Source organism: Nanohaloarchaea archaeon SW_7_43_1, assembly GCA_003009795.1.
GTDB lineage: Archaea > Nanohalarchaeota > Nanosalinia > Nanosalinales > Nanosalinaceae > SW-4-43-9.
Genome location: PXPE01000001.1, coordinates 1 through 57,005 on the forward strand (window position 1 = coordinate 1; position 57,005 = coordinate 57,005).

63 protein-coding genes, 1 tRNA gene and 3 other annotated features (1 of these 67 running past the window's edge) are annotated in these 57,005 nt (G+C 42.6%); of the genes, 37 read left to right on the top strand and 27 right to left on the bottom strand.

Annotated features, from left to right (window positions below; genetic code table 11):
* The first annotated feature begins 30 nt into the window (after positions 1–30).
* Positions 31–1,411, top strand: a sequence feature (possible 23S ribosomal RNA but 16S or 23S rRNA prediction is too short).
* 162 nt (positions 1,412–1,573) lie between these two features.
* Positions 1,574–2,317, top strand: a sequence feature (possible 23S ribosomal RNA but 16S or 23S rRNA prediction is too short).
* Positions 2,318–2,427: 110 nt separating this feature from the next.
* Positions 2,428–3,063: a sequence feature (possible 23S ribosomal RNA but 16S or 23S rRNA prediction is too short), on the top strand.
* A gap of 792 nt (positions 3,064–3,855) precedes the next feature.
* The 12 genes from BRC29_00005 (at position 3,856) to BRC29_00060 (ending at position 17,603) form a co-directional block, all read left to right on the top strand.
* Positions 3,856–4,017, top strand: coding sequence for a preprotein translocase subunit Sec61beta (locus tag BRC29_00005; protein ID PSG98493.1), 162 nt, complete (start codon positions 3,856–3,858; stop codon positions 4,015–4,017).
* Positions 4,018–4,323: 306 nt separating this feature from the next.
* Complete coding sequence (locus BRC29_00010) at positions 4,324–5,097, top strand: hypothetical protein (protein ID PSG98494.1); 774 nt, start codon at positions 4,324–4,326, stop codon at positions 5,095–5,097.
* Positions 5,057–6,568: a trehalase gene (locus BRC29_00015; GenBank protein ID PSG98495.1), complete on the top strand. Its 1,512-nt coding sequence runs from the start codon at positions 5,057–5,059 to the stop codon at positions 6,566–6,568. Before BRC29_00010 ends, BRC29_00015 begins: the two co-directional genes overlap by 41 nt.
* Before the next feature lie 38 nt (positions 6,569–6,606).
* Complete coding sequence (gene argS / locus BRC29_00020; protein PSG98496.1) at positions 6,607–8,262, top strand: arginine--tRNA ligase; 1,656 nt, start codon at positions 6,607–6,609, stop codon at positions 8,260–8,262.
* Between the two features lie 58 nt (positions 8,263–8,320).
* Positions 8,321–13,072: a hypothetical protein gene (locus BRC29_00025; protein ID PSG98497.1), complete on the top strand. Its 4,752-nt coding sequence runs from the start codon at positions 8,321–8,323 to the stop codon at positions 13,070–13,072.
* Between the two features lie 3 nt (positions 13,073–13,075).
* Positions 13,076–13,714, top strand: coding sequence for a hypothetical protein (locus BRC29_00030; protein ID PSG98498.1), 639 nt, complete (start codon positions 13,076–13,078; stop codon positions 13,712–13,714).
* Positions 13,711–14,634 (top strand): hypothetical protein, encoded by a 924-nt coding sequence (locus tag BRC29_00035; protein PSG98499.1) that lies wholly within the window; start codon positions 13,711–13,713, stop codon positions 14,632–14,634. The genes BRC29_00030 and BRC29_00035 overlap by 4 nt, the downstream gene beginning before the upstream one ends.
* Before the next feature lies 1 nt (position 14,635).
* Positions 14,636–15,844 (top strand): hypothetical protein, encoded by a 1,209-nt coding sequence (locus BRC29_00040; GenBank protein ID PSG98500.1) that lies wholly within the window; start codon positions 14,636–14,638, stop codon positions 15,842–15,844.
* A gap of 38 nt (positions 15,845–15,882) precedes the next feature.
* A complete protein-coding gene (locus tag BRC29_00045) occupies positions 15,883–16,314 on the top strand; it encodes a hypothetical protein (protein ID PSG98501.1) in 432 nt (143 codons plus the stop codon).
* Between the two features lie 4 nt (positions 16,315–16,318).
* On the top strand, positions 16,319–16,744 hold the full coding sequence (locus BRC29_00050; GenBank protein ID PSG98502.1) for a hypothetical protein: 426 nt from the start codon (positions 16,319–16,321) through the stop codon (positions 16,742–16,744).
* 80 nt (positions 16,745–16,824) lie between these two features.
* Complete coding sequence (locus BRC29_00055; protein ID PSG98503.1) at positions 16,825–17,373, top strand: hypothetical protein; 549 nt, start codon at positions 16,825–16,827, stop codon at positions 17,371–17,373.
* Positions 17,374–17,390: 17 nt separating this feature from the next.
* Positions 17,391–17,603, top strand: coding sequence for a hypothetical protein (locus BRC29_00060; GenBank protein ID PSG98504.1), 213 nt, complete (start codon positions 17,391–17,393; stop codon positions 17,601–17,603).
* A gap of 3 nt (positions 17,604–17,606) precedes the next feature.
* Here BRC29_00060 and BRC29_00065 read toward each other — a convergent pair whose 3' ends face one another.
* Positions 17,607–17,894 (bottom strand): hypothetical protein, encoded by a 288-nt coding sequence (locus tag BRC29_00065; protein ID PSG98505.1) that lies wholly within the window; start codon positions 17,892–17,894, stop codon positions 17,607–17,609.
* On the opposite strand from BRC29_00065, the gene BRC29_00070 reads away from it, so the two are divergent.
* Positions 17,881–18,186, top strand: a complete 306-nt coding sequence (locus BRC29_00070; protein ID PSG98506.1) for a hypothetical protein — start codon at positions 17,881–17,883, stop codon at positions 18,184–18,186. The genes BRC29_00065 and BRC29_00070 overlap by 14 nt on opposite strands.
* A gap of 17 nt (positions 18,187–18,203) precedes the next feature.
* On the opposite strand, the gene BRC29_00075 is transcribed toward BRC29_00070, so the two are convergent.
* Positions 18,204–18,277 (bottom strand) — tRNA-Phe (locus BRC29_00075).
* Between the two features lie 139 nt (positions 18,278–18,416).
* On the opposite strand from BRC29_00075, the gene BRC29_00080 reads away from it, so the two are divergent.
* Positions 18,417–19,427 carry a deoxyhypusine synthase gene (locus tag BRC29_00080; GenBank protein ID PSG98507.1) on the top strand — a complete coding sequence of 337 codons (1,011 nt, stop codon included), beginning with the start codon at positions 18,417–18,419 and terminating at the stop codon, positions 19,425–19,427.
* Here BRC29_00080 and BRC29_00085 read toward each other — a convergent pair.
* The gene (locus BRC29_00085; GenBank protein ID PSG98508.1) at positions 19,424–19,789 is read right to left on the bottom strand and encodes a hypothetical protein; all 366 of its coding nucleotides are present in this window, start codon (positions 19,787–19,789) and stop codon (positions 19,424–19,426) included. The two genes, BRC29_00080 and BRC29_00085, sit on opposite strands and share 4 nt — an antisense overlap.
* Before the next feature lie 76 nt (positions 19,790–19,865).
* On the opposite strand from BRC29_00085, the gene BRC29_00090 reads away from it, so the two are divergent.
* Complete coding sequence (locus BRC29_00090; protein ID PSG98509.1) at positions 19,866–20,684, top strand: hypothetical protein; 819 nt, start codon at positions 19,866–19,868, stop codon at positions 20,682–20,684.
* A gap of 34 nt (positions 20,685–20,718) precedes the next feature.
* Positions 20,719–21,063, top strand: a complete 345-nt coding sequence (locus BRC29_00095; protein PSG98510.1) for a hypothetical protein — start codon at positions 20,719–20,721, stop codon at positions 21,061–21,063.
* A gap of 356 nt (positions 21,064–21,419) precedes the next feature.
* Here the strand turns inward: BRC29_00095 and BRC29_00100 are convergent, their stop codons facing one another.
* Positions 21,420–22,097: a hypothetical protein gene (locus BRC29_00100; GenBank protein ID PSG98511.1), complete on the bottom strand. Its 678-nt coding sequence runs from the start codon at positions 22,095–22,097 to the stop codon at positions 21,420–21,422.
* A gap of 130 nt (positions 22,098–22,227) precedes the next feature.
* Complete coding sequence (locus BRC29_00105) at positions 22,228–22,884, bottom strand: hypothetical protein (GenBank protein ID PSG98512.1); 657 nt, start codon at positions 22,882–22,884, stop codon at positions 22,228–22,230.
* Between the two features lie 175 nt (positions 22,885–23,059).
* Between BRC29_00105 and BRC29_00110 the strand changes: the two genes are divergently transcribed.
* Positions 23,060–23,623 carry a hypothetical protein gene (locus tag BRC29_00110; GenBank protein PSG98513.1) on the top strand — a complete coding sequence of 188 codons (564 nt, stop codon included), beginning with the start codon at positions 23,060–23,062 and terminating at the stop codon, positions 23,621–23,623.
* 30 nt (positions 23,624–23,653) lie between these two features.
* Here BRC29_00110 and BRC29_00115 read toward each other — a convergent pair whose 3' ends face one another.
* The 6 genes from BRC29_00115 to BRC29_00140 all read right to left on the bottom strand — a co-directional run bounded on the left by BRC29_00115 (position 23,654) and on the right by BRC29_00140 (position 31,552).
* A complete protein-coding gene (locus BRC29_00115) occupies positions 23,654–24,784 on the bottom strand; it encodes a DNA topoisomerase VI (protein PSG98514.1) in 1,131 nt (376 codons plus the stop codon).
* Positions 24,785–24,798: 14 nt separating this feature from the next.
* Positions 24,799–29,508 (bottom strand): DNA topoisomerase VI subunit B, encoded by a 4,710-nt coding sequence (locus BRC29_00120; protein ID PSG98515.1) that lies wholly within the window; start codon positions 29,506–29,508, stop codon positions 24,799–24,801.
* A gap of 45 nt (positions 29,509–29,553) precedes the next feature.
* On the bottom strand, positions 29,554–30,057 hold the full coding sequence (locus BRC29_00125) for an RNA-processing protein (protein ID PSG98516.1): 504 nt from the start codon (positions 30,055–30,057) through the stop codon (positions 29,554–29,556).
* Positions 30,058–30,124: 67 nt separating this feature from the next.
* Positions 30,125–30,886 carry a serine/threonine protein kinase gene (locus tag BRC29_00130; protein ID PSG98517.1) on the bottom strand — a complete coding sequence of 254 codons (762 nt, stop codon included), beginning with the start codon at positions 30,884–30,886 and terminating at the stop codon, positions 30,125–30,127.
* Positions 30,870–31,232 carry a hypothetical protein gene (locus BRC29_00135; protein ID PSG98518.1) on the bottom strand — a complete coding sequence of 121 codons (363 nt, stop codon included), beginning with the start codon at positions 31,230–31,232 and terminating at the stop codon, positions 30,870–30,872. Before BRC29_00135 ends, BRC29_00130 begins: the two co-directional genes overlap by 17 nt.
* A gap of 5 nt (positions 31,233–31,237) precedes the next feature.
* Positions 31,238–31,552 (bottom strand): translation initiation factor IF-1A, encoded by a 315-nt coding sequence (locus BRC29_00140; GenBank protein ID PSG98519.1) that lies wholly within the window; start codon positions 31,550–31,552, stop codon positions 31,238–31,240.
* Positions 31,553–32,018: 466 nt separating this feature from the next.
* Between BRC29_00140 and BRC29_00145 the strand changes: the two genes are divergently transcribed.
* Complete coding sequence (locus BRC29_00145) at positions 32,019–32,375, top strand: DNA polymerase subunit beta (GenBank protein PSG98520.1); 357 nt, start codon at positions 32,019–32,021, stop codon at positions 32,373–32,375.
* A 121-nt stretch (positions 32,376–32,496) separates the two neighbouring features.
* Here the strand turns inward: BRC29_00145 and BRC29_00150 are convergent, their stop codons facing one another.
* The 3 genes from BRC29_00150 to BRC29_00160 are packed head-to-tail and all read right to left on the bottom strand — an operon-like array spanning position 32,497 to position 33,828.
* The gene (locus BRC29_00150; protein ID PSG98521.1) at positions 32,497–33,174 is read right to left on the bottom strand and encodes a hypothetical protein; all 678 of its coding nucleotides are present in this window, start codon (positions 33,172–33,174) and stop codon (positions 32,497–32,499) included.
* 30 nt (positions 33,175–33,204) lie between these two features.
* On the bottom strand, positions 33,205–33,546 hold the full coding sequence (locus BRC29_00155; protein ID PSG98522.1) for a hypothetical protein: 342 nt from the start codon (positions 33,544–33,546) through the stop codon (positions 33,205–33,207).
* A gap of 33 nt (positions 33,547–33,579) precedes the next feature.
* Positions 33,580–33,828, bottom strand: a complete 249-nt coding sequence (locus BRC29_00160; protein ID PSG98523.1) for a hypothetical protein — start codon at positions 33,826–33,828, stop codon at positions 33,580–33,582.
* Between the two features lie 121 nt (positions 33,829–33,949).
* Here BRC29_00160 and BRC29_00165 point away from each other — a divergent pair, with 121 nt between their 5' ends.
* A complete protein-coding gene (locus BRC29_00165; protein PSG98524.1) occupies positions 33,950–34,447 on the top strand; it encodes a hypothetical protein in 498 nt (165 codons plus the stop codon).
* On the opposite strand, the gene BRC29_00170 is transcribed toward BRC29_00165, so the two are convergent.
* Entirely contained in the window at positions 34,434–34,778 is a 345-nt protein-coding gene (locus BRC29_00170) for a hypothetical protein (GenBank protein ID PSG98525.1), read from the bottom strand. The two genes, BRC29_00165 and BRC29_00170, sit on opposite strands and share 14 nt — an antisense overlap.
* A 694-nt stretch (positions 34,779–35,472) precedes the next feature.
* Between BRC29_00170 and BRC29_00175 the strand changes: the two genes are divergently transcribed.
* The 9 genes from BRC29_00175 (at position 35,473) to BRC29_00215 (ending at position 42,007) form a co-directional block, all read left to right on the top strand.
* A complete protein-coding gene (locus BRC29_00175; protein PSG98526.1) occupies positions 35,473–38,553 on the top strand; it encodes a hypothetical protein in 3,081 nt (1,026 codons plus the stop codon).
* A gap of 136 nt (positions 38,554–38,689) precedes the next feature.
* Positions 38,690–38,938, top strand: a complete 249-nt coding sequence (locus BRC29_00180) for a hypothetical protein (GenBank protein ID PSG98527.1) — start codon at positions 38,690–38,692, stop codon at positions 38,936–38,938.
* A complete protein-coding gene (locus BRC29_00185) occupies positions 38,925–39,398 on the top strand; it encodes a DUF3368 domain-containing protein (protein ID PSG98528.1) in 474 nt (157 codons plus the stop codon). The genes BRC29_00180 and BRC29_00185 overlap by 14 nt, the downstream gene beginning before the upstream one ends.
* Before the next feature lie 229 nt (positions 39,399–39,627).
* Entirely contained in the window at positions 39,628–39,873 is a 246-nt protein-coding gene (locus BRC29_00190) for a hypothetical protein (protein PSG98529.1), read from the top strand.
* The gene (locus tag BRC29_00195) at positions 39,857–40,204 is read left to right on the top strand and encodes a hypothetical protein (GenBank protein ID PSG98530.1); all 348 of its coding nucleotides are present in this window, start codon (positions 39,857–39,859) and stop codon (positions 40,202–40,204) included. Before BRC29_00190 ends, BRC29_00195 begins: the two co-directional genes overlap by 17 nt.
* Positions 40,205–40,370: 166 nt before the next feature.
* Positions 40,371–40,691: a hypothetical protein gene (locus BRC29_00200; protein ID PSG98531.1), complete on the top strand. Its 321-nt coding sequence runs from the start codon at positions 40,371–40,373 to the stop codon at positions 40,689–40,691.
* 14 nt (positions 40,692–40,705) lie between these two features.
* Complete coding sequence (locus BRC29_00205; protein PSG98532.1) at positions 40,706–41,062, top strand: hypothetical protein; 357 nt, start codon at positions 40,706–40,708, stop codon at positions 41,060–41,062.
* A 237-nt stretch (positions 41,063–41,299) separates the two neighbouring features.
* Positions 41,300–41,593 carry a hypothetical protein gene (locus BRC29_00210; GenBank protein PSG98533.1) on the top strand — a complete coding sequence of 98 codons (294 nt, stop codon included), beginning with the start codon at positions 41,300–41,302 and terminating at the stop codon, positions 41,591–41,593.
* A 6-nt stretch (positions 41,594–41,599) separates the two neighbouring features.
* Positions 41,600–42,007: a hypothetical protein gene (locus BRC29_00215; GenBank protein PSG98534.1), complete on the top strand. Its 408-nt coding sequence runs from the start codon at positions 41,600–41,602 to the stop codon at positions 42,005–42,007.
* A 335-nt stretch (positions 42,008–42,342) separates the two neighbouring features.
* Here BRC29_00215 and BRC29_00220 read toward each other — a convergent pair whose 3' ends face one another.
* Entirely contained in the window at positions 42,343–42,681 is a 339-nt protein-coding gene (locus tag BRC29_00220) for a hypothetical protein (GenBank protein ID PSG98535.1), read from the bottom strand.
* Positions 42,682–42,927: 246 nt separating this feature from the next.
* Between BRC29_00220 and BRC29_00225 the strand changes: the two genes are divergently transcribed.
* A complete protein-coding gene (locus BRC29_00225) occupies positions 42,928–43,323 on the top strand; it encodes a hypothetical protein (protein PSG98536.1) in 396 nt (131 codons plus the stop codon).
* A 755-nt stretch (positions 43,324–44,078) separates the two neighbouring features.
* Here BRC29_00225 and BRC29_00230 read toward each other — a convergent pair.
* A complete protein-coding gene (locus BRC29_00230; protein ID PSG98537.1) occupies positions 44,079–44,363 on the bottom strand; it encodes a hypothetical protein in 285 nt (94 codons plus the stop codon).
* A gap of 86 nt (positions 44,364–44,449) precedes the next feature.
* Between BRC29_00230 and BRC29_00235 the strand changes: the two genes are divergently transcribed.
* The gene (locus BRC29_00235; GenBank protein PSG98538.1) at positions 44,450–44,737 is read left to right on the top strand and encodes a hypothetical protein; all 288 of its coding nucleotides are present in this window, start codon (positions 44,450–44,452) and stop codon (positions 44,735–44,737) included.
* Positions 44,738–45,103: 366 nt separating this feature from the next.
* Positions 45,104–45,463, top strand: coding sequence for a hypothetical protein (locus tag BRC29_00240; GenBank protein PSG98539.1), 360 nt, complete (start codon positions 45,104–45,106; stop codon positions 45,461–45,463).
* 206 nt (positions 45,464–45,669) lie between these two features.
* Here the strand turns inward: BRC29_00240 and BRC29_00245 are convergent, their stop codons facing one another.
* The gene (locus tag BRC29_00245) at positions 45,670–46,125 is read right to left on the bottom strand and encodes a hypothetical protein (protein ID PSG98540.1); all 456 of its coding nucleotides are present in this window, start codon (positions 46,123–46,125) and stop codon (positions 45,670–45,672) included.
* Between the two features lie 171 nt (positions 46,126–46,296).
* On the opposite strand from BRC29_00245, the gene BRC29_00250 reads away from it, so the two are divergent.
* Complete coding sequence (locus BRC29_00250; protein ID PSG98541.1) at positions 46,297–46,683, top strand: hypothetical protein; 387 nt, start codon at positions 46,297–46,299, stop codon at positions 46,681–46,683.
* Positions 46,684–46,756: 73 nt separating this feature from the next.
* On the opposite strand, the gene BRC29_00255 is transcribed toward BRC29_00250, so the two are convergent.
* Both BRC29_00255 and BRC29_00260 read right to left on the bottom strand, forming a co-directional pair.
* Complete coding sequence (locus tag BRC29_00255; protein PSG98542.1) at positions 46,757–47,911, bottom strand: hypothetical protein; 1,155 nt, start codon at positions 47,909–47,911, stop codon at positions 46,757–46,759.
* Positions 47,908–48,426 carry a hypothetical protein gene (locus tag BRC29_00260; GenBank protein PSG98543.1) on the bottom strand — a complete coding sequence of 173 codons (519 nt, stop codon included), beginning with the start codon at positions 48,424–48,426 and terminating at the stop codon, positions 47,908–47,910. Before BRC29_00260 ends, BRC29_00255 begins: the two co-directional genes overlap by 4 nt.
* Positions 48,427–48,843: 417 nt before the next feature.
* Between BRC29_00260 and BRC29_00265 the strand changes: the two genes are divergently transcribed.
* Genes BRC29_00265 through BRC29_00275 form a run of 3 tightly spaced genes read left to right on the top strand, consistent with a single transcriptional unit; the run spans position 48,844 to position 50,394 of the window.
* On the top strand, positions 48,844–49,557 hold the full coding sequence (locus BRC29_00265; protein PSG98544.1) for a DNA lyase: 714 nt from the start codon (positions 48,844–48,846) through the stop codon (positions 49,555–49,557).
* A 2-nt stretch (positions 49,558–49,559) separates the two neighbouring features.
* Positions 49,560–50,168 carry a hypothetical protein gene (locus BRC29_00270; protein PSG98545.1) on the top strand — a complete coding sequence of 203 codons (609 nt, stop codon included), beginning with the start codon at positions 49,560–49,562 and terminating at the stop codon, positions 50,166–50,168.
* A 34-nt stretch (positions 50,169–50,202) separates the two neighbouring features.
* Positions 50,203–50,394: a hypothetical protein gene (locus BRC29_00275; protein ID PSG98546.1), complete on the top strand. Its 192-nt coding sequence runs from the start codon at positions 50,203–50,205 to the stop codon at positions 50,392–50,394.
* Between the two features lie 22 nt (positions 50,395–50,416).
* Here the strand turns inward: BRC29_00275 and BRC29_00280 are convergent, their stop codons facing one another.
* The 6 genes from BRC29_00280 to BRC29_00305 are packed head-to-tail and all read right to left on the bottom strand — an operon-like array spanning position 50,417 to position 56,298.
* Positions 50,417–51,826 (bottom strand): cryptochrome/photolyase family protein, encoded by a 1,410-nt coding sequence (locus BRC29_00280; GenBank protein PSG98547.1) that lies wholly within the window; start codon positions 51,824–51,826, stop codon positions 50,417–50,419.
* A gap of 35 nt (positions 51,827–51,861) precedes the next feature.
* Positions 51,862–53,022 carry a hypothetical protein gene (locus BRC29_00285; protein ID PSG98548.1) on the bottom strand — a complete coding sequence of 387 codons (1,161 nt, stop codon included), beginning with the start codon at positions 53,020–53,022 and terminating at the stop codon, positions 51,862–51,864.
* Positions 53,019–54,236 carry a hypothetical protein gene (locus BRC29_00290; protein PSG98549.1) on the bottom strand — a complete coding sequence of 406 codons (1,218 nt, stop codon included), beginning with the start codon at positions 54,234–54,236 and terminating at the stop codon, positions 53,019–53,021. Before BRC29_00290 ends, BRC29_00285 begins: the two co-directional genes overlap by 4 nt.
* 6 nt (positions 54,237–54,242) lie before the next feature.
* Positions 54,243–55,427 carry a hypothetical protein gene (locus tag BRC29_00295; GenBank protein ID PSG98550.1) on the bottom strand — a complete coding sequence of 395 codons (1,185 nt, stop codon included), beginning with the start codon at positions 55,425–55,427 and terminating at the stop codon, positions 54,243–54,245.
* Positions 55,427–56,095, bottom strand: coding sequence for a macrolide ABC transporter ATP-binding protein (locus tag BRC29_00300; GenBank protein PSG98551.1), 669 nt, complete (start codon positions 56,093–56,095; stop codon positions 55,427–55,429). Before BRC29_00300 ends, BRC29_00295 begins: the two co-directional genes overlap by 1 nt.
* Positions 56,092–56,298, bottom strand: coding sequence for a hypothetical protein (locus BRC29_00305; protein PSG98552.1), 207 nt, complete (start codon positions 56,296–56,298; stop codon positions 56,092–56,094). Before BRC29_00305 ends, BRC29_00300 begins: the two co-directional genes overlap by 4 nt.
* A gap of 13 nt (positions 56,299–56,311) precedes the next feature.
* Here BRC29_00305 and BRC29_00310 point away from each other — a divergent pair, with 13 nt between their 5' ends.
* Together BRC29_00310 and BRC29_00315 are read left to right on the top strand one after the other, a co-directional pair.
* The gene (locus BRC29_00310) at positions 56,312–56,536 is read left to right on the top strand and encodes a hypothetical protein (protein PSG98553.1); all 225 of its coding nucleotides are present in this window, start codon (positions 56,312–56,314) and stop codon (positions 56,534–56,536) included.
* Between the two features lie 38 nt (positions 56,537–56,574).
* On the top strand, positions 56,575–56,988 hold the full coding sequence (locus BRC29_00315) for a heat-shock protein (GenBank protein ID PSG98554.1): 414 nt from the start codon (positions 56,575–56,577) through the stop codon (positions 56,986–56,988).
* 2 nt (positions 56,989–56,990) lie between these two features.
* Here the strand turns inward: BRC29_00315 and BRC29_00320 are convergent, their stop codons facing one another.
* Positions 56,991–57,005: the 3' end of a hypothetical protein gene (locus tag BRC29_00320; protein ID PSG98555.1), read on the bottom strand. 783 nt of this gene lie beyond the right edge of the window; only the last 15 of its 798 coding nucleotides appear in the window; the start codon falls outside the window, past its right edge; its stop codon occupies positions 56,991–56,993.

Genomic DNA, 57,005 nt, shown 5'->3' on the forward strand with positions numbered 1-57,005 from the left:
GCGACTTCGTGATCTGTTTCGACAGATCAATGCGAGAGCATGGGCATACGCGGTGAACTGAAACATCTAAGTAGCCGCAGGACTAGAAATCAATCGAGATTCCCTTAGTAGAGGCGATCGGAAGGGGAATTATGCACAAACTGAACGAAGCTCCGAGAGGATCTTTGGATGTGGGTTTTGGCCGTCTTTGGAACCGATTCTCCTAGGTAAAGTTTGCTGGAAAGCAACACCATAGAGAGTGATAGTCTCGTAGTCAATGGAGAAAACGTTCTTGGACGTGCCGAGAGTAGCATGGGTTGGAAATCCTGTGTGAATATGGGAGGCACTATGTCTTCCAATGCTGAATACTTCTCGAGTCCGATAGCGCACTAAGTACTGTGAAGGAAAGCTGAAAAGCACCCCTAGAAAGGGGTTGAAAAGAGCCTAAAACTATCTGGTGGTAGGTTAGATACGGCATTAAAGCATCGAAACTCTTTAACGAACTTGGCGAGAGCCTCTAGTAGGACAGAATGGAGCAGTGTCGTATCATCCGTTTTGAAAAACGGGGCAGGGAGTTTGTTGCCGTGGCAAGGCTAACCACCTTTCGGTGGGGAGTCACAGGGAAACCAAGAAGTCCGCAATGCTTTGCATGAGGGACCGCGTTATAATCAGCGTGAAGTCACCGCAACATGATCCGAAACCGGTCGATCCTGGTCTGGCTAGGTTGAAGCGGCGCGAAAGCTCCGTGGAGGACCGAACCGCTGCTGCGATGCAAGCGCTCGGATAAGCTGGATCAAGGGGTGAAATGTCAATCGAGATCGGTGATGGCTGGTTCCTTTCGAAATAGATCGAAGTCTAGCCTCAGGCGAGACGGCTCACGAGGTAAAGCTACTGATTCTGGGTTCCTGAGTTCGCGCTCAGGCCCGGAGTCAAACTCTGAACTCTTGAGCGTTGCAGACCCTGGGAGCGAGGGGCGGTGCGTAAGGTACCGTTCCGAGAGGGAAACAACCCAGAGCAAGGTTAAGGCCCCCAATTCCTGACTAAGTGTCTTTTGAAGGGAGTCACGGTTCTCAGACAGCGGGGAGGTTAGCTTAGAAGCAGCTACCCTTTAAAGATAGCGTAACAGCTCACCCGTTGAGAGCTGTGGCACCTAAAATGGACGGGGCTCAAGTCAGGAGCCGAGACCTTGCCATCGTCTCTGACGATGGATAGAAAGGCGATCTGTGTGGACAGAAGCACGGCCGTGAGGTCGCGTGGACCGCATAGATACGAAAATCCTGCCGGCAGTACCAGCGACAGACAGGTGAGAATCCTGTCCACCGTAAGAGGAAGGGTTCCTCAGCAATGATTATCAGCTGAGGGTTAGTCGATCCTAATCCAGTCCGTAATTCGAGACTGGAGAACAGGTAATCAGGTTAATACTCCTGAACCAATCTGTATCATCTTCGTCTCGGGATATCGGAAGCTGCGTCTTCGCGCAGTCCAAGCAGTTAATGTGTGCAAGCGTAATGCATCGACCACATGAAACTGTGATGGGTCTGGGAATAATCCCGGATCTCCGAGATTCCTGGGACCTTTGAAAAGATACAGACGGCCGTACCAAGAACCAGCACAGGTCCTCTGGCTGAGTAGGCTAAGGTGTCTCGGGTATAAACTCGGCTTAGGGAATTCGGCAAGTTAGCTCCGTACGTTCGCAAGATGGAGTACCTATCCACTCGCTTGGATAGGTTTCAATAACTAGGCCGGCTCGACTGTTTACTAAAAACATAGCCGACTGCTAGTCCGAAAGGATTTGTATAGTCGGCGACTCTTGCCCAGTGCCAGCACCTGAAACCTCCGTTCAGGGAGAAGAAGGGCTGGTAAACGGCGGCAGTAACTATGACTGTCTTAAGGTTACTTTTAGTTGCCTTAATAAAATCTGGCTATATGCTGGAACGTCTCTACGATGTAGAAACAGACTACTGTTCTCTAAAGAGAGCAGCGACCTCTAAAAGTGTTCTACAAAGAGATAACCAGCAGGAAAGACTTCCAAGTTTGGAAGAATCCTCAGAGACTGTACGTCAGACCCGTTAGATCGGGAAGATACAGTCCGACCTTCACGGCGACGTGAAGAGGTTGCCTCGCAGCGACACGCCTTTCTCAAGATTGAGAGGTCAGTATCGGTCTTTTTCCGAGAAAGTAACAGATGTGAGCGTAGTCCCTTGCCAACTAATTGTTGGCCCGCATCAATAGAGGAACGAGGTCGGCACTGTCCCAAGCCGTGGCCCGGTGAACCCACCATACCGGCGCATAGGCCGGTGACTTCTAGTGGGAAGCGAAGACCCTGTGAACCTTTACTGCAGTCTGTCGTTGCTGCGGGGGTCCGAGTGTGAAGTGTAGTTAGGAGACGTTACAGAGATGCATGCGCTAGCATGTCGCCCAGTCGCCCATTGGACACTAACCTCTCGGAACCCCGCGGCTTACCTCTACGGAGGGACAGCCACAGCTGGGCAGTTTAACTGGGGCGGTATCCATCTGATAATAAATCAGATGGGTCCAAAGGTAGGCTCAGTCCGGTCAGAAATCGGACGTAGAGTACAAGGATAAAAGCCTGCCTGACTGGTTCCTTATCAATACGAGAACCAGGCGCGAAAGCGTGGCCTAGCGAACCCCTGTGGCCAACTAGTGAGGCCCAGGTATGACAGAAAAGGTACTCCAGGGATAACTGGATTGTCTAGGGCGCGAGCTCACATCGACCCCTAGGCTTGTTACTTCGATGTCGGCTCTCCGTATCCTGGCTGTGCAACAGCAGCCAAGGGTGGGGGTGTTCACCCATTAAAACGGATCGTGAGCTGGGTTTAGATCGTCGTGAGACAGATCTGTTGCTATCTGCTAGAAGTGTTTTTGTGGTCTGAGAGGAAAGTCCGGACAGTACGAAAGGAACCCTGGACTGAGGCCTCTGGTGTATCTGTCGTCCGGAAGGGCGGTGCAGAGTAGCCACGCCTCATAGTCGTAAGAGCTGAAAGCATCTAAGCTCGAAAGATTCCTCAAAAAGAGACCGCTTCCGTTCTTGTAGAAGACAAGTTTGATAGAGTGGCGGTGTAAGAACCAAGGCAACGAGGTTCTCAGCCGACCACTACTAAACACGGGTTCCAACTCGGCGGACGGTGTCACCAGCTTGAGCTCTAACATTGAACTTGCTCCGCAAGGAGTTGGTTCATTGAAAAGATCGTTGAGCTCGGTTGGCTTATAGGTGGTCAAACCTTCAACTTTCTGTACACAATTACTTTTCTACTATATCAAGCAATTCTTCTCCAAATGTGAGTGTTTACCTAAAGTGAACAGTGATTAATTCCTGGTAACAAGCTTAAATCGTTTAGCCAATATATAGGTATTAGAGGAGGTGGAGTGGACACCACCGCTGGCATTCAGGGTATAAGTGTATCGGACGTAACAGGAAGATCGCTGCTGAATGTTGAGTGAGGAAAGTCCTGACACCCTACCCCCGACTCTCTGAGTTGCGGGTTTGAGAAAGCTGTAAGGCTTTCGAGTCCGTGAAGCAGGTGCTAAGACCTGTGTGCCGAGAGGCATCGGGATCAACCACAACCCGTGTAATAGCAGGGTAGCGAGATCCAAGGTCCGCAGAAACGCCACGGCTCCTATAATTTAGGAGAATCGCTGAAACGTGTTCCATCTCACGGTGCAAGCTTAGTACAGTGCAAGTGCGGATTGGAGGTAGGTCTCTGATCTTCGCCAAGTGAAATGTGTTCCACGGTCTTTCCCGTCCGGAAAGACTGTTGAGGAAGGATTTTTCATCCTTCGACATAGAACAGAATCGGGCTTACTCCCACCACCTCTACATTCATCTTTTTGAAGTTTCACATCCAACTTTATAGTATGGCTAAAGACAACGAAGTTCAGATGCCCTCCAGCCAGGGAGGACTTGTACAGTACTTCGATGCGGATTCAGGAGTACAGATAGATCCTAAGATGGTCATAGCATTTACAGTAGGTGTAGTAATTTTAGAACTCGCACTTCACATGAGGATTCTGGCTTAACTGGAAACTTTATTTAATACTTTACAAAGAACCTGTTTCTATACAGAAGGGCCCGTAGCTCAGCTTGGACAGAGCAACCGGCTTCTAGAGTCCGCTTGGCTCAAAGTTTTCTGGATTTGAGAGCTGCACCACTGAACAGCAGTTAAACCAGGAGTTGGAGCGAACTGGCTTAGGTTACCGGTAGGTCGAGGGTTCAAATCCCCCCGGGTCCGTTCAAAATTTGATACCAGCAGAAATTCTGCGACTTTTGTGAGACCTATCAGATGAAAAAGAAGCAACCAATCTCAAACAGATCGGTTCAGTAAAATGCCAGAGACAAATAGCTTGGAGGAAGCAGAAATAATTATACAGAAAATTCCCTCAGACATAGGGATACACAGAAACCCGAGGAAAGGAGCTCTTAATGCACCCGAAATCCTGGTAGAAAATACTGAGTTCAGCCAGGAAATTCTGATAGATGAAATTTTTCCAGACGAATTCGATCTGGAAGAAACCCAAAAAAGAATCAAAGATGATACCAAGGATTTGTTACAGTATCAAAAACCGATTCTGTCCATAGGCGGAGATCACTCAGTCTCCTTTCCGGTGATAAAAACACTGAAAGAGAAGCATCCCGATCTTAAACTTGTCTGGCTTGACTCTCACCTTGATCTAAAAAAGAAAGTCGACGACCACGTTTCACACGATGTAGTTGTCCGTGAACTTCTGAAATGGGGATTTACTGAAAATGAGATCTGGTTTGTAGGAGTAACTGAAGTAGATCACGACGAGGAAGAGTTTACCAGAGACTCCGGATTTCACATATATCAAGCTGATGAAGTAGAAAAATTCGTCCGTGAGTTTAGGAAAGACGGTTCTCCTGTATATCTTTCCGTTGATATTGATGTTCTGAAGGAAGAGATAGCGCCTGGAACCGGATACCCTGACGGAGAACTTACGGTAGAAAATGCAGAAAAAGTTATTGAAGCCGTCAAACCTGATTCTGCAGACCTTGTAGAAGTTGCGCCGCCATTTGATGAAGACGGGAAAACAGTAAGTAATGCAGGAAGAATACTGGAGAAACTTCAGAGGTGTTTTTGACTCCTACATTATTTTGGTTTTTTCAAAATACAGTTTCAATTGGCATTCGATGGATGAAAAGGCGCTCCAGGTAGAGGGAGATTTATTTGAGGCTGTACAGAATTCGGAAATATTTGATGACTCGAAGACCTTTCCAGATGCCATTCTAACCACCAACAAAGAAACAGCTCTGGAAGATTTCAAAAATAAAGACATCAAGACTGCAGTAAACAGAAACTTTGAGATACCGGAAAGTCCAAACATCTCGATAGATAATAGAAGCTCCATGAGAGCCTATATAGAATCTTCATGGGATTCTCTCTTACAGAGTTCATCAGACAAAAGCACGCTCATACCTCTGGAAAACAAATACGTGGCTCCCGGAGGTCGTTTCCGCGAACAGTATTACTGGGATTCCTACTTCTCAATGCTGGGACTGAAAGCTTCTGGAAGAACAAAAATACTTAGAGGAATGGTTGAAAACTTCTCCTCACTGATAGAAAGATTCGGCTTCATACCTAATGGAAACAGAATTTACTTCCTTGACAGATCACAACCGCCATTCTTTGCCTACATGATCAATCTTTTGCCAGAAAACGAAAAAACAAAATATCAGGGAAATCTGGAGGAAGAATACCGTTTCTGGATGGATAGAAGAACAGTTAAGACAGAGAAAGGAGATAAGTTGAACCGTTACTGGAGCGAAAAAACAGTTCCGAGACCGGAGTCTTACGCGGAAGACTTTGAAACCGGTGGAAGTGAGAATTTTAGAGGTATAAGAGCCGCGTGTGAATCTGGCTGGGATTTCAGCAGCAGATGGGCGAACAACGGACTTGAATCAATCAGGATAACTGACATAGCTCCTGTTGATCTAAACTGTTTCCTGTATGAAAACGAAAGAACACTTTCAGAACTGTCCTCAGAGCCTGAGAAGTCAGAAAAATACAGGGAAAAAATGTCTAGAAGAAAGAAATTGATAGACAAGTATTTCTGGAACGAGGGAGAAGGTTTTTACTTCGACTACGATCTTGAGAACCAGAGGCAAACCGATACTTGGAGCTTGGCCGGAGCTGTACCTTTGTATGTGGAAGCTGCTTCGCAGAGACAGGCAGAGCAAGTCGCTGAAAACTTGGAGGAAAAGTTCTTGGAAAAAGGCGGATTTGTTACCAGCCTCACTAGATCAGGACATCAGTGGGACTATCCAAATGGGTGGGCTCCTCTACAGTGGATAGTCTATCAAGGACTGAGAAATTATGGTTTCGACCAGTTAGCAGAGATGGCTGCAAAGAAATGGATTGAAATGAATCGGGAGATATTCCGGGAGACCGGTAAGATGTATGAAAAATACAATATTGTCGATCCTATGTCCGAAGTTGAGGACGGCGAATACCCCGTACAAGAAGGATTTGGCTGGACGAATGGTGTGACACTCATGATGTTGAAAAAACTGGGAGAAACATCTGGTTCCGTTAGCAGTGACGGAATTACCTAGAATAACTGTTTTGAATCTTCTCCGAACAATTGAATTTTATGATAGCAGTGAAAGAGGAACTGGCAGAGAAACTGGAAGAAATATTGGAAGTAGAAGTAAAAGAGGATGACATTGAAATTCCCGAAGACGAACATGGAGACTTTGCCTATCCAGCTATGAAGGCAGCATCACAGAAGGAGGAGAATCCTCGGAAACTTGCTGAAGAAGCTTCAGAAAAGCTTGGGGCACTTGACATTGTTGAACGAGTAGAAGTTGCCGGACCCGGATACCTTAACTTTCATCTTGATAGAGAAAAATATGCAAAGATCATAGAGGACATATTGGAATCAGAAAATATGGGTGTCAAGCAGAAAGAAGGCAGTATCCTTCTAGAGTTCTCCTCTCCAAACATTGCAAAACCGATGAACATAGGACATCTCAGAAACAATGCTTTAGGAGATTCTCTGAGAAGAACTCTCTCTTTTGTCGGATATGATGTCACCGCAGAAAACTACATAGGCGATCTCGGAACACAGTTTGGAAAGGTTATTTACGGGCATAAAAACATTGAATCCGAGAAAGACTTCGAGGAAGAACCTATAGAGTACATGCTCGATATCTATGTCAAGTTTCACGACCTCGCAGAGGAAAACACAGAAATAGAGCACCAAGCCCAGGAATGGGCGAAAAAGATAGAGAAAAGAGATGATGAAGCAATCAGATTATGGAAAAAATTCCGCAGCGCAACACTGGAATATCACAGAGACGAATACGAAAGACTTGGAATCAAGTTCGACAGGATAACCGGTGAATCAACGGTATACGAGGACGCCAGAGAACTGGTAAAGCAAATGGTTGAGGAAGGAAAGCTTGAACACGACGAAGACGGCTCGATTTTCTATGAGTTTAAAGAGGATGAATTACCTGGAGCAGTTGTTCTCAAGGCAGATGGATCCACATTATACATTACCCGGGATCTCTACAACCTGAAGAAGAGGAATGAGGAAGGGTTTGACCACAACCTGTATGTTGTAGCCTCCGAGCAGGAGCTCCACTTCAAACAGCTTTTCCAGATTGCAGAAGAATCAGGGATTGAAGCCGAGGGATCAGAGCATTTATCTTACGGAATGTTGAATCTTCCGGAAGGAAGTATGTCGACCCGTAAAGGGCTTATAATAGAGCAGTCAGAGATATTTGACCGGGCGATTGAAATCGCTGAAGAAAAGGCTGAGGAGGAAATAAACCGCAGCCTGGAAAACGCTGAGGCAATCGGAATCGGTGCGGTGAAGTACAGTAATCTTTCAGTTTCGAGAAAAAAAGACATGGAGTTTGACTGGGATACTGCTCTATCCTTCCAGGGAGACTCCGGGCCTTACCTTCAATACTCCAATACCCGGGCTAAAAGCATCCTCGGAAAAACCGAGAGAGAACCAGAGTTATCAGGAGCTCTAACTAGAGAAGAATATAGACTTGTGAAAAAACTGGGCGAGTTCCCGGAAAAGGTCGGGGAAACAGCTGAAAACAGAGAGCCAGCGAAAATCGCCAACTATCTCTCAAATCTGTGTGAAGAATTTAACAGCTTCTATCATTCCAGCCGAGTGATAGGCGAAAACGAGGAAACAGAGAAGAGAAGACTGAAAATAGTAAAACTTTTCTCAGATGTAACTGATCAAGGCATGAAACTACTCGGAATAGAGCCTTTAGAGGAGATGTAACGCAGTAATTCTGGAATCGTTGAACTTATTAACAACCGAAGCCAATTTTTCGTTGTATATGTCCATTTTTGAATCAATCAAAGAGATGGTCTCCGACAGCCAGGAAGAAGGAGATTCCAGAGATCTATCATTTGAAATGGACGACGAAAGCCTTGACTTCACCCTAAGCGATAAACAAGACATAAAGATCACAGGAAAGATCGAGAAAATGGCGGACGTGGATGTAAAATATGCTTTAATCAAGCCCTTTGCCTACGCACACGTCAAATGGAACGAAGAACAGAAAGAGGTAATATATCGCATTATCGAACCAGAACTCGATGATGAAAGCGAGGAACTATTAGAGATAGTCAAGGATAATCTTTCCGAAAAAATCGATGTCTCCCTGAGCTCTATGGGAGGAAGAGAGAAAATTATCGGTTACCTACAGGACCAGATCAACGACCTGCTGATAGAACTCGGTATCAGTATGACCGATGAACAGCACAAGAAGATACTGTATTATATTTACAGAGATTTCGTAGGACTAGGAAAAGTAGAGCCATTTATGCACGATCCATACATTGAAGACGTTGGATGTGACGGAACCGGAACACCTATCTTCGCAGTCCACTCCGAATTTGGATCAGTAAAATCAGGCGTACATTACAACGACCAAGAGGACCTGGAAAATCTTGTAATTAAACTGGCAGAAAGAGCCGGACGATACGTTTCATACGCCAATCCATTGCTTGACGGAGCCTTACCTGATGGCTCCAGAGTTAACGCATCACTTACAGAAGATGTAACAGCCCACGGGCCGACATTTTCAATAAGAAAATTCCAGGAAACTCCGTTCTCCGCAGTAGATATGATGGATCTAGGAACAGCAAATGCCGAAATCATGGCGTACATATGGATACTTCAGCAGTACCAGCAATCAATACTTATCTGTGGAGGAACTTCAACCGGTAAAACGTCTTATCTAAACGCTACAGTTTCATTCATACCTCCAGAAGACAAAATCGTCTCTATCGAGGACAGTATTACCGGCGACACAGAAATTGAGCTGGTAGAAAACGGAACCAAAGTCCGTAAACCTATCTCGGAAATAGTGGATCCTCTAATAGAGAAAAGAGGAGAAAAATTAGTTGATGGCGCAGAAAAGGCTGAGTTAAGTTCAGAGATCAGGACCGCGACAATAGATGAAAATTTGAAGACAAGTTATCAACAGCCTTCAGCTTTCTACAGGCACAAAGTCGATAAAGATATTTACCGGGTGAAAACGGCTTCCGGCAGAGAGCTTAAAATAACAGAGGATCACTCAATCTTTGGCTTAGATAATTCAGATCTAAAGGAGATCAAACCTCAAGAATCAGAAGGAGAAAGAATCGCTGTACCAAGAGAACTTCCGACAGGACACGGCGTGAATTCATTAAATATAATTCAAAATGCCGAAAATAAAGAAAGATTATTTGCCGAAGGGAAAGCCATAGAGGAACTATATAATCAGGCAAGCTGGACCAAAATAAATGAGGTAAGCGATATCTCAAACAGCGGATTTAAATACTGGAAAAGAAACCAGATGATGAGAGGTAAAGAAATCCATAACTTAACCGGTCAAGATATCAAGATAGATGAAGATTACATTGTAAGATCTAAATCTAAATCAATAGAATTCCAGCCCGAATTAGATATAACATCAGAACTTCTTGAAATATTCGGACTATGGTTAGGCGACGGCAGTTACGATCGCCACAACGATAACTGTGTTCTAATTACCACAAGCGAACAGGAAATCGAAGATGTAATTAGAAAAGGCATCGGCCAGCTTGATATCAATATAACTAAAAAGAGCGATGGAACTCTGAGCATCAACTCTGTCGTTTTACTTGAACTAATGAAGGGTATAGGCTTCAAGGGAAAATCCAAAACCAAAACGGTACCGGAATTCTGTATTAACCTAAATGAACGACAGATTGGCGCAGTTCTGAAAGGATACTTCAGCGCAGACGGTTCAGTCAAAAACCATGAAGTTACATGTAGTTCACAAAGTAGGGAATTGTTGGAAGGAATTCAAGATCTCCTGCTGAGATTAGGAATAGTCGGCTCAATAAATGATTATGACAGAGAAGACGATTGCAAGGAGCTATCAATCTCATCTCAAAAGTTCCTCAGGAAATATGAGGAAAAAGCCGGATTCGTACAGAAGAGGAAAAATGATTCTCTTAAACAAATGCTTGAACGAGACAAAGCACATCACGAGAAGAACGACGTCATCCCTACAAGCGAGGAATTTGCGGAAAGAATTCACAGAGAGACAAAGATACAATGGAATTACAGAAATAATGCCAACAATCTTGGCAGAAACTATCTAAAGGAACTTACAGAGGACGAAGAAATACTGAAACTGGCAAATTCAGATATTTACTGGGATAAAGTAATTGAGGTAGAAAAAATAGATCAAGAAGAAACATATGTCTACGATATCAGTGTTCCAGAATCAGAAAGATTCATAGCTAACAACATACTCGCACATAATACCCGAGAGCTCCAACTACCTCACGAGAACTGGATACCCTCCGTTACCCGTGAAATGTTTGGAACTTCTAGCCAAGGCGATGTAGACATGGATCAACTCTTGAAAGAATCTTTCAGGCAGAATCCAGATTACGTTGTGGTTGGAGAGGTCAGAGGAGAGGAAGCATCAGTGCTTTTCCAAGGTATGAGCTCTCTTCCAGGAAGCGAAAGAGTGTTAGTAAAGGAAAATGGAAAGCTAAAGAAAAAACCTATAGAAGAAATAGGAAAACCTCAAACAGTCCCATCTATAGATCCTGAAACAGGTGAGGTAGAGCTTAAAAACGGTTCCGCAAAAATAGAGCATCCTGAGAGAGAGGAACTGCTTAAGATTAAGACTTCATCCGGAAAGACTGTGAAAGTTACCAAGGACCACTCTGTATTCGGTTGGGAAAAAGGAAAGTGTGAAGCTTTACAGGCAGGAGAACTGGAAGAAGGAGATAGAATTGTTACTCCAGCAAAACTACCATGTGGTTTCAATGATAAAGACAACCTCAATCTCTTGGAACTCCTTGATAATCCAAGAGTTAGAGCACCACAATATTTCAGGCGTTCAGTCGAAAAGCTTAGTTATCGAGAAGCAGGAGACGTAACTAATGTCCAGACAATAACTGACTACTATGGAAATCATCAGGAATCAAAGCCCTCCAGTATGGAACTGGACAAGTTCCAAAAACTTATGGACGAGGCAAAGATAGATTACAATCCAAAAGAATTAGAGTTGAAATATTTAAGGAAAAGCGGCTCACTACCCGCATTACTGCCTTTAACGGATGAATTCCTTCGCTTGATTGGTTACTATATTTCGGAGGGTTCGATAAACAAAGGTAATATCCAGCTCTATGCCTCGGATGAAAAAGTCATAGAGGACATGAAAAAATGTTTTGAGTCACTTGGAGAAAATCCTGCAATCAGAGAATCTAACACTGGATATGGGGAGTCGAAAGAAGTTCAAGTTGCGAATTTGACCTTAGCCAAGACATTGAAACAACTTTGCGGGCATGGTTCAAGTGAAAAGAAGATTCCCGGCTTTATCTACGGTCTCTCGAAGCAGAGGATAGGTGAAGTCCTTACAGGTCTTTGGAACGGAGATGGGAGCTTTACAGAAAACAAGTTCTCATACTTCACAATCTCAAAAGAGCTCGCAGAAGACGTAACACACCTTTTACAATGTCTTGAAATATTTTCCCTAAAAAGAAATAGAAATCGAGATGGAAGGGATACCACCGATTACGAAATACATCTAGGCAGAAAGAATGACCAAGAAAGGATGCTAAAATACATAGAAACTCTTAAAGCAAAAGTTGAATTAGATTATGATGGTAGAGATAATAAGTACAGACATGGAGAAATCGTAGCAGACAAAATTAAACATATAGAGAAGATAGAACTGGAAGAACCAGAACCAGTGTATGATATCTCAGTTCCCGGCAATGAAAGTTTCATAGGCGGCTCAGGCGGGATAATGCTACACAACTCCGGCCATCCTTCAATGGGTACGATGCACGCTTCTTCGCCTAACGCGGTTGTAAAAAGACTTACAACGCCTCCAATATCTTTATCGCCAGCCTTGATTGAAGCAATTGATGTCATGGTGGTTATGACACATGCGAAGGGTGTAGAGAATTCAGCTAGAAGAGTGAAAAACATCCACGAGCTTCAGAAAGTTGTCGGAGAATCAGCTTCAGCCAGAACCAATCAAGCATTCTCCTGGACCGCAGTTGACGATTCATTCAGTCGGAGAGGAGAGCCATACCTATTCGACCAGATCAGTAAGGATTACGGTGTTGCCAAGCAGAAACTAATGAAGGAAATGGATAGAAGAACAAATCTATTGAAATGGCTTCAGGAAAAGGGTGTAAGCGATTTCGACGAGGTATCGGACATAGTGGCGGAGTACTACAAGAATAAAGATCAAATCCTGAAAATGATAAACTCAGAGGATGAAAAGTACACTCTACAGGATGTAATTGATGCCGAGGAAAAAGTCGATCTTTCAAGACCTGACCAGCTGGACAACGCTGTTGAAGACGATGAAGGGGAAACACTGGAAAAAGAGATAAATGATATTGATAGTGACGCCGATGTAGAGACTAAGAAGAAAATCGAGAGCAACCCTGTTGCAGATTTAGAGAAAAAACTGAAATCTGAAAGGGAAAAAATCGAGAAAGTAAGATCACGGACTCCTGAGGAAAGACACGAAAACCCTTTCAGCGATTCCAAAAATGCAGAAGAAGATCCCTTCGAGGCCTGAATCATGAAACGTGTCAAAACCCGGATAGATAACATGGACAGACTTCTAGGAGGAGGGATACCGGAAAAAGAAACAGTGCTTGTGAAGGGTGAGCCAGGAGCAGGGAAGACCAATCTCGGGTTAGAGTTCCTCTACAGAGGTGCAAAAAACGGTGAGAAAGGATTGTTTGTATCATTCCAAGACACCGAAGACGATATACTCCGAGCCAATACCTTTGACTGGAAATTTGATCAACACGTAGAACAGGGAAACATCAATGTAAGGAAAATGGATCCGTACAGATACGAACAGGTTCCTGACATGATAAGAGGAATGATCAAAGAGAACAACGCATCTCGTGTAATAGTGGATCCAATCACGGACCTCGATCTCTATATAGACTCAAGAAAAGATATTAGAAAAAACCTGTTATCCATAAAGAGAGAGGTCAGGAACCTAGGAGCCACATCCCTGCTTCTGGCAGAGAGCGGAGAGGCTACAGAGATTGAAGATGAAGTAGCGGACGGGATAGTTAACATGGAAGTAGTAAGGGAAAACGGAAAAGTGAAGAGAGAAATTTATGTAAAAAAGCTGAGAGGTTCAGATTACAACCACAGCGTCCATAACTACGTCTTCAATAGTGACGGCCTGAAGGTCCAATGAGCTCAGACCCATTCAACTCCGGGATTCTAGAAAGAATAAAACAGGCATCGGAAACAGACAATCTTGATGCCGCGGCAAACGCAATCTTTGGCCCTACAGTTGACAAATACGGAGAGGAATTTGAAGACCTGAAAAATGATTTACAGAAAGCTGATATGGATATTCTTTATAGGACATATGTTTCCAAAATGTTTCTGTACAGCTCATTTGCATTCATCCTAGGATCAGTTGCAGGAATAGGTGTAACAGTATACGGAAGTATGTCCTTACCTGAAGCGGTTAGATATCTTTTCGGAGTACCTCTCGCCTTTTCACTTGTCACATTTGGCTTTATGTATCTGTATCCATCTCAGAAAGCCAAGAGAAGAAAGAAAAATATTGATGATAACCTACCCTTCGCTCTCAACCATCTTGGAGCTATTGCAACTTCCGGAATACCTCCTAAGTCAATGTTTGAACTTCTTAATACGTTCGATGAATACGAAGGAATCTCAGATGAAGCAGGAGAAATATCCCGCAGAGTCAACGTGTTCGGAGAAGATCTTACAACAGCATTGAAACAGGTAGCGGAGAAATCCCCGAGCGAGGACTGGGCCGAAGTCTTGTTCGGTATAGTCTCAACTGTGGAAACCGGAGGAGATCTCAAATCATACTTACAGGAAAAATCAGACGAAGCATTGTTCGAATACAACCAACAAAGGAAAAAAGAGATCCAGAAACTAAGTACATACGCTTCCTTCTACACAGCAATTTTAATCGCCGCACCGGTCTTCCTTGTAGTGGTGCTCGCAGTCATGAACCTTTTGGGCGGAACCATTGGAGGATTTGCTATAAGAGACCTGATGTGGCTAGGGGTACACGTGATAATACCTGCTATAAACGCTTTGTTCGTGGTATTTTTGGCGCTAACGGTGGACTAAAATGAACTCGAAAATACTGCAACTGAAAATCAAGAACTACTGGAGAAAGAACGAGAAGCTCATACTAGCTATTACAGGGGCCTTTATCCTAGGAATGACAATAGCGGGTCTGAACTTTCTCAACCATGAGAACTCCATCAACAAGTACAAAAGCTCTGATACACAGGTTATAGATGCTCAGAGAAACGCGAACTTTAGCTTCCAAGTAGATGACCCATCGGTTGCACAGGCACAGATAGAACTCAGATTAGAGAACATGGATGGGACCCCTCCTGTCAGGGTTCTGGTGAACGGGCAAGAACTGACAGAGGTAAGTGCTAACACCGATCTAATCAATATTCCTTCTGAACAATTACAGGCAGAAAACAATGTAGTAATAGAAACAACGGGTTTAGGGATAGACGAACAAAGATTAATCTATGCCAATGTAACATCAACCAACAATATTCAGGAATTAATGTTTGTCATATTGAACCTGACATCTCTCCTTCTCATGGCTGCTCCAGTGATGTATATCAAGTACGAGCAGTACAAAACCAGGAAAAATATGCAGAAAAAGTTCCCGGAATTCCTGAGGGATGTAGTTGAAGGAACCCGGGCAGGAATGTCATTACCTCAAGCCATCAAAAACACTGAAACCGGGAGCTACGGTCCCTTGGACGAAAAAATTGAGAAGATGAACGCCCAACTCGACTGGGGAATTCCCTTTGAAAAAGTTCTCAGAAACTTCGGGAAAGATACAGGATCTCCGGTCATCAGAAGAAGCGTCGATACAATTATACAGGCATATTCATCAGGGGGAAATATCCAGGATGTACTGGAATCAGTGGGAGACAACATCAGATCAATCAAAAAACTAAAGGAAAAGAGGGAATCCCAGCTCTACGGAGAAATGATAACCGGATACGTGGTATTCTTCATCTTCATAGGTATCCTGGTTGCATTAACCGAATTCCTGTTACCTAATCTGGCCTCAGCACAGCAATCGCTTGGAGGAGGTGGAAACTTCCAGGTAATCGGTGGTGGAGGAGCCAACCTTCAGGAAAACATCTCGCTATACAATGACTGGTTCGCAAGATTGGTATACATACAGGCATTCTTTTCAGGGCTGATCATCGGAAAACTATCCGAGGGAGAGTTGAAGGCAGGGTTCAAACATATGTCGATTCTGTTCGCAGCCGGTTACCTAGCGGTCACATTCTTCCTCTAGGAACAAACCAATTTAAACCGACAGAACATATCAGTAATATGGAGAGGAAAGGAATATCACCGATTATAGCCTCAGTACTTCTGCTTGCGGTAAGTCTATCAGTTGTCGGAATTTTCTCGGGCTGGGCGCCAGAACTTGCACAGGATGTAACAGAGTCAACAACAAACAGTACTTTTGAGACAATCGCGTGTAATGAGGCATCTGTAGAAATTAGATCAGCTTACTATGATTCAAACAACAACGTAACATCATCGGTAAGAAACAATGGAGATGAGAACCTTTCCAGTCTGTCTCTAGTTGCATTCGCCGACAACCAAACAATACTAAACAAGACCACAGACGTAAGCATAGAGAGAGGAGAGATTAAACAGACAACTATTACCGGAGTAGATATTGAACCTGCTTACATAGAAGCACTTTCAACAAACTGTGGATCGGTGACAGATAGAGAAGATAACGTAAACACTTAGAGAGATGAAAGGAGTTTCACAGGTCATAACCTCAGCACTGATTCTAGCCGTAGGGGTAGCAGTAGCAAGTGTTTACGCGGGGTGGGCGCCTGATTTCGCAGAAGATTTAACAAATGAAGTTGCTGGACAGCAGGAACAGAATCTGAAATGCGACAACGTTGGATTAAGAATAGACAAAGCGGAATACAAATTCTCTGGAAACTATACAGAAGTAGTTGTTATCAACACAGGTACAATAAATCTGAGGAAAGGGTTAACCGCTGCATCCATTAACCAGTCAAGAATAAAATCGACAGAGATCAGTAAAATAGAAGCTAATTCGACTAGAGTAGTCCGTATAGATGGCGATGAAGTACCTGAGGAAGTCATTGTTACAAGTGATGAATGCAGGGAATTAGAGGCATCCACTCAAAACATTGAAACCAGCTAAATCGTTGTAAAGAAGCAACAAATCAAAGCAGGAAATTCCTGTGTACAGACTTTTTATTGACGAAAGCGAATTACTACTTAATGAAGACGGTTAAAACAGCGGTCACCATCTTAGCTGTCCTGGCACTCTCATCGGCTGCAACGGCACAGGAAGTTGAAAATGTATCGCTACAGATGAATCTCTCTCCCAGTACAGATATCTACGTGGATGGAGATCTAGCGCAGGAGAAAACCTACAGTTCAAACGAAATAGACTTCCCGTATATAACCAATGATGAACCGGTTGGAATTATCGGACTGGGAGAACTCAAAAACATCAACTACTCAAATAACGGCAAAGAGGTTTTAGAAGTAACTCAGAAAGAAGGAAACTTTATAATACCGAATACTCAAGGCGGTTATACAGCCATTGAGGACGACAAAGACGATATCCGGTCTCAGAGATTTCTGGAAAGAGTGAATCCAAGCTTTGGATTTCCCCCGGTAGAAACACCGAATGTAAGGGTGATTTACCGGTCGGACGTAAAAATTGAGGGTTTTGAGGGAAGAGCAGAAAATTCAGTTGAAATATACTCAAGACACAAACTCAACAGCAGCACCAAACCTGAAGTAAAGTTAGGACTAAATTAAAATAATTGGAGGAAAGAATGATTGCTATGGAACCAGAAAACTATTGGATAATCGAGGTCTACAGCGACGAAACAGCCAACATCTCCATAATGTCAAAAGAAGAGGCGGAAGCAGTCAAAGGCATGAACGACGATTTCAAAGAATGGCAGATGGCTCCATGCAGCGAGACATCGGAAGAAGAGATGATAGAGGTAGCTGAAGACCACGGACTCGAACACGATCCCTGGTAAAACTCAATTGACCTCTGGGCGAGTCTCTCTATCGAAAAATCTACAATATTTATCACCAGGATTTCTATCACAATAATCTTCGATTTTATTCTGCCTCAAACTGTCATTTTTTACATCACTATAATTCTGGGGAAGCAAATCAGCACAGTCAGGATCCCCAATATACGTCTTCACCTTTACTTCACCAGTCAAATCATTTTTCCCTACATCAACACCAGGAATTGCATGTTGATTGCAGACAGCGGTTTGCAAAAATAAAGCATATACCAGGACCGGGATGATAAGAATCAAACTAGCTAAAGAAGCTCTCAAAGGCCTGAGATTTTCACTCATAAAACCTATGACGCCCAAAATATATCCCGAAAAAAGAGCTGCTGTCAAAAGGCTAGAGACTTTTCCACTTTTGAGAAATATTATGAGGCCGATTGAAAAACCTGTTAAAGTCAAAGTCAGGGCTCTCTTAAAGTCAATGGCTCTCCCCCTAATTTTGAAGGATCTCATTATGGGAATTTTTTCTATTTATTGGATAAAAAACCCTTATTTAGAAACCGGTAGGGGAGATGAGGTCTATAAGATAGTCTAATGAACTTGTTAGGTCTATGGCCGAGCCCGGATTTGAACCGGGAACCTATGCATCTTCAGTGCATCGCTCTCCCAGATTGAGCTACTCAGCCAACTCGCTACGTCAAACTGATACGAAACAACTCATCAAACCTATGTACTTCAACATTTTTCAGTTGATAGGTGAATTTTTAAGAATAGAACCTCCCGAGCTTCAGTCAGTACATAAAATTTTAGTCAAACTGTATTCTTGTGACAAAAGAGAACGAAGACACACGCAAACACGTAATTCCAGGGACGGATCAATCTCATAAAGGAGAAAGAGTTGAGGGATACGATTTTAGAGGCGAATTCGATCTAGAAGAAATGCTTGAAAGTTACGGGTCAACAGGTTTTCAGGCATCACACCTGAAAGAAGCGATTGATCTGATAAAAGAGATGAGGGATAAGAATGCCAAGATATTCTTGACCTATACTTCCAACATTATTTCAAGCGGTCTAAGAGAAGCAGTTGCATACCTTGCGAAGGAAGACTTTATTGATGTAATAATAACCAGTTCTGGCTCTCATACAGAAGACGTCATCAAGACAGCTAAGCCGTTCAAAATGGGAGAATGGGATGCCGACGAAGCAGATTTAAGGGAAAAAGGTATCAATAGGCTGGGCAATATCTATGTCGAGTCAGATAACTATGTTTGGCTTGAGAGCTGGCTGAATGAGAACTTCTTCCCTGAATTCTTCGATGAGAAAAAGCTGAGAGAGCCGACAGAAGTTGCCAGGGAACTCGGGAGAAAGATCAGTGAAGATGATGAACTTAAAGAAGAAAACTCTTTCCTATACCACTCATATAAAAACAACATCCCGGTTTTCTGTCCCGCATTGATTGATGCAGAGATCGGTGACTACATGTTCTACTACCGTCAAGAAGTGGATTCGGATATAGGTATTGAAATACTGGATGACTGGGATAAACTGATACACGAAGCTATTGAAGCAGAGAAAACTGGTATTATAGCGGTAGGGGATGGTGTTCCAAAACATCAGGCAATCATGTCCAACCTTTTCAGAGGCGGAACAGATTATGCAGTATATATCTCTACAGGAATGGAGGGTGATGGATCGCTTTCAGGCGCCCCACCTAAAGAAGCAGTTTCCTGGGGGAAGATAAAAGAGAAAACAAGAAATTATACGCAGATAGAGGCCGAGGCAACACTTGTATTGCCGCTGCTGGTTGCCTCCGCATTCAAGAACTATGAAGTTTAGAGCTTGTTTTTCAGTTTCTCGAAGATGCCCTGGAGCGGTTCCGCCACTTGATCTTCATTGATTTCTCCAAGATTAACCCATTCGGCTTTCTCCGGCTCCCCTTCAATCTCCACCATGTAGGGTTGCCATGTAATCTCTTCGCCTTCTGCCTCAAAGCTTGTCTTCAGCTTGCTCATATACCTTGTTGCATCCGATGAGCATCCTGTATGTTCCTCTGCAATCCTCTCAGCAGTATCAGCCGAGAGTTCTCCTCTCTGTCCTCTGCCGTTGGGAACATTCCACTGATCGGATTCCTCGTTATAGATCATTAGAAGGTTTTTATCTCGTACAATTAGACTTCCAGAAAGTTGGGTTGCTACCATACACAAAATTGTATCCGCTTGTTTAAAACGATAGTTTATTCAAAATCAGGTTCAAGGCTTAGACAGGTGACAGAAAATGGAATACATCAAGATTCAAGGTGAGAAAATACCGGCTCTTGGACTCGGAACATGGCAGTTAAAAGGACAAGAGTGTGTGAAAGGAGATAAGACAGCCCTGGAAAACGGTTACAGGCACATTGATACAGCCCAGATATACGGGAACGAAGCTCAGGTAGGGAAAGGAATCAAGGAATCGAATGTTGATAGAAATGATATCTGGGTTACCACAAAGGTCTGGCGGAACAACCTGAATAAACAAGGACTGAAAGATTCAGTCAATGAAAGCCTGGAAAAGCTGAGAACCGAGTATGTTGATCTTTTGCTGATACACTGGCCTTTCGAAGAAATGGATCTCGAGACAGTTCTTTCTGAAATGAATGAGATGGAGGAAGAAGGAAAAGTGAGGAACATCGGGATAAGCAATTTTACACCGGAACAGATGAAGCAAGCTGATCGATATTCGGACAGCGAACTTCTAACCAACCAAGTTGAGTACCATCCTTTCCTATCGCAGGATGAGGTACTAGAGAAATGTGAGGAGAAAGATGTGATGCTGACAGCATACTCTCCACTAGCCAGAGGAGAAGTACTTGGAAACAAGAACCTTCAGGAAATAGGTGAAAAATACGGAAAGTCACCTGCTCAGGTCTCACTTGCATGGCTGATACAGCAGAACAATGTCGCAGCGATACCCAAGGCCAGTTCAAAGAAACACATACAGCAGAACATAGAAATCTTCGACTTCAAACTTACTGAACAGGAGATGGAAACGATCTCAGAGCTTGCACGAGAGGAAAGAAAAGTAGATCCTGACTTCGGGCCGTGGACTGATTGAGTTAAAAATCTAAGAAATTAATTGTACATTGCTGATGTTAGAAGACGTAGAAAGGATAATAAATGCTATTTACAAGTTCCAGGATTCAAAACAGATAGAGAAGGAAAATCTCTATATTGACATGCAAATTGATTCTAGCCCGAATGAAGAAAGTTACTTTGTAGAATATGGTATAACAGATCTCGATTCAAGATCCTGTACAGGCTTGAATCCTAAAATATACTACAATTCAATGGAAGAAGCATGGGACAGCTATACCGAACAGTTAGAAGAAATCACGGAAGAATTCACGGAAGCACATAAACTTGTAGCAGAACCAGAAGAGTATCAAGCTACGGCGGGAGGAGGCAACCCTGCCAAACAAATCAAAAAGGTGTAGAATGAATCGCCCAGACCAGGATTCGAACCTGGGACCGCCACGTATACTGCGACTTCACGGAAGTTAACTTGGCTTCCGAGACCATGCAGAACATGGATCTTTGAAGTTTAACAGCGTGGCGCTCTACCTACTGAGCTACCTGGGCTTTATCATTATCTGTATAGATGAGATTTTTAAACCAATCCTACTGAAATCCCTGCTGAAGTATAAATTGTGAGTTGCGATATACCAAATTATAGCTCTAGCCTCACCAATATTGGTAGATTCAGAAAAGTAAAAAAAAGCTTAGGGAGATGCTTTCCAATTCTCTTCAATAAAAAAAGAAGAAAAAATGATTTCTGGCTTGAACGCTACAGCTATTCCTCTACCTGATGAATCATGTACATATCGAGGAATCCGTATACCTGCTTGCAGAAGAACGGTAGGATGACAAACGCTACTGATGTCTCGAATGCGTTAAGCACTTCCATAGGTCCTGGAACTCCAAGATACCATACCGCCGGGTAGAGCAGGAAGAACACTGTGATATAAGCTGCCAGTGTCTTATAACTCTTTCCAAGCGTATCGGAAGTCTCCTCCGCCATCTGTTTGAAAGGCCCCCAAATCAGGTAGAATACTCCAAGTAGGAGTGCGTTACCAATCCAGTAAGCCCATGTCATGCCTGATTCCTGAGAAATAATTCCTGTTACAACAAGCATGAACTGTAGACCCATTAATGCACCGAGTAGATCCCATCTGGTATCTCTTCCATGCATAGCTGTGAGCCCGAGAGCAAGCAAGATTAACGGCGTAGACACCATCCAATCCATGTACCATCCGAAATCACTCAACGGGGTTCCATTGAGAAAGTTCAGATACATGATTCCCGACCAAGTCACTATAAAGAAGTGTATAATCGGGAACTTCGAAGGTACATTATCCCATTTCCTACTGAGGAAAAGGTATCCTAGGCCGCTTAGAAATGCGGTAGCGATATAAGCCATGATAAATGACGTGCTGCCAGAGGCAGTTATGGCTTCATATACCATAAACATACTGTTTATACTTTATACATATAAAACAACCGGTTTGAGCCGGTTGCTGTATCTTTAGAAAGCTGTGAAACAGTTTTCATAGCTACCAGACAGTTTGTCGGTTCATATTTATTCCAACCAATTTTGAAGTTTACTGGATCAAAGCCAGCAACATTATGAAACACAGGAGACCTGTGAGAAACCCTATCGGCCTCTCCTTTCTAGGATCCATCGAGTCATGGACAACCAAATAGATGAAACATCCTCCTAAAACTCCGAGACCTGAGTAAATGAACTGAGGTGAAGGCTTCAAACCTGCCGCAATAAATACCCCTACCAGTGTTAATGAGGATACCAGTAACTTTACCGGGAAACTATCTACAATCTCTTCATGCATCTCCTTGATTGCAAGGGAATTCACCATTGTATGGATCAAAACAGGGAAGAAAAACAGAAGTAACTGACCGTCACCCGTAGAGGAAAGAAAGTAAAGCATCATACCTATCGTCAAATGATACAAACCAATGAAAACAGAGTGTACCTCCTTTAACTCATATTTTATCTCCCCGAAGTTTTCCTCCCGCTCGTAAAGAACCTCCTCTATAACATAGAAAAGCGCTATACCTCCCAAAACCGGAAGATTCCTGACAGTAAATACAGTATTAATCATGGTTTCAGGGAGAAGCACCGAGAAGAAATAGGTCAGAGTAAATCCTGCGGAAAATGATGCAAAAAAGAAGTTATACCTTGAAGTATAACTATCCAGTTCCTCACCGAAGAAATGGACCAGGCCTATTATTCCTCCCATCGCAACGGCCGGTAATAATGACATTACTAATTACTTAATAGAGATCTTATTTAGAATCATGGGATAGCCAGCAAAAAATTACTGAAAGCAATCAGTATCTTACAGATTTGATAGCTGTTTAGGAAAAGACATTTAAGTATTGTTACTACTTTAGGATAACAAGAGGTTATCAAAAATGAGTGCAGGAGATTATCTGGAAAGAGCCGATAATGGAGAATATGTCGAATTCGGAGAACTACTTGAAAACGAACCGGAAGAGGCACTGGAAGTATTCCAAAACTCAAGAATAGAAAGAGGAAGCGTCGTTGTGGATGAAGACTATGCCCTCGACAAAATATATGATGATTCGGAGATTGATCCTTGGGAAATTATCGAGGCTCCGATCAGAGGCGCATTATCTAGCAAGTATGAATCAGGAAGAGGAGCGGGCGAGAAAAAAGCCGAGGAAATAAACAGGCGGCACAACAACCAGGCCAATATCCTGGACATGCTGACAGAAAAAACAGGAACCAATAGCGTCAAGGCAAAGATGGCTGACGCCGGAGCTCTTGCCGGATTAGCCGGTTTCAGCGGATCTGCTGCGGCAGGATCTGTTCACGGTATGGGAGCTTCAGCCACCCTTGGCATAGTATCCTCCGCCAAGAGTTCTGAGTATCAGGGCGTGAGAGACAGTGAACAGAGAGCAGCTGTAGAAGGACTAGAAGACGCATACGGAAGCAAGTGGCTGGAAATAGAATAAAAAAGGAGGTTTTAGACCTCCATAAGCTCTTTAATCCAGGAGTTCCTCGTTCTCTATCTTGTTTGGAAGGTACTCATTTGCCACGAACTCAAGGCTCTGTGATGCAAGGGCCTGTTGCTCGACTCTGACTCCTTTGTCCAGCATCTTCTGGAACTGTGCTTGCCATTCATCTTTCTGCATCCAGTCATACTCCATCACGTCATGAATCCTTTTGTAATCCTTTGTCGGGCCTCCTGAATCCTTCGGTTTCCCTTTCAGATCCTCTGTTACATGTTCTAGGCCGTACTTATCAATATCTTCCATTGTCATACCGATAAGTCTTGCACTAGGTGTAGCCAGTCGGTCTGACTGGAAGGCAAGACTCATTGATCCTGATTTGAGAACTGAGTAGATGTAGTATCCCCATGGGTCGCCGTCACAGAATACGTAGACCGGCAGGTCAAGCCTGTTATGCATTATATTGATGAGTCTTCTTGCTCCTCTAGCCGGTTGACCTCCTGTACCTATCAGGATAGCGTTGTGATCTTCGTGGAAATCCTCTTCAACCAAACGGTTGACCATAGCGGAGGTCTCGACTACCATGATGAAGTCAGCGGAATGTTGTTCAAACTCGTAATGATCAACAATAGATGGGATCGCAAGTCCAGAGGTTCCCATAGCCATGCAGTCAATCGAGTCACCTGAATCATTGATTGTGATAGGGCCGAACAATCTTCCTTTCGGTTCTGCAAAAAGATGTAGATCCTCTCTAATTGCTCCTGTCGCTGTCTCAATATCGACTACGACATTGTTGGATTCGTCCTGATCCTCGAAAGTGTTTTCATCCAAACCGGGAACCGAGTGTTTCAACTGGTAGTAGACCTCTCTGATTGATGCAGTCCTACCTGATTCCACAAGTTCTTTGGCTTTGTTCGCGACCAATGTTGTCTGCATAAACTTCCTGGCATGACTGATGTTCAGGAACTTTCTTGTCGAGTAACTGTCTCCAAGGGAGAGTCTTCCTTCTTCCTCATCGTAGTGAACATTTGACTTGGATCTTACCTGTGTATCGATTGTAAGATTTTCCTCGTTGTTGTCATTTAACTGGTTAACCAGTTTCTTACCGAGATGTGTTAACCTATCTAATGTCTTCTCGTCGTTTGCTAAATCTTTCTTTGGCATTCAAAAATCACCCTCTAAAGCTGTTCAGGGTTATAGTCTTCCTGAACCATTTTCTGTATCTGGTTTTCGATTTCATCAGGGTCACCTTTTGCTGCAAGTTCTGCAATCGCAGGCCCCATCTCTTCTGCGTAGGATGTTAACTGTCTTCTCTTTTTCTCCTGGATTTCTTTTTTCTCTTTTCTGCCAATGTATCTTCCCAGTTTTCTTCCTGCTTCCTGAAGAGCAAGCTTCATTTCCTTCCTGATAGGATCGTAGTTAGCGATCGCCTCCTTACCCTCAGATGTGAAAGGTACCCAGACAGATGCAATATGGACCAGAATATATAGCTCTCCCTGAGGCCGGTTTCCTGTCTGTGAAATATTATAACGGTTCCAGGAGACTTCCTCTATAGCCTTCGTGGTAACACAGGCTGATTTCTTGTACAGAAGCGGAACCTTGTTAGCATATCTCAACTCATCAAAGCTTCCTTCTTCATCAATATCTCCTCCCCAGGCCAAACCACAGTTGTGCATTATCAGGTTGTCAGCCACGAAGTTTCCTGCCTCAGTTTTAAGGTCATAGACATATTCATCGTCCCTGTCAAGTTTCTCTACCGACTCCACGCGCACTGATCTGAAGTCCGATTTAACCATCTTTTCAAGTTGTTGCCTGTGACTGGATTCGGAGAGTTTCTCACATATATCAGCCAGGTTTTCTCTCCTCACTGCAGCTCTACCTTTCTCAATAGATCTGATGCTGTTGGCCGCCAGACCCAGTTCTGTCTGGCTTAGTCCGGAAGCCTCACGTGCCTTCCTTAATTTCTCACCTACGTTGAGTCTGTCCTGAGACCGAACAGGTTTTTCAACGTCCACCAGCTTTCTTCTCCTGCTTTCCTTTTCAGGATGGTTAAGTTCTATTCTCTCGAACAGTTCTTGGGCTTCGTTAAGTGAGTAAACCATCACGTCATGCTTATGTTTCTGCGTCACTATCGTCCTGCCATTTAGTTCTGCTTCTTGGCCTTTTCCTGAAATCGATATTCTGCTTGCGATTCCGATCTGCATCAAAACGTTTTGAACCTTTCTTGCCTTCTTGGGTTCGGCAGTACAGAAGCTGAGTGATTTGAACTCACCGGATTCTCTTGTTGAGATGCAGCCGTCTCCTTCTATAAATCCTGCGAGCCATGCTTCCAGAATTTGCTCTCGTGAAGAGGTAATCCGCTGCTTGAGCTCCCCTAGAAGACGGTTTACGGTTTTTGAGTCGACCTTGACGTAATCTTCCCCTGCTTCCTTAGTTTCGACTCCGAACAGTTGCTTCATGAGTCTTGAGAACTCATCGAGTAGCTCCTCACTTGTATTAGTGAAACCTACTGAGTATTCATCTCCAAGGTAGCCGTCCGACTCAACCATACCCAACAGATAACCAAGATCTGTTCCGAGTTCTGGTATCTTCACGCTCTTGGGATTGACCATTCCGCGCTCCGCCAGTGAGTATTTTCCAATTCTTTGCCGGTAGTCCTCGAATGATTTATCTGTATGTGCGACCATCTCCTTGAAATTCTTCAACGAAGGCCTTGTAGTACATTTTTCCTTCCTAAAGGATCTGAAGCAGCCACATTTTATTCCTATCTTTCCCGAAGCTGTTTTCAGGCTACCATAACGTTCAGATAAAAGATTGGTGACTTCCTCCACCACCTCTCTATCTACAACCTGTACATCCTCCTGCGCTAAAAGGTTTAAAGGATCTAACTCTGTTGATTCCGTACATAGGCTTGCAGGTTCAGCCAAGCGATCATCCCCTGATATCTCATCGGTTCTCTTCCATTCTATCTCTCCTTGCTTCACAACAGGAAGCTCATTGTTTCCTGTCACCTTGAGTCTTCTACCCGATGAAGTCTCCACTTCGTAAATGTCGTGATCCCGAGGTATTCTCATCTTGGCCTCGACATCCAATGGCCGTAGCTTCCCGTTCTCAGTCAAACCCATAACCTTCCGTTGATCTCCGGATTCAACATACTGCTCTATCGTTTTCTTATCTCCGTCCTCTAAAATTATTTCAGTCTCCCCCACCGTACATTCCACAACGTAAGGCTTCCCGTTGTAAACAGCCGGCTTCCTCGTGATAGCTGTGGAGAACTCTGGGTTGAGCTCTTTTTCCATTCCTTCAAGAATTAGATCCTCTCCTATCGGTGAAAGACAGTCGGTTGGAGGTGACTGCAGTTTCACTCTTTCCGCTGCATTAAGTAATTCCTCGATCTCATCTTTATCCAGTGTGTTCGGTCTCCTACCGTCATCTATGTCTGCTTCATCGCATACTTCCTGGGCGCTTGTTCTACCTACTCTTGTGAATTCTTCCTGGAGGAAACTGGATACTGTTCGTGCAGAGGAATTATCCACCATCCTCATCACAACTCCAAGCTCTACTCCATGCAGATGCGGCTTGATCTCTTGCGGTTTCTCCGGAAGTTCGTTTGAAACTCTTGGGTATTCAATTTTGTTTCCGCTTGGTTCTCTGAGTACTACCCTGGCATAAGGATTCATGATAGCTGTATGTTTCAGGTAGTTCCTAACGGAGTGATGGCCTTTTGTGTACTGGGCCTCAATATTCATTTCTATGGTTGTTCCGTGTTCAAAGTAATAATCCTTATCTCCTGGGAACTGATCTGAGTCTTCGGGAATAACTTCATCTTCTATGATTTCAGGTTCGTTTTCTTCAGTGTCAATCCTGACCACGAACTTGTGACATGGCTCTCCTTCCTGTTTGGAGTAAACCGTTACAGGTTCACCTGCTGTAAGCTGTGCGTACATAGCGGAGGCTGAGATCCCGATACCCTGTTGTCCACGGCTCTGTGATAGAGAATGGAACTTGGAGCCGTATAGAAGCTTTCCGAATACTTTCGGAATTGTCTCTCTGTCAAGTCCTACAGCGTTGTCTCTGATCTCAACCCGGCACTTCTTATCACCGACCTCATCTATCAGAACATGTACTTCCGGCAGAATCTCATCTCCTTCACATGAGTCGAGAGAGTTATGACACGCTATAGGATGGTCTCCGGCCATAAAGTTTTCATGACCTGGAACGGAGATATCATAGACCCATTTCTTGTCGTAATTTATTTTCTCGATGGATTTGACAGGTACAGCTGTTAGATCGCTTTCAGCTATCTTCAGTCCGTCACCTTTGAAAGTGATACTGTTTTCTTCCTGAAGCTTCAATGTTGTAGCAGTCTCTACTCTGGACTGTCTTCCTTCATCCAGGTTGTACTCCAGTTTAGGTGCCGATACCGACTCTATAATTTCTTCAGCTGGAAGTCTGTTCAGGTAGGCGGTTTCACCAGTTCTCACGTGTAACAGATTCGAACTCCCAAATTCTGTCTCAACTCCGTCTACTGTCCTTTTTTCGGCCTCAGCAACTTCGTGAGTGCTGTCTATTCCTATTGAGGAGAGTAGGTACCGCATACCCGATGAGAGCATGTCGGAAGCCGTCGCGACTGTTATGCTTTTCTTCTCTATCTCGGATAATGGCTTTCTTTCGACTAATGCCTCAATAATCTTTTCAGTAGGGTAACCATCTCCTGCAGCGTACCCGATGAAGAAACGTTCTCTTAACTCCGGGGACACATCAAAAAGGTGTCTAGGAACTTCTTTCTCCGCGGCCTTGCTATCCATTCCAAATATTTCTTCAAACACTAGGCCTGCAATCTTAGCGTTTATAGTCACATTTTTTGCTGTTTTGTGGGCGTCCACTGTAGAAGGTTCTAGATGGAAAACTCTTCTTACCAACTCTTCAGTCCTGCTTATCAAGCGTTTTTCATGGCTCCCCAAGGAGAAATAGACTTTTTCGTGTCCATCTCTGTCTCCAGTGACTGATCCCTCTGCTGTAAATATACCGAGGAGTTCTGCTAGGTCAGAGTCAAACGATAGAACTGCTGGAATGTTATTTGATCCCAGTCTATATCCCAGCTTGCAGCCTTCTATCTCCGAGCGATTAAGATCCAGTTCCCTGACCAAATTAAAAGGCAGTCTGTCACATTTGCGGAAGTCCTGAACCCTGTAATTTTCATCTACATACTTCTCTATCTCCGTCCTGTACTTGCCGATCAATGGCTTAACATTATGCAGTCCAATTTTCTCTGTCTTTTCTTTGGGTAGTTGCTCCAGTTCCTCCACCAGATTTATGTCTCTGATAGAGCCTTCAGCCCAGTCAGTGTTAGGTAATACAATGTGATCATCCTCAGTAAGCGAGCTTGTCTCAACTGACTTAATCTCTCCGTCTCTCAATACGAAGACGCTGTGGTAGTCGGTGAGTTCAACAGTTCTGTTGCCCTCCAGATCAACTTCAAAAATGTCGCTGTTGACTTTGTGTCGGAAAACCGAGCTAACTTCCTTAAAATCTACATCATAGCTCTGAGTATCGAAACCAAGTGATTCCAGATCATTGTCTTTTACTCTAAGTTTTTCAAGCTCTCCATCCCGTTTAACCTCAACGTTCTCTCTGTTATCCTCGATTAAATCATCTACAAACTCTCCTATCTTTTCATGCCTGGTCTCTCCGTTCTCTTTCACGAGGAAAGGCGTCTTCCATGTAAGAGAGTTATCAACTGCCTCCTTTACTACTGTAATTATTGATTTCTGCGGATTTTCGAATCCCAGTAGGTGCTTGTTCTTCTCGAAGAACTCCGCCACTGATATTTCTTGGTGGTCTTCACCTGTTTCATCAATTGTTTGTTCATCTATTCCGTTTGCCATCTAATTACACCTTTGATTACGTCTAATATCTAACTTGTTTTTACCTTACCGTTTTATGCTGCCCTGGTTCTTTTCCAAGTAACCGTAAGCTGATGAGTGTGATCTGCCGTTCAGAAGCTGTTTGAGTACCTCTGAAACAATTTCAATATTGTGTGCAAAACCTATTACTCCAATGGTCTTGCCGTATATTGAAATATCCACGTTTCCTTCTTTTTCAAGGTGTCTCCTTGTCTCACCATCCCTACCTATAACCCGGCCCTTCAATCTGTCACGGGAATTCTTAGTCGAGGCAAAGTTACTTATATCAATTATATGCAGCATTTTGTCTTTCTCAGCTATCTTTAATGCTTTTTCAGGGTTAAATCCTCTTCCAACAGCTTTCACTATATTTGATCCATCCATCTCATCTATTGGATCTCCATCAATAGATACAAGATTGTCTTTTATTTCAAGATCTAACTCGGTTCGTTCCTCGATTCTTTCCTTTGTCTTACCGCCTTCTCCTATCAGCACGGCAACCCTGTCTTCCGGTATTCTTACTTCCCTCATTCTATCACTGTAGAATTATTAAGTCTCTACAACTTTTTTATAACCTAGATCTTTATTTTAGGGCCTCTTAGCCCGAAATAATTGACTTAAACCGTTTCTGTGTTTCGGTCTCTGCTCCCTGTCTCTCAAAGAAATCTGCCGCGTTCTCTACATCCCTTCTCAGCAGTTCCTCGGCTTCGGGATGGGATTTATGGACACCCTGTGAGAAATCTATCCAGACCTTCCTCCCATCTCCATCCACTATTATGTTGTACTCGGATAGATCTCCGTGAGTTAGTTCTCCTTCCCTCCAGAGACGTTCAATCGCATCCATTGTATCTTCATATGATTCCTGCGGATTCTTCACTTCAACATTCTTCATCTTAGGGTAAGGTGAGAAATTTTCACCTTTGAACTCCATGACTAGGATGTTTTCATGGACATTAACCGGTTCCGGGCAGTTAACATAATCACGGGCTATCTTCAGGTTCCTGTACTCCTTTTTACACCACTGATTGATAACTGATCGTCTGTCGTCCTTGACATTCCTGAACCTCTTGTCGCCTCTGAGATACCTCTTCATCTCCCGAAAGCTTCCCGCCCGCCTCATGTAAATCTTGAGAATAACTCTTTCGCCTTCAGGTGTATCAGCAAGAAATATTACGGACTCCTTTCCGGACTCTATAACACCATAAACTTTGTCTAGTACCTCTCTTTCACTCAGTTTCATTAAAGCTTTAGAGGTTTCATGGTCGAAGACGTTTTGGAAAACTTTTCTGGCCTCAGAGGTATCGAACATTGTCCTCGAGGCTTCTTTCCATCTTTCTCGCCAGTCACGGTCTTCTCTCATTCCAGTTCTGCACCCCTTTACTGTGGAATTCGGATTCAAGAACACGGTAATATACCAGTGGTAGGGTTGCTATAATACCTGCTATAAACGGTAAAATATGGTATTTCAGTTTTACAGGAGGTTCTACAATATGTTTCCATGCCTTTTCGATAGAATCACATGATTTCTGGTAGTATTCTTGGGTGTGAGTAAAGTTTCCTTCTGAGAAGTTACCTGAGCCTATATTATTGCATATCTCTGTCTGGTAATGGATAGTGTACTGGCTGTTTACGAAAAATAATAGATTAACTAGGAGAAAGGTTCCAATCAAAAGAATAAAGCCCTCAATCAAAGTATCTGCTTTCATATTTTTTAGAGGAACTCTGAAATTTCCCCTAGGTAACCGTTGTCTTCAAGCCATTCGTTTTCAGCCTGTGAATAGCTCTGGACGATATCACCTTTTTCATCTCCCTGAATATCCCATGGACTTACAAGTACTACAGAATCTCTTTTCACCCATATACCTCTTTTCTTTGAACCCGGGATACGGCAGATTCTTTCTCTATCATCTGTACAGTAAACCCTGTATTTTCCGCCTCCTTCTTTCCTGAGTACGATTCCCAGTAATTCATCTCCTTCCGGTTCACGTACACGTCCTACTCCTTGATCCTCTTCATCTTCTGGCATAGAAATGCATTGACACTTCAGCTTTTTAAACCAACTATAGGCTGTTCCTGATCTCTCTGAACTCTTCACGGCTATCGTAAAGGACCCACTCAGAATCAAGCGTACGCTGCATTAACTGACCTTCTAATTCCGGATCTGTATAAATCTCTACAAGATCTGCCTCGCATCTTACCCACTTTTCCCAGAATCTTGCTCAGTCACAAAATTAAATCACGACCAAAGATACTTTTCACCCGTTTATAAAACACCACGCATAGAACCCTTTACTAAGCACCTATAGAGGATAAACGTATTTTTGCACAAGAAGAAGTATTATTCTGAAAGAGGGGGGGGAAAAAGATTCCATCTGGAGTCTTTGAATCTATGATCCAAGCTTCTGATACACTTATTATTTTGAATCTCCTTATTATGATCTAATTGTGGAGAGCATGGACTTAAATAATGAAAGAAGAAAGGAGGTGTTAGAATGGATAGAAAACAGGTAGAAAAAGATCTCAAATTTCTAAAAAACGACAAAAAGGTTCTAGCCGTTCTACTTTTCGGTTCACAGGTTACAGGTAAAACCCATGAAAGAAGTGACACAGATATTTGTATAGTAGCTCCTGATACGAAACCGATTAAAATAATGAGAAAAGTATGGAGAAGGCTCAAAACCGAGAAATACGATATACATACTTTCGAAGAGTTCAGTCTGAAGATGAAAAACCAGGTAATGAAAGATCATGAGATAATCCGCTGTGAGGATGAACAGGAACTAGAAGAATACTTCTACCGATACAGAAAAATCTGGAACGACCAAGCAATTGCCAGAGGAGTAACATAAATTAAAACCCCCTCTTCTCCCCCTTTCTTTCTGAAGTCTTTTCAGCCTTTAGTTAAGCCACAACCAGAAAGATACTGTTCACTCAGTTACATTCAGCTTTGTCCAGTGAAAATACTTTCCTCTAAAGCCGGACCGAGATAACATTCCTGTAGACTTTCTGACCATCTCTCTCGGTTAACAGTTCGTACGACCTCTTAACATCAGGATTGTGCTGAGCTTTCAGCATTGAAAGAATCTCTCCGGCAATCTTTTCCGTAGACAGGTAAAAGTCGAAACCATTATCGTTTTTCTCAATGTTGGAGAGAAAGCTTCCTCTATCCTCGTTTGTTATTTCAGCGGCTTTATCCGCCATTCTGTTTGAGACTCCTTCAAGATCTTTTTCTCCTCTAAGCTGCATCTTGACTTTAAAGAAACCGCCGTGGAACTTCGAACAGTTCTCACACTGGTGTTTCTTGACTCTCAACTCTGTATCGTAATCATCTTTCATCTCATCTTGGAATGCATGAACTCTAACAAACATCTTGTTATCTTCCTCCCAGTACTGCAGCTCCATCTGTACATCTTCTTCAGCAAAATCCTGGAACTTAACCCCTAACTGTTCCTCTAACGTGTATTCTTCGATCCATTCCCCGTTTTTCCTCATTCTTCCGCATGTAGAACAGATATCTAACTCTATCACTTCCGGTATCTCAAGCAGATCATTCTTATCAGGATAGCAACCTGGACAGAGCTTTTTCTCACCGCCGTAAAGCTCTTCTGTTTCTCTTCCACATCTGGGGCAGAACTTTGAAAGCTCCATAGCTTCAGTTTAGGCGGAAAAACTTATATTCTAAAACTCAATTTGATCGCCTTCCTCAATCCCCAGATTCTCGAAACTCTCCAGGAGATAGGAATACTTTTGACCCGGATAGTAGAGGCTCCAAGTTCTGGGATTCCAGCTCCATGGCTTGGCTCTCTGGACCTCAATTACCTTCTTATCCGAGTTCATGAAGTAGAGGTTGAGAGGTTTAGAGAGAAACATCATATCAATCCTCGATCTAGTAGATCCGGAAAAACTAAACAATATTTTACCCTCCGAGCTGAAGCTCAAACCTTTTACCCGGGAAAGAAAACTATCCGCAAGATCAGCCTCAAACACTTTTCCACCGGCTTCTACCCTTACAGTTTCCATATCAAGTACTAATTGAGGAAGAATTTTTTTTGTTTATCGGGATAGTTCAATTGCTTGAGACTTTGATCTTCCGAATAACTTGCTTTTCACTATTCTAATGGCTTTGCCTACTATTGTTTCATTTCTCCGTTTCTTTGAATATTCTTCATTCTTTAGCCTTATCAGGCCTTCTTTGCTCTCCTCAAGTACATCTGCCATCGCGTTCCGTACTTTGGGGTCGTCAAGCGCTTCGAATTCTTTTTCTGTTTCAGGGCTCATATCAATACATAGTATAGCCATCATTATATCATGTACGGTTTTTTGCATCGGAATTGGCGGAGATGTCATTAATATTAACACGTTGCTAAGAACTCCAGCTGTCAATTTAATTAAGATTAAAAAACACGATTTGCATGTTAAATATGTGCAAAGGGATATTAGAGGATTTTTGAAAAGAATCTCAGCCTCTTCAGCCATCGCCTTAACTATTCTAACTATATTCACATTTGCTTTTGATTCCGGATATCCAGGATCAATAAACCGATTAGCAGGTTTAGTTGGAATTACGAGACCTGCTTTACTTTCAGCCGCTTATTTAGTATCGGTTATCGTTATTTTCCTAATAGACAATAATTTCAGAAAAGACTCTGAGAAACCTGATTACTACACTGACAGGGAATTGAGACTTAATTACGTTTTCATAAATCCGATACTTGCAGGTTGGTTCTTTGTTGCAACGGCGTTTATGTTGAATAATGTTTTATTATCAGTTGGCGGATTTGTCCTGATACTGTATTCCGGCTTTAAATTAAGCCAAGATGAATTTCGAAAACCAGGCAGAATAGCGTTTTGTATTTTAAGCGCAGTTTCACTTTTCATAGCGTTTTATGTAGTCTTATTTAGTCTTATTATGATGACATGAATATTGGCTCTACGAAAACATTCTCATGTATCATCTTTGGTTTCTTTCTATCGCCTTCTCCATTTTTGAAAGTTACTATGCTGCTTTCGGAGAGCAGTTTCAAGTCTTTTGATACTCCGCTGACGTCTCTGTCTACTTTTCTGGATAGTTCTCTAACTGATTCTATTTCTCCCTCTTTGATTATTTCTATTAGCTCCATTCTTTTCTCGGTGAAAACCTTTTGAGCGGTTTCTATGTTAAGCATTAGCACGTCTTCGTAACCTTGTTCTGCCAGGTCTTTTGCGAGCTGCATCTTCTTAGGTAGTTTTTCCTCCTCAGACAACTTTACCACCTACCGTTGTATTTAGACGTCAACACTTATTACAATATTTCCATACACCACTAAAATCAGGAAATCCATTCGATAAACATTCTAACCCGGTTTTGTTCGGTTTGACACTAACAAACACTAATTAAGAGATCGCTGCAGATAGTTCATAAAAGTTCTAAAATGCTTCTATAGTCGGATAAAACCGAGAGATCAGGTTTCAGGTTATTTCAGCGACCCAGAAAAGTTTTTGTATATAAACCATTTTTAACGGGTTAAAAGCAGTTTTGAAGGATTAAAAACCCTTTTTTGTCGCAATGGGATATTTTAAACAGTTCTAAACTGTCAAAGACGATTGGAAAACCGTTAGAATCCGTTCATAAACGGTTAAACACCGGTTTTGACCAAACCCTTTAAAAGGGTGAATGATGAGTGTATGTGTAAGGAACAGCGAAAAGTAATGCTGGGATCCACGACCCATTAATTAGTAATCCACGTACGTGTGGAAATGGCTTTTTTCGGGAATCGGGATCCCGCGGAGGAATGAAGCCTCCTCCGATAACGCACACTATATTATAATGTGTGCTCCGACAGGACTCTCCGATCGGAGACCCTGTGACCCGAAAGAAGGCTTCAGTGAGGCACGCATCTTGAGTGCCGCACTCAAAAAACAAGACGAAGCACCAAGAATACTCACCACACAGGTGAACACACAATTATGAAATCAATCAAAAAACTGAAATCAACAGGTAAAGCTGTAGCAGGCTCTGCACTTCTTGTAGGAGCAACTCTTACAGGAGCGGCCGGTCTAGCTTCAGCTTCATCACATAACATGGATGACTCCGGATCAATGGATCTCGGGGACTATCCGATGCCATTTGTAAACGAAGATGGCGAAGTCGATACAACAGTTGTAGTCGGCGAACAAGCAGCAACAGCAGACGTTGTTGGAGCAATTAACGTTGCCGGATCACTCGGTAACGCAGCCTTCATGGAAGAAGAAGTAGACGTAGACGTATCGGGAGCAACAGCTACTTACAGCGCAGAAGACGGAGAAACACTGAACAGAAGAAACTCAGATCTCTTCTTCGGACAAGGAACAGCAGCAGAGCAAGTAAGATTTGATGGACAGGACATCAATGCACTAGAAACAACAACTGTAAGCTCTGTAAGCAATGAAGAAGTAGAACTAGAACACGATCTTATGATTGGAGATCAGCCACAATCGTTCAATTCAGAACGTGGAGACGTTGACGATCCTGTACTACACATAAAAAATCCATCATCTGACCTCGATGTCAACAGCGACTATCTTCTACAAGGAGAAGTAGAGTTCGACGAAACAATGGACTTTACAACCAATGAAGGAGATCCAAGTGATGGTGCAGATCAAATCCTTGAAGATGGAGAGACATTAGAACTATTCGGACAGGAGTACACATACTCCGACGAATCAGAAGCAGATGAACTTGTTCTTTACGGATCTAGCACAAGATTCGAAGCAGACACAGGAGAAACAACCACTGTAGAAGTTGATGGAGAAGAACAAGAGCTTGGAGTTGAGTATGTACAAGAAGGAGAAAACTCAGCAACAATCACAGTCAACGGAGACACACAGTCAGTAGATGACGGAGAAACAATTACAGTAAACGGAGAAGACATTAGAGTATCCGACATCTTCAGAACCGGACCTGACGGAGAAGGAACAGTTAAGTTCTCAATCGGATCAGAAGAACTAGTAGTTACAAACTCCGATGTAGAAGTTGACGGAGAATCCGTAGACGGAGTAGACGTAGCACTTGACGCAGAAAACGATGACTTCACAGCTGTAGACGGAATCTCATTTGCATTCGGAGCACAAGACTCTGATGAAAACCTAGTACAGGCAGGAGAAACCTACGAAACACCTGTATTCGGTCTAGAATTCCACTACGCAGGTCTAGCACCGAACGCTGCAGAAGAACCAGCAGGAGAAATCGAAGTTGATGCAACAGAAGACGACGATGTATCACTGGACTACACAGCAGACTCAGGAGAAGACGTATCCCTAACACTGGGAGAACCTGATGATTCCGGAAACTTTGATCCCGGACCAGGCGATGAAGATGAACAAATCGCACAGTACGAAGGCCAACAAATCTCAGAAGACGATTACACAGTCCTCAACAGTAACGAAGAAGCAGTAATGGTCGAAGTTACAAACGTTGACGACTCAGACCTACAAAGCGGAGAAGATGATGGAGAACTATCCGTATCACTTAGCAACGCAGCAACAGACGAATCAATGACAGTCGAAGAAGACGGACTGAACCTATCATCAGGAAGCGACGACCTCGAAGACGACGGAAGCTACGAGCTACAGTCAGAATCCATTGAAGGAATGGACTACGACGTCACATGGCATGGAAACGAACAAGTCAGCTTCGTTAGAAGTACAAGAGATGACGGTCACGTACAACTGCATCCACACATGTACACAAACACAGGCGCAGCAGTAGCTGTAGACGCACCAGGAGCACTCGACGCAAGCGAAGCATTCGCCGTCACAACAGAAGACTTCACATCTCCAGCAGAATCTCAGTCTATGACTGAAGATGGATCGGCAGGACAAGCAGACTTCCAGCTTGATTTGGGATCTATCTCAGGAACCGATTCCGATGATGTAGAGTTAAGGGTTGCAGGAACTACTGACGGTTCAAACACCTACGATGAAACAGTGACCCTCGATGACTCAGGTGATTCTGCAAGCTTCGGAACATCTCCATCAAATGTAGATGTATCAAGAAATGGAGAGGACACAATCGAGTTCACGCTATCAGCCAATTCAGGGGCACAGGTCACAGAGCTTGAAGTACAGGGAGCTGGAGCATCAGGAGACGTTGGTTACACACCTGGATCTGAAACTGAAGCTGGAGACTACACAACACTCACAGTAAGCCCAGCAACAAGAACAGCTGATCTTCCGAGTGGAGTTGCATCAAATGATGCAACAGCAGATGTAGAGTTCCAAACTACGGAAGAACTTGGTAAAAGTGTAGACACGAATGAGGACTTCGTTCAGTACACACTGGACGGAGCTCAAGGTGATGAGACAGTCAACCTTAGCCGAGGAAACACACAGGTTAACCACACAGCAGTTCTTGTAACTGAGCCTGAAGACGACGAAGACGACGAACAGGCATACGTTGTTGAAGGTCGTACAACTGATTCCAGCCAGAATGTCGACGTGACATACACTGGTGGAGAAGATCTCAGAGATACTGAGAGCTTGGATGATGAAAGTGTAGAAGTTGGTTACGACTTTTACGGAGCTCACACCATGTTTGACACTGAGAACTCCGATACGGACAACTTCAAGCTACACCTTCCGGAAGCACAGTCAACAGCAGGTATGGCTGTAACTGGAGCTGATGGATCACTGTCAGCATCAGGAGCATCCTCAGGATCAGCGATGACGATGAGTCCTACAGGATTCCCTGATTCAGCAGCTCTTGACTCAGAGGTTTCAGGATCTGACAGAGATCAGAACATGATCCTTGTCGGGGGACCTGCGGTCAACTCATTGACTGAAGAGCTTGCACAGGAGAACAAGACCTGGACAAGAGACAACTACGATGAAGACACATGGGTACTTGACCTGGTAGACGGATTCAGAGAAGGAACTCATGCACTGGTAGTCGCAGGACATTCAGCTGACGACACTCGAGCAGCTTCATCCTACATCAGCAACTACGCTGATAACGCAGATGAACTAGCTGGCGAGACAACAGTCAACATGACAACTTCCGCTTCCCAGTAGAGGAAGAAAAGTTGTAGAGTAACGGGCTCAACCCGTCATTTTTCCTTTTCTATTTTTCTCTCAAATAAGTTCAATCTGACTTTTCCATGACTAGCGCACCGATATTTTTAAGATATTCAAGACGAAGACAAAAGTTATGTCAGAAGTGGATATTCCTCAAGATGTTTTCGATTCGATAAAGATACCGGAGCGAGAGAAAGAGAGAGAAATACGGCAGGAACTAGCTTTATCTCTTTACAACCGAGGAGCTCTTTCTTTTGGTAAGGCTAGACAACTTGCGGGAATGTCAAAAGAAGAATTTCACAGAGAACTTGGTGAAAGAGGGATAGAAAGACATTATACTGAGGAAGAGCTTGAAGAGGATCTGGAATATGGCCAGAAATAATATAGTTGTCTCGGACACTTCTCCATTGCTGAATCTTGCTTTCATTGATAGACTTGAACTTCTTGAAGCGCAGTTCGGAAAGATAAGGGTTCCAGAGCAAGTATGGGAAGAGATACAAGAAGGAGAAAAAGGTAAAGATCTCCTTGATAACAGAAAAGGTATTCTTATTGAAATAGTTAAAGTAGAAGAAGAAAGTCTCTACACAGAGCTAAGACAAAAACTAGACAAAGGCGAATCAGCAGCCATCACTCATGCAATAAAGTCAAATGCCGATCTTGTATTATTAGATGAAAAAGAGGGAAGGCAAACAGCCCGGAAACACAATCTTGAAGCAACAGGAGTAATAGGAGTATTAATTAAAGCCAGCAAAAACGAAAAAATAGACTTAAAGCAAGATCTGGACAATCTCAAAGATGAAGGATTCTGGATTTCGGAAGAACTTTATAGGAATATTATCTAAAAGGAATTTCCTCTCGCTACCTTAATTCTTTGCGGAATTGAGAAAAAGCTTCCAAACCCTATTCGCACAACCCGCATCCGAGATTAGTGCTTTGTTACATGGTTGATCTAACTCGAGGAAGAAAAGAAGTTGTAGATTAACGGGCTCAACCCGTCATTTTTCCTTTTCTATTTTCTCTTTCTCCAGCACTACCGAAACTGATTTATGGATGATAGCTCATTATATATTCATGAACGAGAGAATAGAGATAGACCCAGAAGTGATGACCGGTAAACCGGTTATCAGGGGCACCCGGATACCAGTACACAAGATTGTGGAGCTCCTCTCCCAAGGAATGACGGCAGAGGATCTACTTGAGGAATACCCTGCAATTGAAAAAGAGGATGTCAACGCTGCACTAGATTACGCCGCAGAAACCCTGGAGGAGGAATCCGTCTTCAAGACAGGGGGAGACGACCTTGAAATTCATAGTTGATGAAAGCACAGGTAAGAAGGTTGCAGATTTCCTAAATGAAGATTACGACACCGTTTTCGTGGGCGAAGAGATGTTGGGCGCCTCCGACAGCGAAATAATTAAGAAAGCGAGGCGAGAAGACAGGATTATAGTAACCAACGACAAAGACTTCGGACAGCTAGCGGTCAAAGACGGTCGGGAAGCCAAAGGAATACTCCTGCTAAGACTCAAACTAGAAACACCGCAGAACAAGATAAAGATTACAGAACAAGTACTAGCCGATCACAGAGAAAAACTGGAAGATAATCTAGTAGTAGCGAAAGAAGACAGCACAAAGGTAAGACCGATCTAAACAAGTAATGGCATCCGCTTCCCAGTAGGGAAGCAAAAGCCTTAGATTCGTGTGCTTGACCCGTTATTTCTCTTGTATTTTTCTCTCTAAACCTGACCGAAAAATGCAGAAAACACTTACCCAGAGATCGAAAAGTTATTAAATATTGCTAACTATTGTTAAGAATATGTCAAGTGCAAGCACATCCTTCAGCATACCTGAAACTATGAGGGACGAAATAGATGTTTTGGTTGAATCAGGGGAATACAGTTCTCGGAGCGACGTCATGAGAGACGCGTTTAGAACCTTCCTGAGAAAGAATCCTGAAAAACGTATACGTACAACCGTAGAACTCTACAAAAACGGAAAAGTATCCCTCATGAGAGCTGCAGAACTCGCAGAAATGAATCTAGAAAACTACAAGGAAGAACTCAACGAAAGAGGTATCACGGTCAAGACCAACAAAGGAGACGAGGAAGAAAAGGAAGCAGTTGAAGAGAGGCTTTAACCCCGATGTTGATAATGGACACAGATGCAGCTAGTGTTCTGGCCAAAGGCAAACTACTGGATGAAACACTGAAACTTTTCAAAAACCATAAAGTGGTAATAACTCCAAAGATTAAGGAAGAGCTAGGAAAACCGATAGAGCACGGCTACGGATACCCGAGTAGAATATTCGACAAAATCAATACTGAAACTCCTAATAAAAAAGAAAGGAAACAGTACCGAGAATGGTTCAACGAACAAACAGTAGACAAAGGAGAACTGGAAGCCATAGCAATGGCAAAATCAAGAGACGCAATCTTCTTCACAATGGACCAAAAAGCATCCAGATACGCAGAAAAACAAATGTTCAAACACAAGCCTTCAACAACCTAGCAAAACTACTACACAAAAAAGAAATAACATCCAAGGAAGAACTCAAAAACTCTATCAAACTAATAGAGCAAAAAGACAACCGAAAAATTAACTTCAAACTCAAAAATCTATAAACACCAAGGAAAATAAGCTGGGAGACAAAAATAAAAAAAAACAGATTAACGGGCTCAACCCGTCAATTTTCTTTCATATTTTTCTGACCAAAACTGATTTATTATTCTAGAGGAAATTTTTTCCATGACTACAGATACTAGGGAAAGAGCGACTGAAATGGCAGACGAACTTGGTTTCAGTGACGAGGGAGAGCTTATGGACGTTGCTGTCGATACATTATTAGCTGCAAGACCTGATATTAGAAAGGATTTAGCCATCGCACTTTACAGGGATAACAGGATCTCATTAGATAGAGCTGTAGAGATTGCAGGTATGGAACGGAAAGAGTTCAAAGAAATACTTAAAGAGGAAAACATTGAGAGAGAATCAGGTTCTCTAGATCAATCGGTCAAGAATATTGCCGATTACAGCGGTTGAGGCATTATGCTAGTAGCAGATACAGATTTTCTAGGTGCTTTTCTGAAAGCAAAATCAGTTGATATTATTCTTGATATCTTTGATGAGAATAAAATTGTGATACCGAAACAGGTAGAAGAAGAGATTCTAGAAGAACTAGGCAGAAGATTCGACAATAGAATAGAAGTAAGAAATACCAAGCCGATACAGGATTTAAATCTAGGGGAAGGAGAAAGAGCAGTAATATCTCTGGCAACAAAAGAAGATCTGATTCTCATGAACGATCGAAAAGCTTGTGGAAAAGCCGAAGAATTGAATTTGAAACCAGTTACGGTACCCGGATTTCCAAAATTTGTAGAAAAAGAAGTAGGCTCTGAGAAAACACGGGAAATAGCAGATAAAATACGGGTTAAAGATAATTACATTTTTTCTTAGAAAGAAAGAGAGGAATTAGGATTAAATGATCAATAAATCTGTCAAGCTTTATCAGCAATTACGCTGATGACGAAAAAGACCTAGCTGGGAAGTCAACACACCGTGACAACTTCCGCTTCCCAAGAAAAGCTGCAGGGTAACAGACCCAACCCCTCAATTTTTCCTTATATTTTCTCTAAAACTGGCCGAAAAGAGTTTAAGTCTGAACCTCAATAAAAATCTTATGATTGAAACTGTAGAAAGAGAGGACAAAAGTATTGAGGAACTAATGGAAGAGATGAAAGAAGGCGCTCAAGATATGATTGAAGGAAATACTGAGTCAGATAAATCTTCTATCAGAGCCCGGATCGAAAAATTGAAAGAGGATCTCTAATCTTCCCTGTCAGCTTTTTGGCTTCTTTCTTGGTTAATACTCTCCAACCGTAGATAGTATCGTCTTCAAGTTCCTCAACATAACCTCCTTCTACAAACCAGGCTCTATAATCTCTACCTAAGTTTATCTGGAGAACAGGATTCATATTCACTGAGAGAAACTTATCGAAAGCCTGTCTAGGAGAGGCCCCCAAACTAAGATTCTTCTCAATAGCGTCTTTCTTACTGAGATAGGTATCTCCTACTTCATCCGGAAGTTCAACAAGATCCTTCATAGCTCTCTCAGTAACTTCTATCTCCATATAAAGTACTTAAGTTGATCTCATTAATAACAGTAAAAAACGAATATCTGCTAAATAGGTCTCTTCAAAGATTAATAGAGCTAAAATCATTCTTTCTTGCTTTCTGGCCGAAATTATTTATAGCTCAAGCAAGTCACTGAATAGTATGAATGCAGAAAACCATGATATTGGCAGATCGTTAAAGAATCGATCGGGGATTAAAGAAGCAGTGGCCACACAGGATAAACTAAGAAGTAAAAATAGTGACTGGAATGGAGAGGAAGAGATTCAGAAACGGCGGAAAAAGAGATAGTTGTACTTGATGCATCAGTCGTTGTAAAATGGTTTTCTGAAGAGGATTTAACAGACAAATCTCTTGAAATAAGAGAAATGTATCTGGAAGATGAAATAGACATAGTACTTCCCGATCTTATTTTAACTGAGTTAGTCAATGCATTAAGATATAGTTCAGAGTTTGATTCAGAGGATGTAAAAACAGCAATACAGATTTATCTTCGACAGAGCTTGAGGAGAAAGCAAATGAGTGGAGATCGTAGTTATCTGATTAATACCAACATTTTTGTCGAATATGTTCTATCTAATTTTTTCACTACCAATGTACCGATATTTTTAACATATTCAAGAAACATATTATGGTTATAGAAATGGGTATTTACGCTGATGATGTTGCGGAGTTCACCAGAAAAGGTGAGAACAAGAGAAAACTGGGAGATGTACTGGCCGGAAGATTCTCAGACCTAGAGATAGACTCGGTAGAAGAAATAAGAAAACTCAAGGAGCGAGAATATGAATAGACTTGAACTAGCAGACTCAATAGCATCTAAAAGTAAGCTCACAGCAGATGATGCACAAGAGATCAGCGAAAAGATAAAAGAAGGAATAGCAGAGAAACACGGTTTAGAGTAGATGAAATTAATGAATCCCAAAAATTTGGACTCTGATGATACAGGTAATTTTGTGAGAGAGGTAGCTTTATCACGGATTGAGAAAGGCAGCATTTCACCAGAACTTCTAAATCTGGTTGTAGATGAAGAGGGTTCTAGTTTAGATGATGAAAAAGAGGTTTTCAAGTCCTTGAGGTAAAAACTTAAGGAAACAAGAATGAAAATCATCGTGGACGCAAACGTTCTAGTGACAATCCCAACAGAAGAAGAAAATAGGTAATGTGAAGAAGATAGGGCTTAATGTAGAAAAATGTATTAGTTGTCACTTCTCATAACATTTATGTAATCTAGTATCATGCCAGAAAAGGCCACTAATGACCCATCAGAGGACTTCTCTCTTGAATACCTGATGCATAGATTTGAGAGAGACCTGAAGGGATTCAAGAAGAACGTTGATGGAGTTTTTTGCGAACATTCCGATTAATTCTGCCGCCATTTTCCTCATTAAAAATATTAAGCCTCAATCTTCTCCTTTTCTACTTTAATATCTGCGTCTATTATTCTGCCTAAGTGATTAACAAGATCTGAATCAGGGTTTAGGCGATAAAGGGTTGTTCCGCCGTATTTCTTTTTCTTCTTAACTATTTTGTTTTCTTCTAATGTATCCCACGAGTTGTAAAGAGCTGATCTGGATATTCCTGCTGCTTCTGCTAGCTCTTTCTTTGAATACCCTACATTTGGATGGTCTAAAAGGACATCCATAATCTTCTCGATGGTCGGATTCAAGATTTGGTTCATGGATGTGTATCAACGAACGAACTTTTTATAACTGTGGTTAACTTGACACATTCAATGTATGGTAAGAAAAACGCTGGTAAGATGTCATGAATGATTCTCTAGACAGAGAAGGCAAGAAGATAGCTATACTGGCCAAATTAGGCAGAAAAACAAAAATAGGGATGGACTACATACCTAAAGAAAAAGCTTACAGCAGAATACCCGGACATGCAAGAGGAGAACTTGAAGGTATTCTAGATGAAATGCATAAAGACGGGCTAATAGAATATCATAAAGGGAAAAACTGTATTTCAATCAATCCTAACTCTATCTCCGAAGTAGTAGATTTAATCGAGGACGAAGTGCCAAGCTATGTAATCAACATGCTAGACTAGGGCTTAATGTGGAAACCTGTATTAAAGCTGGCATCTAAATTTGAAATCAGGTGAGTAAATGTGCCAGAAGTTACTGAACAAATGGATTTAAGTTTGGAGGAACTAATTGAAGGAACAAAGGAGTCTCTTAGACAGGCCAGAGACGGTGAAACTCTTAGTGATGAAGAATCTATCCGAGAGCGGATTGAACAATATCGTCAAAAGTCTTAGAACTATCCTCAATTCTATGTGCTTCTTTAGCGGTAGAACCCTGATATAAGGAAAATGAACTATAAATTGTGGAGACTTATACCCACCTCAAATAAATAATTTGGACACAATAAAAGTGAAGTGCCACAACAAACTAATCGGTTTAATTGGTTGAGGATGAAGAACAAGGATAGGTATGATACTTTGGTGGAGACCTGTGAAGACCTGGGAAAAGCACTTGTAGAAATTGATCTGTACCAGAGCAGTATTGACGGCGTATGCAGGGAATTGGAAAACAATGAGGAAACCAACAGTTACAATAGATCAAAGGTAAAGGAAAGCCTTGAAACACTGGAGAGCTTCAACTACCTGAGCACTTACAGTGCCAGCCTGAAAGAGGAATACGAGTTAGAGCAGTTCAATGAAGAGGATTACAAACAGTTAATGGAAGAAGTAGAGGAAGCTGAAAGCAAAGACACACTACAGGCAACATTACCGGCCGAAGATATTATACCTGGAATCTATAACGTCAGTTAGAAAAATTTTGGCAGTTACCGGAGAGTATAGTCCTCAATTCGGGAAGAGCTTATTTCGGGAAAAATATATTAAGTATGTGCTGTGATATAGTCCATGTGGTGTGACCTTATGGAGAGAAGAGACAGAAAGTCGGTTCAGCTATCTGAAGAATATGAGGATCTATCCACCAGAGAAATCCTAGAAAAGGTTAGGGAAAGAAGAACAGTCTAAACTCTTTCTACATCTGTTAAATCTTTCAAACTCCAGTCAAATTCTCCTATAGTATGAATTACATCTGCATCTTCGCATACTGCCTTGCTGACTATGTAAAAGTCGGTTCTGTCGTCATCAACCCTATTATCAATTTTCAAAACTTCTTTCATAGACTCTATAAGATTTGGAGGTTTTGGAGTCAATAAAAATAGTTCATTTTGCCCATAAGCCCTTTTAAAGTTTAATAAAGCTTGTTCCCTTTCATTAATACTATCAAAGAGTTCCTCGTCATGTAAAGCATCGTTAACCTCTCCTAAAACATCATGTGTGGTAGCGGGTAACCTATTGGAATTATTTTTTACCTCATAAAGTTTAGAGCGAGCCTCCGAAGCTTTTTCTTTATCTAAAGCTATTTCTAAAAAGATAGCACTATCAAATACCTCTAAAGTATCAAAATCTGATTTCTCCATATTTCCTATTTAGGTCAACTCATTGATATACTAACATGCAGATTAGAGCATTCTTGATACTTATTGCTGGAGACGGGAAGATACCCTCAGAAACAACATTGATTCATTAAATATTCAAAACTGATCCAATATCGGAGAAAGAGATAAATAATTTGTAGGTAATAATTTTCTGTGACAGAATCGAGTTTCTATAATGCCGCGTTGAATGAACTAACGGAAGAAGAGTATAATAAGCTGAATGATACGTTCAATGATGTACGTGAGTATTTAGTGGAAATTGATTTGAGGGAATGTAAGCCTACAGGTTTCTACAGGACACTCAAAGACAGAGATACAGATCTAGGGTACGACCTGGATTATGCTGAAGCTATTTTATCTGGCATGGGGAAACTTGGTTTCATCAGGAAACAAGGTAGTGAAGTAGATGCGTATGATCTCACTGAATTTGACAGAGATAAAGCAGATGAACTGGAAGAAGAACTAAAGATTGAATGGAAAGCCAGAAATGTGGAGAATTTTCCTGATGCTGCTCCGGGCATAATAAATTATGTAGACTGATATTCAACTCCTCATAAGCGAGAAACGTTTAACCTTACTTCGAGGCCTACGTTAACCTGTATCAAAAGAATACTTACTTTTCTTCACCTGAGATTCTGTTACCTGCCATCATAAGTAAAGCGCTTAACCCGGAAAGTACAAAAACCGCGTTAAAAGCCATTCTTTCAGTTGAAACCATGAATGCAGTTATGAATGTAGTGGCTGCTATAATCTTTCCAAACGAGTTAAACATTTTTTTGGAGGCATAGAAGCTTCTTACCTCATTATCTTCAGCTCCATCAGCGTATTTAGAGAACAACGGTATATCGTATAACTTGAACGCGAGGCCTCCTGCTATTGATAGTATGAATGCCTCTGAAGGACTTGAAACCACTATCCTGAAAAGATAGATTATTCCGGCTAGAAATGCTCCTGTGAGTATGATTTTGCTTCTACTGTATTTTGAGGAGATGTAACCTGAGAGGTAAGCCATTATCATAAATCCTACGGTATCAAAAGACCTTACTAGACCTGAGGAGATACTTCCTGCAACAAATATGTATGTAAACAAAGAGAAAATTGCTACCGCTGCATATCCCTGTATTCCTCTGGAAACAAAGATTGGTGAAAACTTGAGGTACTCTCTATCCAGTAAAGACCTCCATTTCAGATCTGCTGTCTCCTTCTTAATGGTGATTGATCCTGCCGGAACTACGGAAATAGCAACTGATACGAAAGCAACCGCCAGCATCGTCTGGAAACCTCCGAAAGCTGATACAATGCCTCCCACCACTGGGCCTAGAAGCCTCCCGATATTAGGAAGTGACATTAAATGGGCTGCCTCCACTTCTCTATCCTCTCTTGATGAGTCCTCCACGAACTCAAGGTTCATGCTTTCAACATGTAAAGCTGCTCCGATCGAATAGAGAAACGCAACTGTCAAAGTCACATAGATACCGGGGTCCAGGAAGTATATCAGCAGGATCGCAGGAAGAAGAAATAGATAGGAGGTATATAGGCCTGATCGGAAACCATACTTGTTAATCATCTTCATGATAGGGAAAGCGGCTATGAAACCTGTCAAGCCTTTAGCTACCAGATAAAGAGCCGGCATCAACAAACTCCCGGTCTCGGAGTATATCAGTATTGGAATGAAGATACCTAGCATTGAAAGAGCAAAGTTCTTGAAAAACTCATAGGCTATCAAATCTTCAAAGTCGGTACCTTTGTTGGCGAGAGTCTTTATCATGATTGTTCCTGTTCATCAAGTCTCGAAGCTGTCGTGATGCTGGCTGCCTGGACAACTGCAATTCCAGCGAATGAAATCACTTGGAGAGACGTCACTTCAGTATAGAGACCTAAAACCAGGATTACATAACTTATCGCTGACTTCCCTGCTAACCACTGGTAAAGCTTCGAATACTTATCCATGTGTCTTGAGGAAAAATAAAGTGCTGTCCCCGGCGCAAGGAACCAGTAACTAAGTGAAAGAAAACCTAGAACAGAGCTGTAAGATGTAAAAACGAATGAAAGGGCTCCAAGACCTGTAAATATAATTCCGGCTGCAATCACATTCCTCCAAATACCGAGTACCGGCGAGTCCATCTCTTTCCAGGATAGAGCTGTAAACCCTGAGAGAAAGAAAATCACAAAGTAATGCATATGCTGGATCCAGTAAGTATCTAGACCCGGATAGATAATGGTCCCAAAAGTCATCGCCCACGCCGCAGGAATCAAACCTACAGGCGCATATTCTCTGATCATGTTAACTATTTAGCCAGATATACATGTAAAATTTTCGAGACCGGTTTGGGCAATCTGTTACAAGTAATAAGAAAGGTTTGTCACAGTCAGAAAATTCGTGAAAACGGCAGCAGTCAGGAAAGAGCACTCAAACTGATGAATAAAAATAATTCAGAGATTAAGAATCAATTTCAGTAATGTATAGTTCAACTTTTTTCTTCAAACGCTCCAAATTCTTTTTCTCTCTTCTTTGAAGCTCCTCTTCTGAAAGATTAAGATCCTTTCTATCCCTAGAGAACTTATTCATGCCATAATATGCCGAAGAGAAGTTTGTAAATCTGACGACACCATGGGGTTAAATTTTCTTCCGGACAACTATTTTATTGTTCACAGTTGTGTTTCTATTTATGAAAGTACTTTCTGATGGAGGAGTAAAAATTGGAGATAAATAACTCAGAACAACGGATTAGAGATATTCACCAAGACTTAGTTGATGTCTATGGGAAACAGGACTGGCAAAGCGAAGACGGCGTCAGACAGTTACTCATAACTATTCTATCACAGAACGTAGCGGATGAAAACACTGCGAGAGCAGCGGAAAATCTTTTCAACGATTTCAAAAATTATGAGGAGATCGAGGAAACGTCCATAGAATCGCTCGCAGATTCAATCAATCCCGCCGGACTACCGGAAACTAAAGCAGAGAGGATTCAAAGAACCTTGAAAGCACTGCGAGAGCAGGAAAGTTCGGAAAGTTACTCAGTTAAGTTCCTCGGAAGCATGAAAGACTCGGAAGCACAGGCATGGCTGGAAGAGATCAAAGGTATCGGGCCTAAAACCGCCAGCATATTACTCAATTTTCACTTTGATGCCGATGTTATACCTGTCGACACCCATGTTGAAAGACTGGCAAAACGTTTCAGACTGATTCCTTTCTCAACATCCAATAAAAAAGCTCACGAGCTGCTTAACGAATCGGTTCCACATGAAATCAAAAACAGTTTCCATATGGTTCTAATAGAGCATGGAAAAAACAACTGTACAGCCAGAAAACCAACATGTGAGGACACGAAATTGAAAAAATACTGCAGCTACTATCAGAAAGTCAAAACCGGGGACCTAGATCCTGAAGAATATCCCGAAAAAGCCTGAAAATGAATACTGAAGACGCGATAGAGAACTGGTTCTCGGTCAAGAAATTCACAGATAAAGAAGTAGAGGAGGAGAAACTGGAGAAAATCTTCAGACTGACGACGAATGCACCGACAGCGTTCAATCTTCAGCCTTACAGGTTTATCGTTCTTGGCTCCGAACAAGCAAAAGATAAAGCCGTCAGTTCTGCGATACCGATCAACCGCTGGATACAGTATGCGGAAAACATTGTCATACTTATCGGAGATGAAGAAATAGATGTGAATGCAGACCAAGTACTGAAACAAAAGTTAGAGGAAGGAAAGATAGATGATGAGAAAGCAGGAAATCTTAGGCAAATGTATGAGAGATACAAAAATAGAGACGAGGAATTCATAACTGGCTGGCTGACCAGAAATACTATGATACCGGCCACATTCTTCATGCTCGCTTGTAAGACTCAGGGAATCGGATCGTGCCCTGTAAGAGGCTTCAGCCAGGAAAAACTATCCGAGAAGCTGGACCTCAAAGACTCCGAAAGACCTGTACTTCTGATACCGATTGGTTACCCTAAGGAAGATGGAGATAGAGAATGGCGTAGACCCGGAAAAAACGTATTCGAAGTAAGATGAAGGATAAAATCTATAAATCGGTAAAGAAAAAATTATGGATATGGACAAATTATACGATTTGAAAGGTGAGTTTATCAGCGGAGTTGCCAGCCTTGTGATATCACTAGCCATAACTTATGGGGTAGCTTGGGTGTACCCGACATTCGAACTTGACTGGGCTTTGACCGCTGTAGGATTCGCCAGCTTCTTCTCAGGATTCTTCAGCCATTACTACGCTGAAAAATGAGAACCAATTCTTTCTTCTTAAATTACATGTCCAGATCCTGCCTAAATGCTTCAGCGTTTTCCTTATGTTCTTCAACTGTTTCTTCATTCATTCTTTCGAGTGTTGAGGTCATGAAACCCATCCGGTTGATCTCTGATACTTTTTCTTTGTGTTCTGAGATGAAGTTCCAGTAGAGGCCGTCCCATGTTTCCTCCCAGTCACCGGAGTAATGGCTCATCTTTTTGATATAGTTGCTTGAGGAAATGTATGGTTTTGTCATGATTTCAGGATCAGAGTACTGACTCATTCCGTATATATTTGGAACCATAACCCATTCATATGAGTCGATAAACATCTCCATAAACCAACGGTATACCTCATCAGGATCAATCTCCAGTAACAGCATCATGTTACCGAGAACCATCAAACGCTCGATATGATGGCAGTATGCATTATTTACAGCATTCATAACTGAGTCATCTACCGGCGTTATACCTGTTTCACCTGTGTAAAACTCTTCCGGGATTTGGTCTTCATTGTTCCAGTAATCCCTATCCGGCATCTCCGGTTTCAAATGGTAAACCGCTCTCAAATATTCTCTCCATCCTATTATCTGCCTTACAAAGCCTTCTAGCGAGTTCATAGGATAATCCTTTTCCTCGTGTTTCTCCAGTGTTTTCTCAACTACCTCTTCCGGAGTAATGAGTCCAATGTTTAGTGATGAGGATAGAAGCGAATGATAACCGAATTTGAGATCTGAGTCGAAGGCATCCTGGTACTTTCCAAACTTCTCCAGTCTGTTTTCAAGAAAGTCATTAAGATTCTCAACTGCCTGTTCTCGAGTCACCGGCCAGAAAAAGTTCTCGGTCTTTCCGGGATTGTCCGGGAAGTTTTCCTCAACATAATCCTGAGCTTCTTCAATATGGTGTGAATCGAACTGCGGTATTTCAGGAGGTTCTTCATCTTCCGGCATTTTCTCCCTGTTTTCAGGATCGAAACTCCATTTACCGCCTTCCGGTTTGCCTTCTTCATCAACTAGTATGTCCAGTCTTTTTCTCTGTTTCTTATAGTAATCTAGCTGGAAGAATCTGTTATCCGAGAAGTAATCCCGGTTCCAGTCCATAGAAGTTACAAACATCGGTGATTCCTGTATCTCCAGCTTTACATCATGTTTTCCAGCCATTTTCTGCAACCAGTTCCTGATTTCTCTATCCTCTGGTCTGTAAACTTCTACTTCATCGTTTTCTTTGAAAGGTTTCTCAAGGTCTTGATCAAATTCTATGTAGTTATCAATCGAGTTTTCCTCACTGTATGATTTCATGGAGGCTCTGTGAAGCATCAGTTTCTGTTTATGGAAATCAAAATTTGTGAAATACTTTGGATGCTCCAATAGATAACTTTCCTCATCGATTTTCTCACCGAAAAGCTGGTTTGGGAGAATTATTCTAACCATATGTCAAACAGGTTTGTACAGAGTTAAGAATGTAATTACTCGTATCTCAAAGCGTCGGCTGGCTCCAGTTTTGAAGCTTTTCGAGAGGGGACATAACCGGATATCAAACCTATCAAAGTGGAGAAAAACAGAGAGCCGATAATAAGAGTTGGGCCGTAGCCTCTGGCAATCCTCAGATTTCCAAGGTCTGCTGTGTAGAAAACAGTTATTTCACTCATCAGAACGCCTATACCGACACCTATTAGACCGCCTACAAGACCTATCAAACCGGCTTCCAGAAGGAAAAGTGTCTGTATCTGTCGCTTCGAAGCCCCTACAGCTTTAAGCACTCCGATTTCCCGGGTTCTTTCATTGATTGACATATACATCGTATTCATTATACCGATTCCACCGACCAGTAAAGCAACTGATGCCAGACCGACAACTATTCCCTGGACGATACCGACTGTATTTGTCAGGGATTCCCGGATATCCTGAGGTGTCCGGATATCAAAATCTTCGTTTCCTTCTCTAAGGTCTTTCTGCTGCCTCAGATTTTCCTCAATATCGGAGATAACCTCCTGCCTGTCGAAACCTGGCTGAACCTTTACAATTATCCTTGAAAGCTCGTCTTCTGCTCCAACTAAACCACGGGCAGTATCCAAACCTGTAACTGCAGAGCTCTGGAACTGCGGATCCCCGGCTGAAAAGAAACCTATAACCCTGAACCTTGTATCCTCTATATCCAGCTGGCTTCTTATCTCTGGATCGGTTTCAAAACTGTCACGGACATTCGATCCCAGTATGATACTGTTCCTATCGACCGATTTAAGCATTCTTCCCTCTTCAACGGTCCAGCCCTGAGAGTTTACAATCATGTCTACATGGGAAAGCTCCAGACCTGCAAAAGTCAGGGAAGTAGTTTTCCCTCTGAACTCTATCTTTTCAGTCTCCAGATATATTCCACCTGCCTCGTCAACGCCTCTAGTTCTCCGAACTGTCTCCAGGTTGGAATCATCCAAATTCCCGCTTATATACACATTGTCAGCACCAAGGCCTTTGAACTCCTGGGAGATAGCAGCCTCCAGTCCCTGTCCGAGAGAGACAAGTGATACTACCGCAGCTATACCGATAAATACTCCTATCACTGTTATCCAGGATTTCTTCCCTCTCCGGAGGGTATTTCTCAACGCCAGTTTGAACAATCCCAGTATCATTCCTGTCTTATAGCCTCCACAGGTTCAAGTTTCGCAGCTTTTCTAGCAGGAAGATAACCGGAAAGTACTCCGAGAACAAACGATATTCCGAGAGCGCTTATGACAAGAGATAATGATCTAGCCGGGTAGATCGGTATCCCGGAAAGGTTTCTAACCAGGTAAAAAGCAACCTCGCTTAACCCTAGGCCGACCAGAGTACCTATTAAGCCTCCGATAAGGCCTATAATACCGGATTCTATGAGATAGATTGTAAGTATCTGTTTTTCGGTAGCGCCTATCGACTTCATAATGCCGATCTCCTTTGTTCTCTCACTTACCGACATGTACATAGTATTCATTATTCCCAGTCCACCGACAAGAAGAGCGATTGATACAATACCGATTACAACTGTCTGAACTACTCCAAGTATACTGAAGAACGACTCCAGAAGATCATCAGCAGTCGAGACAGTAAACTCCTCTTCCCCCTCCTGTATACCTCTTTCCTGTCTTAATCTTTCCTCAATATTTTCCGATACCTCAGACGGTTCCTGACCGTTCTGTGGCTCTACGACTATGAAATCAATTCTGTCATCTGCTTCAAGAATATCCCTGGCTGTCTCAATAGGTACGACTACTCCCTGATCATTGGTCGGATTGCCTGTCTGTTCCAGAAGACCTACAACCCTTATATCCGATTCCCTGAGTCTTACCTGATCTCTAAGCCCTACTTCATCCTCGAATGTATCAGCGTTCCTGAGTGATGATCCGGCTAATCCTGAGAACGTATCAGTCTGTCTTAGTTCACGGCCTCTCTCTACGTTGAAGTTGTTTGATCTCATCACCAGTTCCTGAGAGGAATCAGTTGGAATACCAATAATTGAGACTGTTCCCTGATCTCCACTGAACTCTCCAGGGTAAGGCTGGAATATTGTCGGACCTGCCTCGCTCACTCCTCTACTGTTTCGAACTGTCTCGAGGTCAGAGTTATCAAGGCTGCCAGATTGTTCAGGAGAGGGAGTGAAACCTCCGAGACCGGATCCGGGAAATACATAGATAACGTTAGCTCCCAGGCTGTCAAACTCCTGGTTGATAGATTGTTCCAAGCCCTGGCTCAGGGAGAAAAGTGTTACGATAGCGGTTATGCCTACAACTATACCGATAACAGTGAGCCACGATCTCTTACCTCTTCTAAGAAGGTTTTTACCGGATAGCTCGAACAGGTCGAGGATCAACTTTAATCACTTCTCTCTCCTTCTTCTCCATACATAAACTGCGCAGCCCAGAACCACGAGAACCACGGGGATAATAATCCAAGATGAACCGTTTTTACTCATGCCGTACCTATCAAGCTGTGAGCTTGAGTAAAGCTCGTTCTCCACCTCAAACTCCCTATTCTGATCGCCTTCCCCGCTACGGTAGTCGACGGTTACAGGGAACACAATATTTCCTTCTCCCTCATTTACGTACACGTCGAACTCCGCTGTCTGGTAGTCATCGGCGATCATTGAGCCAAGGTATATCGAGTCCTGTGAGATAATATCGTATCTATCCGTTTCCTCAAGATTTATTTCGGCGAAACGTGCCTGTCCCTGGCCTCTGTTTATCACTCTGAATGTCACAGTTCCTGTACCCGATGTTCTAACCTCTGAGGAGTCTATATCGACATCAATGTTCGGGTGCCCGCCAACGTTTACACCAGTATTTTCAGTTACCGTGAACTCCTGTCCTGCCTGGTTCTGATAGTTTATCTCGATTGGAAGTTTGTGAAGCTGGTTTTCTGCATCACTATCGATATTAAGTGTATAGCTGATGTTCTCGGAGCTTTTAGGACCCAGGGACCTTATTCTCTTCCGGTTTGTCTCTCTTGTAGCTACGGGAATATCCGATGCATGCAGTGATACGTCTATATTCCGGAACCGAGAGTTTGCAAGATTCTCCAGCGTCAAATTCATTTCTGAGGAGCTTCCAGGCTCAACTCTCTCCGGGTAATCCAGTTCAGATATTATAAGTGATCTATCATCCGTTCTGACCTCCAGAGGTATTGTTTCCGTGTATGAGGTATTCTGGTTTCCCGATGAGACTCTGAACTTCAGATCATTCTCTCCAAAAACAGCATTTTCATCAACTCTCACCTTCGCTCTAAACTGGTATCTTTCACCAGAATTTATTTCGCCGAATTTCCAGTTTTTCTTCCGATCGTCCATGTGAAACGGGAACTCATCAACTATTTCTACTTCTGCATCTTCTGCATCAGAATTTCCCGTATTGGTCACTCTTATCCATAAATCGGCATATTCTCCGGCCTGAAGAGGTACAGGCTCCGTCTGTGTAATGTTCAACTCGAGATTTGTTGACGAGCCCTGAGCAGAGCTCAGTGACGGAACGGCAAAAAATATTACCAGAAACAGAACGATTTTCTTCATTACTCTACACCTACTCCTCCGTCTACGATATTTATTATCCTGTCGGCATACTCCGCATCTTTCTCGTCGTGAGTAACCATTACAATCGTTTTTCCTTCTTCATTCAAATCGGTCAACAGAGCCATGATCTTCTCGCCTGTCTCAGTATCAAGATTGCCTGTCGGTTCATCCGCGAGAATAACATCAGGATCATTAGCTAGAGATCGGGCGATTGATACTCTCTGTCTCTGACCGCCAGAGAGTTCCGAAGGCATGAAACCTGTTCTATCCCCGAGCCCCACTCTTTCAAGAAGATTCTCAGCTCTCCCGATCCTCTCTTTCTTTCCTATTCCACGGAAAAGCATCGGCAACGCCACATTCTCTGCTGCGTTCATGCTTGGGATAAGGTTGAACTGCTGGAACACGAAACCTATCTTCTTACTTCTCAACAAGGCGAGTTCATCGCTACCAAAACCCGATATTTTCTCTCCGTCTATCATTACTTCTCCTGATGTAGGAGTATCCAGTGCTCCTATCATGTTCATAAGGGTTGACTTCCCGGATCCTGAAGGCCCCATGACAGCGACAAACTCTTCCTTTTCTATCTCTACATCGGCTTCAGAGACCGCTTCTACAGTTGTATCTCCCATCTCGTATATCTTCGCGACTTCTTGAAGTGATATTATCATCTTTTCACACCAACCATTCTCATCTTGTTGCCAAACACTTCTTTTGAGTAGGTTTCTACCTCTTTCTCCTTCTCCAATGCGTTCAGGCATCTGTGGACGCTTCCGGGATCGAAATCAAGTTCCGAGGATATCACCTCGACAGATGGCTTTCTCCCATCCTCAATAATTTCTTGAGCGGTCTCCAGGACTTTCTGTTTCCTCATGTAACTGTTTTAATTGCTTGAGAAGAAAAAGCTTGTTATGGAAGACGAAACTCCTGAACAGGAAATAGTTGATGAACTGGAAGGTGAAATCAATTTTCTTGAACAAGAGTTTGAATCAGTGAAAGACGAAAACGATCCAACCACACGGGAGAAACAGGAGAAGGTCGAGGAAATTCTTAACGAGGTCCACGAACAGATAGACTTTCTGAAGGAAGTCTCGGACAAACAGCAAAAATAAAAAATTTTACTGACACACTGTGAAATAGGTAAATTGAGATGAGAAGACTTGATCGACGTGACGGTATTGACGATGTTGTTGGCCATATGCAGAAGATGTTCAACCAGTTCCAGGATATCACCGATATCGGAGGAAAGATGCCAATCAACATGAAAGAAGAGGATGGAAAAGTAATTATCAGCGCAGATATACCCGGCGTCCAGAAAGAAAACATCAACCTAAAAGCGGACAGAAATGGGCTAGAAATCTCAGCCGAATCAAAGGAAGAAATTAAGGAGGAAAACGAGAAATATATCAGGAAAGAAAGAACCTCCAGAAGGTACAGGAGAAAAGTTGCATGGCCGAAAGAAGTAGACCCCAAATCGGTTTCCGCCGACTATTCTGACGGGGTTCTGAAAGTTGAGGCAGAGAAGGAATCTGAAAACGAGAACTGGGATGTCGAAATAGATTAAAATCAGCTATCAAGAAA

Coding starts and splice junctions, on each gene's coding strand:
- BRC29_00215 (PSG98534.1), top strand. CDS start 41,600: ATGCTAGTAGCAGATACAGATTTTCTAGGTGCTTTTCTGAAAGCAAAA.
- BRC29_00235 (PSG98538.1), top strand. CDS start 44,450: ATGAATGATTCTCTAGACAGAGAAGGCAAGAAGATAGCTATACTGGCC.
- BRC29_00185 (PSG98528.1), top strand. CDS start 38,925: ATGGCCAGAAATAATATAGTTGTCTCGGACACTTCTCCATTGCTGAAT.
- BRC29_00105 (PSG98512.1), bottom strand. CDS start 22,884: ATGGGAGGAATAATAGGCCTGGTCCATTTCTTCGGTGAGGAACTGGAT.
- BRC29_00035 (PSG98499.1), top strand. CDS start 13,711: ATGAGCTCAGACCCATTCAACTCCGGGATTCTAGAAAGAATAAAACAG.
- BRC29_00175 (PSG98526.1), top strand. CDS start 35,473: ATGAAATCAATCAAAAAACTGAAATCAACAGGTAAAGCTGTAGCAGGC.
- BRC29_00115 (PSG98514.1), bottom strand. CDS start 24,784: ATGCCAAAGAAAGATTTAGCAAACGACGAGAAGACATTAGATAGGTTA.
- BRC29_00130 (PSG98517.1), bottom strand. CDS start 30,886: ATGAGAGAAGACCGTGACTGGCGAGAAAGATGGAAAGAAGCCTCGAGG.
- BRC29_00285 (PSG98548.1), bottom strand. CDS start 53,022: ATGATACTGGGATTGTTCAAACTGGCGTTGAGAAATACCCTCCGGAGA.
- BRC29_00085 (PSG98508.1), bottom strand. CDS start 19,789: ATGGTAGCAACCCAACTTTCTGGAAGTCTAATTGTACGAGATAAAAAC.
- BRC29_00150 (PSG98521.1), bottom strand. CDS start 33,174: ATGGAGCTTTCAAAGTTCTGCCCCAGATGTGGAAGAGAAACAGAAGAG.
- BRC29_00050 (PSG98502.1), top strand. CDS start 16,319: ATGAAAGGAGTTTCACAGGTCATAACCTCAGCACTGATTCTAGCCGTA.
- BRC29_00180 (PSG98527.1), top strand. CDS start 38,690: ATGTCAGAAGTGGATATTCCTCAAGATGTTTTCGATTCGATAAAGATA.
- BRC29_00255 (PSG98542.1), bottom strand. CDS start 47,911: ATGATAAAGACTCTCGCCAACAAAGGTACCGACTTTGAAGATTTGATA.
- BRC29_00135 (PSG98518.1), bottom strand. CDS start 31,232: ATGAAAGCAGATACTTTGATTGAGGGCTTTATTCTTTTGATTGGAACC.
- BRC29_00230 (PSG98537.1), bottom strand. CDS start 44,363: ATGAACCAAATCTTGAATCCGACCATCGAGAAGATTATGGATGTCCTT.
- BRC29_00190 (PSG98529.1), top strand. CDS start 39,628: ATGAACGAGAGAATAGAGATAGACCCAGAAGTGATGACCGGTAAACCG.
- BRC29_00030 (PSG98498.1), top strand. CDS start 13,076: ATGAAACGTGTCAAAACCCGGATAGATAACATGGACAGACTTCTAGGA.
- BRC29_00040 (PSG98500.1), top strand. CDS start 14,636: ATGAACTCGAAAATACTGCAACTGAAAATCAAGAACTACTGGAGAAAG.
- BRC29_00245 (PSG98540.1), bottom strand. CDS start 46,125: ATGGAGAAATCAGATTTTGATACTTTAGAGGTATTTGATAGTGCTATC.
- BRC29_00220 (PSG98535.1), bottom strand. CDS start 42,681: ATGGAGATAGAAGTTACTGAGAGAGCTATGAAGGATCTTGTTGAACTT.
- BRC29_00060 (PSG98504.1), top strand. CDS start 17,391: ATGATTGCTATGGAACCAGAAAACTATTGGATAATCGAGGTCTACAGC.
- argS (PSG98496.1), top strand. CDS start 6,607: ATGATAGCAGTGAAAGAGGAACTGGCAGAGAAACTGGAAGAAATATTG.
- BRC29_00010 (PSG98494.1), top strand. CDS start 4,324: ATGCCAGAGACAAATAGCTTGGAGGAAGCAGAAATAATTATACAGAAA.
- BRC29_00240 (PSG98539.1), top strand. CDS start 45,104: ATGAAGAACAAGGATAGGTATGATACTTTGGTGGAGACCTGTGAAGAC.
- BRC29_00140 (PSG98519.1), bottom strand. CDS start 31,552: ATGCCAGAAGATGAAGAGGATCAAGGAGTAGGACGTGTACGTGAACCG.
- BRC29_00200 (PSG98531.1), top strand. CDS start 40,371: ATGTCAAGTGCAAGCACATCCTTCAGCATACCTGAAACTATGAGGGAC.
- BRC29_00005 (PSG98493.1), top strand. CDS start 3,856: ATGGCTAAAGACAACGAAGTTCAGATGCCCTCCAGCCAGGGAGGACTT.
- BRC29_00090 (PSG98509.1), top strand. CDS start 19,866: ATGGAATACATCAAGATTCAAGGTGAGAAAATACCGGCTCTTGGACTC.
- BRC29_00315 (PSG98554.1), top strand. CDS start 56,575: ATGAGAAGACTTGATCGACGTGACGGTATTGACGATGTTGTTGGCCAT.
- BRC29_00045 (PSG98501.1), top strand. CDS start 15,883: ATGGAGAGGAAAGGAATATCACCGATTATAGCCTCAGTACTTCTGCTT.
- BRC29_00280 (PSG98547.1), bottom strand. CDS start 51,826: ATGGTTAGAATAATTCTCCCAAACCAGCTTTTCGGTGAGAAAATCGAT.
- BRC29_00125 (PSG98516.1), bottom strand. CDS start 30,057: ATGAGGGAAGTAAGAATACCGGAAGACAGGGTTGCCGTGCTGATAGGA.
- BRC29_00095 (PSG98510.1), top strand. CDS start 20,719: ATGTTAGAAGACGTAGAAAGGATAATAAATGCTATTTACAAGTTCCAG.
- BRC29_00300 (PSG98551.1), bottom strand. CDS start 56,095: ATGATAATATCACTTCAAGAAGTCGCGAAGATATACGAGATGGGAGAT.
- BRC29_00145 (PSG98520.1), top strand. CDS start 32,019: ATGGATAGAAAACAGGTAGAAAAAGATCTCAAATTTCTAAAAAACGAC.
- BRC29_00270 (PSG98545.1), top strand. CDS start 49,560: ATGAATACTGAAGACGCGATAGAGAACTGGTTCTCGGTCAAGAAATTC.
- BRC29_00205 (PSG98532.1), top strand. CDS start 40,706: ATGGACACAGATGCAGCTAGTGTTCTGGCCAAAGGCAAACTACTGGAT.
- BRC29_00055 (PSG98503.1), top strand. CDS start 16,825: ATGAAGACGGTTAAAACAGCGGTCACCATCTTAGCTGTCCTGGCACTC.
- BRC29_00155 (PSG98522.1), bottom strand. CDS start 33,546: ATGGAAACTGTAAGGGTAGAAGCCGGTGGAAAAGTGTTTGAGGCTGAT.
- BRC29_00275 (PSG98546.1), top strand. CDS start 50,203: ATGGATATGGACAAATTATACGATTTGAAAGGTGAGTTTATCAGCGGA.
- BRC29_00295 (PSG98550.1), bottom strand. CDS start 55,427: ATGAAGAAAATCGTTCTGTTTCTGGTAATATTTTTTGCCGTTCCGTCA.
- BRC29_00210 (PSG98533.1), top strand. CDS start 41,300: ATGACTACAGATACTAGGGAAAGAGCGACTGAAATGGCAGACGAACTT.
- BRC29_00025 (PSG98497.1), top strand. CDS start 8,321: ATGTCCATTTTTGAATCAATCAAAGAGATGGTCTCCGACAGCCAGGAA.
- BRC29_00100 (PSG98511.1), bottom strand. CDS start 22,097: ATGTTTATGGTATATGAAGCCATAACTGCCTCTGGCAGCACGTCATTT.
- BRC29_00160 (PSG98523.1), bottom strand. CDS start 33,828: ATGATGGCTATACTATGTATTGATATGAGCCCTGAAACAGAAAAAGAA.
- BRC29_00120 (PSG98515.1), bottom strand. CDS start 29,508: ATGGCAAACGGAATAGATGAACAAACAATTGATGAAACAGGTGAAGAC.
- BRC29_00015 (PSG98495.1), top strand. CDS start 5,057: ATGCAGGAAGAATACTGGAGAAACTTCAGAGGTGTTTTTGACTCCTAC.
- BRC29_00305 (PSG98552.1), bottom strand. CDS start 56,298: ATGAGGAAACAGAAAGTCCTGGAGACCGCTCAAGAAATTATTGAGGAT.
- BRC29_00260 (PSG98543.1), bottom strand. CDS start 48,426: ATGATCAGAGAATATGCGCCTGTAGGTTTGATTCCTGCGGCGTGGGCG.
- BRC29_00070 (PSG98506.1), top strand. CDS start 17,881: ATGATAAGAATCAAACTAGCTAAAGAAGCTCTCAAAGGCCTGAGATTT.
- BRC29_00110 (PSG98513.1), top strand. CDS start 23,060: ATGAGTGCAGGAGATTATCTGGAAAGAGCCGATAATGGAGAATATGTC.